Source organism: Streptomyces sp. NPDC021115, assembly GCF_044333065.1.
In the GTDB taxonomy this organism is placed as follows: Bacteria; Actinomycetota; Actinomycetes; order Streptomycetales; family Streptomycetaceae; genus Streptomyces.
On sequence record NZ_JBIRQF010000014.1, the window covers coordinates 1 to 57,671 of the forward strand.

The 57,671-nt window shown below is 71.8% G+C and carries 46 protein-coding genes, 1 tRNA gene and 1 rRNA gene (1 of these 48 running past the window's edge); 31 read left to right on the forward strand and 17 right to left on the reverse strand.

The genetic code is table 11. The annotated features are described in order from the left end of the window. Positions 1–147: 147 nt before the first annotated feature. From rrf to ACH4TL_RS32485, 3 genes are all read left to right on the forward strand, one after another. A 5S ribosomal RNA gene (gene rrf / locus ACH4TL_RS32475) occupies positions 148–264 on the forward strand. Positions 265–369: 105 nt separating this feature from the next. After that, positions 370–1,068: a DegT/DnrJ/EryC1/StrS family aminotransferase gene (locus tag ACH4TL_RS32480; RefSeq protein ID WP_398323693.1), complete on the forward strand. Its 699-nt coding sequence runs from the start codon at positions 370–372 to the stop codon at positions 1,066–1,068. A gap of 66 nt (positions 1,069–1,134) precedes the next feature. Beyond that, positions 1,135–1,207: transfer RNA gene (locus ACH4TL_RS32485), tRNA-Thr, on the forward strand. Positions 1,208–1,328: 121 nt separating this feature from the next. On the opposite strand, the gene ACH4TL_RS32490 is transcribed toward ACH4TL_RS32485, so the two are convergent. After that, positions 1,329–3,962, reverse strand: coding sequence for a SpoIIE family protein phosphatase (locus tag ACH4TL_RS32490; RefSeq protein ID WP_398323710.1), 2,634 nt, complete (start codon positions 3,960–3,962; stop codon positions 1,329–1,331). Positions 3,963–4,212: 250 nt separating this feature from the next. On the opposite strand from ACH4TL_RS32490, the gene ACH4TL_RS32495 reads away from it, so the two are divergent. From ACH4TL_RS32495 to ACH4TL_RS32540, 10 genes are all read left to right on the forward strand, one after another. After that, on the forward strand, positions 4,213–9,792 hold the full coding sequence (locus ACH4TL_RS32495) for a HAMP domain-containing protein (protein WP_398323691.1): 5,580 nt from the start codon (positions 4,213–4,215) through the stop codon (positions 9,790–9,792). Positions 9,793–10,089: 297 nt separating this feature from the next. Continuing rightward, the gene (locus ACH4TL_RS32500; RefSeq protein WP_009714629.1) at positions 10,090–10,764 is read left to right on the forward strand and encodes a two-component system response regulator; all 675 of its coding nucleotides are present in this window, start codon (positions 10,090–10,092) and stop codon (positions 10,762–10,764) included. A 168-nt stretch (positions 10,765–10,932) separates the two neighbouring features. Then, positions 10,933–13,758 (forward strand): DNA translocase FtsK, encoded by a 2,826-nt coding sequence (locus tag ACH4TL_RS32505; protein ID WP_398323688.1) that lies wholly within the window; start codon positions 10,933–10,935, stop codon positions 13,756–13,758. Positions 13,759–13,948: 190 nt separating this feature from the next. Beyond that, positions 13,949–14,785, forward strand: coding sequence for a helix-turn-helix domain-containing protein (locus ACH4TL_RS32510; protein ID WP_398323686.1), 837 nt, complete (start codon positions 13,949–13,951; stop codon positions 14,783–14,785). Positions 14,786–14,853: 68 nt separating this feature from the next. After that, positions 14,854–16,350, forward strand: coding sequence for a 30S ribosomal protein S12 methylthiotransferase RimO (gene rimO, locus ACH4TL_RS32515; protein ID WP_398323684.1), 1,497 nt, complete (start codon positions 14,854–14,856; stop codon positions 16,348–16,350). Then, the gene (gene pgsA, locus ACH4TL_RS32520; RefSeq protein WP_398323682.1) at positions 16,347–17,009 is read left to right on the forward strand and encodes a CDP-diacylglycerol--glycerol-3-phosphate 3-phosphatidyltransferase; all 663 of its coding nucleotides are present in this window, start codon (positions 16,347–16,349) and stop codon (positions 17,007–17,009) included. Before rimO ends, pgsA begins: the two co-directional genes overlap by 4 nt. Further along, positions 17,006–17,557, forward strand: a complete 552-nt coding sequence (locus ACH4TL_RS32525) for a CinA family protein (protein ID WP_398323680.1) — start codon at positions 17,006–17,008, stop codon at positions 17,555–17,557. The genes pgsA and ACH4TL_RS32525 overlap by 4 nt, the downstream gene beginning before the upstream one ends. Positions 17,558–17,666: 109 nt before the next feature. Continuing rightward, positions 17,667–18,050 (forward strand): helix-turn-helix domain-containing protein, encoded by a 384-nt coding sequence (locus ACH4TL_RS32530; protein WP_398323678.1) that lies wholly within the window; start codon positions 17,667–17,669, stop codon positions 18,048–18,050. A gap of 164 nt (positions 18,051–18,214) precedes the next feature. Continuing rightward, complete coding sequence (locus ACH4TL_RS32535; RefSeq protein ID WP_398323676.1) at positions 18,215–18,694, forward strand: Dps family protein; 480 nt, start codon at positions 18,215–18,217, stop codon at positions 18,692–18,694. A gap of 273 nt (positions 18,695–18,967) precedes the next feature. After that, entirely contained in the window at positions 18,968–19,243 is a 276-nt protein-coding gene (locus ACH4TL_RS32540) for a hypothetical protein (protein WP_398323674.1), read from the forward strand. Here ACH4TL_RS32540 and ACH4TL_RS32545 read toward each other — a convergent pair. Genes ACH4TL_RS32545 through ACH4TL_RS32560 form a run of 4 tightly spaced genes read right to left on the reverse strand, consistent with a single transcriptional unit; the run spans position 19,191 to position 26,571 of the window. Continuing rightward, positions 19,191–19,979 carry an SDR family NAD(P)-dependent oxidoreductase gene (locus ACH4TL_RS32545; RefSeq protein ID WP_398323672.1) on the reverse strand — a complete coding sequence of 263 codons (789 nt, stop codon included), beginning with the start codon at positions 19,977–19,979 and terminating at the stop codon, positions 19,191–19,193. The genes ACH4TL_RS32540 and ACH4TL_RS32545 overlap by 53 nt on opposite strands. A gap of 36 nt (positions 19,980–20,015) precedes the next feature. Next, the gene (locus ACH4TL_RS32550; protein WP_398323670.1) at positions 20,016–20,825 is read right to left on the reverse strand and encodes an Fpg/Nei family DNA glycosylase; all 810 of its coding nucleotides are present in this window, start codon (positions 20,823–20,825) and stop codon (positions 20,016–20,018) included. A 10-nt stretch (positions 20,826–20,835) separates the two neighbouring features. After that, positions 20,836–25,557: an ATP-dependent helicase gene (locus tag ACH4TL_RS32555; protein ID WP_398323668.1), complete on the reverse strand. Its 4,722-nt coding sequence runs from the start codon at positions 25,555–25,557 to the stop codon at positions 20,836–20,838. Between the two features lie 57 nt (positions 25,558–25,614). Beyond that, positions 25,615–26,571, reverse strand: a complete 957-nt coding sequence (locus ACH4TL_RS32560; RefSeq protein ID WP_398323666.1) for a hypothetical protein — start codon at positions 26,569–26,571, stop codon at positions 25,615–25,617. A gap of 79 nt (positions 26,572–26,650) precedes the next feature. Here ACH4TL_RS32560 and ACH4TL_RS32565 point away from each other — a divergent pair, with 79 nt between their 5' ends. The 4 genes from ACH4TL_RS32565 (at position 26,651) to recX (ending at position 30,019) form a co-directional block, all read left to right on the forward strand. After that, complete coding sequence (locus ACH4TL_RS32565) at positions 26,651–26,845, forward strand: DUF3046 domain-containing protein (RefSeq protein WP_398323664.1); 195 nt, start codon at positions 26,651–26,653, stop codon at positions 26,843–26,845. 82 nt (positions 26,846–26,927) lie between these two features. Then, the gene (locus tag ACH4TL_RS32570) at positions 26,928–28,133 is read left to right on the forward strand and encodes an AI-2E family transporter (protein ID WP_398323663.1); all 1,206 of its coding nucleotides are present in this window, start codon (positions 26,928–26,930) and stop codon (positions 28,131–28,133) included. A 137-nt stretch (positions 28,134–28,270) separates the two neighbouring features. After that, the gene (recA, locus tag ACH4TL_RS32575; protein WP_398323660.1) at positions 28,271–29,404 is read left to right on the forward strand and encodes a recombinase RecA; all 1,134 of its coding nucleotides are present in this window, start codon (positions 28,271–28,273) and stop codon (positions 29,402–29,404) included. 3 nt (positions 29,405–29,407) lie between these two features. Then, a complete protein-coding gene (gene recX / locus ACH4TL_RS32580; protein WP_398323658.1) occupies positions 29,408–30,019 on the forward strand; it encodes a recombination regulator RecX in 612 nt (203 codons plus the stop codon). A gap of 67 nt (positions 30,020–30,086) precedes the next feature. Here recX and ACH4TL_RS32585 read toward each other — a convergent pair whose 3' ends face one another. From ACH4TL_RS32585 to ACH4TL_RS32620, 8 genes are all read right to left on the reverse strand, one after another. After that, positions 30,087–30,467, reverse strand: a complete 381-nt coding sequence (locus ACH4TL_RS32585) for a rhodanese-like domain-containing protein (protein WP_398323656.1) — start codon at positions 30,465–30,467, stop codon at positions 30,087–30,089. Positions 30,468–30,471: 4 nt separating this feature from the next. Further along, complete coding sequence (locus ACH4TL_RS32590; protein WP_398323654.1) at positions 30,472–31,017, reverse strand: cysteine dioxygenase; 546 nt, start codon at positions 31,015–31,017, stop codon at positions 30,472–30,474. A 61-nt stretch (positions 31,018–31,078) separates the two neighbouring features. Further along, a complete protein-coding gene (locus ACH4TL_RS32595) occupies positions 31,079–31,168 on the reverse strand; it encodes a putative leader peptide (protein ID WP_398323652.1) in 90 nt (29 codons plus the stop codon). 125 nt (positions 31,169–31,293) lie between these two features. Further along, the gene (locus ACH4TL_RS32600; protein ID WP_398323650.1) at positions 31,294–33,033 is read right to left on the reverse strand and encodes an FAD-dependent monooxygenase; all 1,740 of its coding nucleotides are present in this window, start codon (positions 33,031–33,033) and stop codon (positions 31,294–31,296) included. Positions 33,034–33,194: 161 nt separating this feature from the next. Continuing rightward, positions 33,195–34,130, reverse strand: a complete 936-nt coding sequence (locus ACH4TL_RS32605; protein ID WP_398323648.1) for an amino acid ABC transporter permease — start codon at positions 34,128–34,130, stop codon at positions 33,195–33,197. Beyond that, positions 34,127–34,774, reverse strand: a complete 648-nt coding sequence (locus ACH4TL_RS32610) for an amino acid ABC transporter permease (protein ID WP_398323646.1) — start codon at positions 34,772–34,774, stop codon at positions 34,127–34,129. Before ACH4TL_RS32610 ends, ACH4TL_RS32605 begins: the two co-directional genes overlap by 4 nt. Before the next feature lie 85 nt (positions 34,775–34,859). After that, a complete protein-coding gene (locus tag ACH4TL_RS32615; protein WP_398323644.1) occupies positions 34,860–35,768 on the reverse strand; it encodes a glutamate ABC transporter substrate-binding protein in 909 nt (302 codons plus the stop codon). Between the two features lie 82 nt (positions 35,769–35,850). After that, entirely contained in the window at positions 35,851–36,627 is a 777-nt protein-coding gene (locus tag ACH4TL_RS32620; RefSeq protein WP_398323641.1) for an amino acid ABC transporter ATP-binding protein, read from the reverse strand. A gap of 297 nt (positions 36,628–36,924) precedes the next feature. On the opposite strand from ACH4TL_RS32620, the gene ACH4TL_RS32625 reads away from it, so the two are divergent. Continuing rightward, positions 36,925–37,641, forward strand: coding sequence for a response regulator transcription factor (locus tag ACH4TL_RS32625; RefSeq protein WP_398323639.1), 717 nt, complete (start codon positions 36,925–36,927; stop codon positions 37,639–37,641). Positions 37,642–37,659: 18 nt separating this feature from the next. Further along, on the forward strand, positions 37,660–39,075 hold the full coding sequence (locus ACH4TL_RS32630) for an ATP-binding protein (RefSeq protein ID WP_398323637.1): 1,416 nt from the start codon (positions 37,660–37,662) through the stop codon (positions 39,073–39,075). Between the two features lie 42 nt (positions 39,076–39,117). On the opposite strand, the gene ACH4TL_RS32635 is transcribed toward ACH4TL_RS32630, so the two are convergent. Then, positions 39,118–40,107: a TAXI family TRAP transporter solute-binding subunit gene (locus tag ACH4TL_RS32635; protein ID WP_398323636.1), complete on the reverse strand. Its 990-nt coding sequence runs from the start codon at positions 40,105–40,107 to the stop codon at positions 39,118–39,120. 78 nt (positions 40,108–40,185) lie between these two features. Between ACH4TL_RS32635 and miaB the strand changes: the two genes are divergently transcribed. Genes miaB through ACH4TL_RS32650 form a run of 3 tightly spaced genes read left to right on the forward strand, consistent with a single transcriptional unit; the run spans position 40,186 to position 42,757 of the window. Then, positions 40,186–41,676: a tRNA (N6-isopentenyl adenosine(37)-C2)-methylthiotransferase MiaB gene (gene miaB / locus ACH4TL_RS32640; protein WP_398323635.1), complete on the forward strand. Its 1,491-nt coding sequence runs from the start codon at positions 40,186–40,188 to the stop codon at positions 41,674–41,676. Positions 41,677–41,721: 45 nt separating this feature from the next. Continuing rightward, positions 41,722–42,027 carry a hypothetical protein gene (locus ACH4TL_RS32645; protein ID WP_398323633.1) on the forward strand — a complete coding sequence of 102 codons (306 nt, stop codon included), beginning with the start codon at positions 41,722–41,724 and terminating at the stop codon, positions 42,025–42,027. Between the two features lie 10 nt (positions 42,028–42,037). Then, on the forward strand, positions 42,038–42,757 hold the full coding sequence (locus ACH4TL_RS32650; protein WP_398323631.1) for a class III extradiol dioxygenase subunit B-like domain-containing protein: 720 nt from the start codon (positions 42,038–42,040) through the stop codon (positions 42,755–42,757). 102 nt (positions 42,758–42,859) lie between these two features. Here ACH4TL_RS32650 and ACH4TL_RS32655 read toward each other — a convergent pair whose 3' ends face one another. Both ACH4TL_RS32655 and ACH4TL_RS32660 read right to left on the reverse strand, forming a co-directional pair. After that, complete coding sequence (locus tag ACH4TL_RS32655; protein ID WP_398323629.1) at positions 42,860–43,120, reverse strand: antitoxin; 261 nt, start codon at positions 43,118–43,120, stop codon at positions 42,860–42,862. 25 nt (positions 43,121–43,145) lie between these two features. Beyond that, positions 43,146–43,307: a gliding motility protein gene (locus ACH4TL_RS32660; protein ID WP_398323627.1), complete on the reverse strand. Its 162-nt coding sequence runs from the start codon at positions 43,305–43,307 to the stop codon at positions 43,146–43,148. Positions 43,308–43,589: 282 nt separating this feature from the next. Here ACH4TL_RS32660 and miaA point away from each other — a divergent pair, with 282 nt between their 5' ends. From miaA to hflX, 6 genes are all read left to right on the forward strand, one after another. Further along, entirely contained in the window at positions 43,590–44,528 is a 939-nt protein-coding gene (gene miaA, locus ACH4TL_RS32665) for a tRNA (adenosine(37)-N6)-dimethylallyltransferase MiaA (protein WP_398323625.1), read from the forward strand. A 108-nt stretch (positions 44,529–44,636) separates the two neighbouring features. Next, on the forward strand, positions 44,637–45,146 hold the full coding sequence (locus ACH4TL_RS32670) for a hypothetical protein (protein WP_398323623.1): 510 nt from the start codon (positions 44,637–44,639) through the stop codon (positions 45,144–45,146). A gap of 73 nt (positions 45,147–45,219) precedes the next feature. Further along, entirely contained in the window at positions 45,220–46,149 is a 930-nt protein-coding gene (gene dapF / locus ACH4TL_RS32675; RefSeq protein WP_398323620.1) for a diaminopimelate epimerase, read from the forward strand. Between the two features lie 145 nt (positions 46,150–46,294). Continuing rightward, a complete protein-coding gene (locus tag ACH4TL_RS32680) occupies positions 46,295–48,484 on the forward strand; it encodes a RelA/SpoT family protein (RefSeq protein ID WP_398323618.1) in 2,190 nt (729 codons plus the stop codon). 108 nt (positions 48,485–48,592) lie between these two features. Beyond that, positions 48,593–50,221, forward strand: a complete 1,629-nt coding sequence (locus ACH4TL_RS32685; RefSeq protein ID WP_398323616.1) for a M1 family metallopeptidase — start codon at positions 48,593–48,595, stop codon at positions 50,219–50,221. A gap of 118 nt (positions 50,222–50,339) precedes the next feature. Next, positions 50,340–51,842 carry a GTPase HflX gene (gene hflX, locus ACH4TL_RS32690; protein WP_398323614.1) on the forward strand — a complete coding sequence of 501 codons (1,503 nt, stop codon included), beginning with the start codon at positions 50,340–50,342 and terminating at the stop codon, positions 51,840–51,842. Between the two features lie 67 nt (positions 51,843–51,909). Here hflX and ACH4TL_RS32695 read toward each other — a convergent pair whose 3' ends face one another. Next, positions 51,910–53,085 carry a trypsin-like serine peptidase gene (locus tag ACH4TL_RS32695; protein ID WP_398323612.1) on the reverse strand — a complete coding sequence of 392 codons (1,176 nt, stop codon included), beginning with the start codon at positions 53,083–53,085 and terminating at the stop codon, positions 51,910–51,912. Positions 53,086–53,345: 260 nt separating this feature from the next. Between ACH4TL_RS32695 and ACH4TL_RS32700 the strand changes: the two genes are divergently transcribed. The 3 genes from ACH4TL_RS32700 to ACH4TL_RS32710 all read left to right on the forward strand — a co-directional run. After that, on the forward strand, positions 53,346–54,878 hold the full coding sequence (locus ACH4TL_RS32700) for a diaminobutyrate--2-oxoglutarate transaminase family protein (protein ID WP_398323708.1): 1,533 nt from the start codon (positions 53,346–53,348) through the stop codon (positions 54,876–54,878). 481 nt (positions 54,879–55,359) lie between these two features. Further along, positions 55,360–57,378, forward strand: a complete 2,019-nt coding sequence (locus ACH4TL_RS32705; protein WP_398323610.1) for an IucA/IucC family protein — start codon at positions 55,360–55,362, stop codon at positions 57,376–57,378. Between the two features lie 67 nt (positions 57,379–57,445). Then, positions 57,446–57,671, forward strand: the start of a protein-coding gene (locus ACH4TL_RS32710) for a GNAT family N-acetyltransferase (RefSeq protein ID WP_398323608.1). It continues 461 nt past the right edge of the window; only the first 226 of its 687 coding nucleotides appear in the window; it begins with the start codon at positions 57,446–57,448; its stop codon lies beyond the right edge, outside the window.

Genomic DNA, 57,671 nt, shown 5'->3' on the forward strand with positions numbered 1-57,671 from the left:
GGTTGATAGGCCAGATATGGAAGCCGGGTGACCGGTGGAGTTGACTGGTACTAATAGGCCGAGGGCTTGTCCTCAGTTGCTCGCGTCCACTGTGTTGGTTCTGAAATAACGAACTGTGTCCATTCCGGTTTGTTTGTTTCATAGTGTTTCGGTGGTCATTGCGTTAGGGAAACGCCCGGTTACATTCCGAACCCGGAAGCTAAGCCTTTCAGCGCCGATGGTACTGCAGGGGGGACCCTGTGGGAGAGTAGGACGCCGCCGAACAAATTTTAGAGAGAGGCCTGTCGGAACTTCGGTTCCCGACAGGCCTCTCTTTTTGTTGTGTTGCGGGCCACTCGGTGTTCATGTTGCGTGGGCAACATGCCGTTCATGGGGACTCCAACGGATGAGTTGTGGCGTGAGTTGACCCGGGCGGGCGTACGGCCGGGCGACGAGGTGATCGTGCCGTCCTACGGCACACCCGAAGCGGCGGAGGCGGTCCTCCTCGCCGGCGCGCGGCCGGTGTTCGTGGACATCGACGCCCAGACCTTCTGCATACACCCGGACGCCGTGGCCGAGGCGCTGACGCCCCGCACCGCGGCCATCGTGGCCGTACACACCTTCGGACACCCGGCCGACATGGTGGGTCTCACCGCGCTGGGGCAGCTGCACGGCGTGCGGGTGATCGCACACGGCGCCGTCTACGAGCCGGCCGACGAGATCCTGCGCCGCCAGGCCAACGCGGCGTATCTGAACGGAAAGTTGCGCGGGGTCGTCACCCCCGAGTCCAGGCCCGGCATGGAACACACCTATCAGCAGTACGTCGTGAGGGTGCCGGGCAACGGGCGCCCGGACCGCGACGCGTTCGCCCGTACGCTGCGCTCTCGCGGCGTCGTATGCCACGTGCCCATTCAGACCCCGGCGCACCGTACGGCGCGCTTCCGGCGCGATCTGTGGCTCGCGGAGACGGAGCGGGCGGCCGACGAATGCCTCGCCCTTCCCGTCGACCCGGCCATGTCCCGGCGGGAGTTGCAGCGCGTGGTCTCGGCCTGCAACGCACTGGGAGGACTGTTGCAGTCAGCGGCCTGAGCGGCTGACGGGGCGGGTGGTCGAGAGCGCACTCGAGTTCGGGTATGATCTATCCCGTTGCCGCGCGCCCCAATAGCTCAGTCGGCAGAGCGTCTCCATGGTAAGGAGAAGGTCTACGGTTCGATTCCGTATTGGGGCTCTCCTGCGAAAGGCCCCCGCCAATTGGCGGGGGCCTTCGTCGTGTTGAGAGAAGTTGAAAGAAGACGTGCGGAAAGCCGATCGGGGGAGCCGGGGCACCATGGGCGCCCCGGCCGTGCCGCTCAGGCGTCCTGCGTCTCCGGGACGCGCATCGCCAGGATCGCCATGTCGTCGGACGGCGGTTCGGCCGCGAACCGCTCGACCGCGCGCAGCACCCGGGCGGCCACCGCTCCCGCGTTGAGCCCGGTGCAGGTGGTGAGGACGTCGATCAGCCCGTCGTCGCCGAGCATCCTGGTGCCCTCGCGCCGCTCCGTCACCCCGTCGGTGACGCACAGCAGGACGTCGCCGGGGTCGAGCGTCACCGTCTGCTCGTACAGCTCCAGGTCCTCCAGCACGCCGAGCAGCGGCTGCGGTTCGGCCGCCGCCTCGACGGAGCCGTCCTGGCGCAGCCGGAGCGGCAGCGGATGGCCCGCACAGACGACCTTGAGTACGGCGCTGCCGTCCTGCTGCGGCCACAGTTCGCCGTAGAGGAGGGTGAGGAAGCGGCTGCGGGCGCCCTCGTCGAGGATCGCCGCGTTGAGCCGCTCCAGGACCGCCGGACCGCCGAAGCCCTCCCGGGCGAGCAGCCGCAGCGCGTGCCGGGCGAGACCGGTGACCGCGGCGGCCTCCGGGCCGGTGCCGCAGACGTCGCCGATGGCGAAGCCGTACGCGCTGTCGTTGATCGGGAAGAGGTCGTAGAAGTCGCCGCCGACCTCGTTGCCCTCGCCCGCCGCGCGGTAGATGACCTCGACCTCGACACCGCCGGTGATCTCCGGAAGCGGCTCCGGCGGCAGCAGGCTGCGCTGGAGGGACTGGCTGATGGCGGTGCGCTCCGAGTAGAGCCGCGCGTTGTCGAGCGCGAGCGCCGCCCGGCGGGAGAGGTCCTCGGCCAGCTCCAGGTTCTCCTGGCGGAAGTGCTCGTCGGTGGGCTTGCCGAGGGTGAGCATGCCGATGACGCGGTTGCGGGCCACCAGCGGCAGGACGACCGTCTCGCCGCCGACGGCGGACGCGGTCGCGAGCGAGGCGCCCGGGCCCGAGGAGGGCCGGGCGGAGTCGCCGAGGCTCAGGCTGCGCAGCGAGGTGCGCAGCGCGGCCGCGTGGGCCGCCTCGTAGGGGCCGGTCCAGCCGCGGGCGCCGCCGGTGGGCACCTGCTCCGGTGGGTCGATCTTGGTGAGCAGGGCCTTGAGCCCGTCGATCCGGTCCTCGTCCTCATGCAGGACGTACGACAGCTCCGGGTCGGACGCCTGGTCGGCGACCGTATAGACGGCGCACCAGCTGGCCAGGGTGGGCACCGTCATCTGTGCCATGAGAGCCAGTGTCTGATCGCGGTCGAGCGTGCCCGCGAGGAGATCGGATGCCTCGACGAGGAACGACAGCGAGCCGCGGCGCAGCCGCTCCAGCTCGGTGAGGCGGGCGCGTTCGACGGCGAGCGCGATGCGGTCGGCCGCGAACTGGAGCCGCAGCGCCTCCTCGTTGCTGTAGCGGCCGGGGGCCTCGGCGGCGACGCCGAGCGAGCCGGTGAGCCGCCCCTCGACCTTGAGTGGGACCGTGACGACCGAGCGCATACCGGTGTTGACCAGCAGCGGCACCGCGCCGGGAACGGCGGACAGGTCCTCGTGGACGGCGGGCATCCGGGCCGACCCGTAGCGCCCGGTGCCCGCTTCGACGGGGACGCGGGCGAAGCGCTGCCGGGCGGACGGCAGGCCGGTGGAGGCGCGCACCTCCAGCTCGGTCTCGTCGTCGGTGGCGAGCAGCAGATAGGCGGCGTCCCCGTCGAGCATGTCGCGGGCGCGTTCGACGGTGCGCTGGAGGAGCCCGTCGAGGTCGTCGGGGGCGGGCGAGCCGATGAAGACCTCGAAGGCGTCGCTGGCCGGGCCGCGCTCGGAGGCATCGGAGGTGTCGGCCGCGGCGCCGCGCATCGGGCTCTGGAGCACGGCGCGCTCGCGGTCGCGGACGAGCAGACAGACGGTGGAGGGGGCGCCGTCGGCATCGCGGATGCGCAGGTGGGAGGCGTAGACGGGGGAGACCCGGCCGTCGGCGCCACGGATGCCGTACGAGCCCTCCCAGCGGGAGAGCTGGAGCGCCTCGGCGACGCCGGTGCTGGTGCCGGGGGTGTGCGGCCAGGCGGCGAGGTCGGTGAGGGGCTTGCCGACGATCTGTTCCGGGCTGTAGCCGAACAGTTCCTGAGCGTCGTCGTTCCAGGCGCTGATCAGGCCGTCGCTGTCGACCTGGACCACCGCGACCCGGACCCGGGAGTCGGCGATCGGCAGGGCGCTGGAGGGCAGCGCGGGCCCGGCGGCCCTCGTACCGGCCGGACGCTCGGGGAAGTCGAGCTGGAACCAGACCTGCTTGTGGGTCGCCGTATATTCGACACCCCAGCGGGCGGCGAGTGCGGCGCACAGTAGCAGACCGCGTCCGCCCTCGCGATCAGGGCTGCCGAAGTGATGGCCGCCGTTGCTCTGGAGCGGAACTTCCCGTTCGGGGTAGCGGTCGGCGACCTCGACGCGGACCCCGGTGTCCGCGCGGATGCAGACGACATCGGCGGTGGTGCCGGCGTGCACCACCGCGTTGGTGACAAGTTCGCTGGTCAGGACGACCGCGTCGTCCACGATGTCGGTCAGGCCCCAGCCCTGGAGGGTGTCCCGGACAAAGGTGCGGGCGGCGGCGACCGAGCGTCCCACCGGCTCGAAGGTGGCGGCTGCCCGCGCGGTGATCACAGGTCTCCTCATATGTGTCTCGGCGATCTGCTCACCCATGTCGCAGCGCCCCTCCGATGCCTGGCCGGATGCCAGGTTACTTACCTCAACCGCCCCCGCGAATGCCGGTCCGCCGTGATTCCACCCGGAGGGGGCTGGCGCCGGTATGCGATGCTGCCGAACTGTTATGGCCTGGTTGGGCCATGGTGAAACACTGGGCAAGCTGGAAGAAGAACCCGACGAGGATGGTCAACCCTGCGGGAGGGACACGGTGGAGTCTGGCGCAGCGGCGCGGGGCACGAATACGCGCGCGAAAGGCGGACGGTCCCGGAGCAATGGGACGACCGAAGTGGATACGGCGGCCCTGAACCGGCTGCTGACCGCGATGACGGCGATGCGGGACGGTAACTTCCGCAAGCGGCTGACGGTCTCGGGCGAGGGCGTCATGTCCGAGATCGCCGCGGTCTTCAACGAGGTCGCGGACCGGAATTTGCAGCTCACGGGCGAGCTGACCCGGGTGCGGCGGGTGGTCGGCCGTGAGGGAAAGCTCACCGAGCGGCTGGAGACCGGCGCCTGTGAGGGTCAGTGGGCGGCGGCTATTGACGCGTCCAACGCCTTGGTGGACGATCTTGTGCGGCCGGTGTCCGAGGTGGGCCGTGTGCTGTCCGCGGTCGCCGAGGGCGACCTGGAGCAGCGCATGGACCTGCGGGCCCAGGGTGCTGACGGGTCGGCGCATCCGCTGCGCGGTGAGTTCCTGAAGGTGGGGCGCACCGTCAACGGGCTCGTGGATCAGCTTTCGGCGTTCACCGACGAGGTGACGAGAGTCGCGAGCGAGGTCGGCACCGAGGGCAAGCTGGGCGGTCAGGCCCGGGTGCGCGGCATGTCGGGTTCGTGGAAGGACCTCACCGAGTCCGTCAACACGATGGCCTCCCGGCTCACCGCCCAGGTGCGGGACATCGCCCTGGTGACCACGGCGGTGGCCAAGGGTGACCTCTCCCGGAAGGTCACCGTCCATGTGTCCGGCGAAATGCTGGAGCTGAAGGAGACCGTCAACACGATGGTGGACCAGCTCTCCTCGTTCGCCGCCGAGGTGACGCGGGTCGCCCGCGAGGTGGGCACCGAGGGTGAACTGGGCGGTCAGGCGAAGGTGCCGGGCGTCGCGGGCGTCTGGAAGGACCTGACGGACTCCGTCAACCTGATGGCCGGGAACCTCACCGCCCAGGTGCGCGGGATCGCCCAGGTCACGACAGCGGTCGCCAACGGTGATCTGTCGCAGAAGGTGACGGTGAGCGCACGCGGCGAGGTCGCCCAGCTCGCCGACACGATCAACACGATGACGGAGACGCTGCGCACCTTCGCGGACGAGGTCACGCGGGTGGCAAGCGAGGTCGGCGCCGAGGGGCTGCTCGGCGGTCAGGCGCAGGTGCCGGGTGCGGCGGGTACGTGGAAGGACCTGACCGATTCGGTGAACACCGCGTTCCGTAACCTGACGGCGCAGGTGCGGGACATCGCGCAGGTGACGACCGCGGTAGCGAACGGCGACCTGTCGCAGAAGGTCACCGTGGACGTGGCCGGGGAGATGCTGGAGCTGAAGAACACCGTCAACACGATGGTGGATCAGCTCCAGTCCTTCGGCGCCGAGGTGACCCGGGTGGCCCGGGAGATCGGTGTCGAGGGTGAACTGGGCGGTCAGGCGCAGGTGCCGGGTGCGGCGGGTACGTGGAAGGACCTGACCGATTCGGTGAACACCGCGTTCCGCAACCTCACCGGGCAGGTGCGCAACATCGCGCAGGTGACGACCGCGGTGGCGAACGGCGACCTGTCGCAGAAGGTCACCGTCGACGTCTCCGGCGAGATGCTCAAACTGAAGAACACCGTCAACACGATGGTGGATCAGCTCTCCTCGTTCGCCGACCAGGTCACCCGCATGGCGCGGGACGTGGGCACCGAGGGCCGGCTGGGCGGTCAGGCCCGGGTGGACGGAGTCAGCGGCACCTGGAAGGACCTGACCGACTCCGTCAACTCGATGGCGGGGAACCTGACCTCGCAGGTGCGGGGTATCGCCCAGGTGACCACGGCGGTCGCCCGCGGCGATCTGTCGCAGAAGATCGAGGTGGACGCGCGCGGCGAGATCCTGGAGCTGAAGAACACCATCAACACGATGGTCGACCAGCTGTCCGACTTCGCCGAGCAGGTGACCCGGGTCGCCCGCGAGGTGGGTACGGACGGCCGGCTGGGCGGTCAGGCGCAGGTGCCCGGTGTCGCGGGCGTCTGGCGCGATCTGACCGACTCGGTGAACGGCATGGCGGGCAACCTGACCGCCCAGGTCCGTAACATCGCGCAGGTCGCCACGGCGGTCGCGCGCGGTGACCTCTCGCAGAAGATCGACGTCGATGCCCGGGGCGAGATCCTGGAGCTGAAGAACACCCTCAACACGATGGTCGACCAGCTGTCGTCCTTCGCGGAGGAGGTCACCAGGGTCGCCCGCGAGGTCGGCACCGAGGGTCAGTTGGGCGGTCAGGCCGAGGTGCAGGGGGTCTCCGGCACCTGGAAGGACCTGACCCAGTCCGTCAACGGCATGGCCAACAACCTGACGTCCCAGGTGCGTTCGATCGCCGAGGTGACGACGGCGGTAGCCAAGGGCGACCTGTCGAAGAAGATCACGGTGGACGCCAAGGGCGAGATCCTGGAGCTGGTCACCACGGTGAACACCATGGTGGACCAGCTGTCGTCGTTCGCCGAGCAGGTCACCCGGGTGGCCCGTGAGGTGGGCACGGAAGGCCAGTTGGGCGGTCAGGCCCGGGTGCCGGGCGTGACCGGCATCTGGAAGGACCTCAGCAACAACGTGAACCTGATGGCCAATAACCTGACCATCCAGGTGCGCAACATCTCGCAGGTCTCGGCCGCGGTCGCCAACGGCGATCTGACGAAGAAGGTCACGGTCGAGGCGCGCGGCGAGGTCGCGGCTCTGGCCGACACCGTCAACACGATGGTGACGACGCTGTCCTCGTTCGCGGACGAGGTCACCCGCGTGGCGCGCGAGGTGGGCACGGACGGCATCCTGGGCGGCCAGGCACGGGTGCCGGGCGTGTCGGGTACGTGGAAGGACCTCACCGAGTCCGTGAACTCGATGGCGTCCAACCTGACCGGACAGGTGCGGAACATCGCGATGGTCACCACGGCCATCGCCCAGGGTGACCTGACCAAGAAGATCGACATCGAGGCGCGGGGCGAGATCCTCGAACTCAAGACCACGATCAACACGATGGTGGACCAGCTGTCGTCCTTCGCCGACCAGGTCACCCGGGTGGCCCGTGAGGTGGGCACCGAGGGGCAGTTGGGCGGTCAGGCCCGGGTGCGGGACGTGGCGGGCACCTGGAAGGACCTCACCGAGTCGGTGAACGAGATGGCCGGGAACCTGACCCGTCAGGTGCGCGCCATCGCCGAGGTCGCGACCGCGGTGACCCGCGGCGATCTCAACCTCAAGATCGACGTCGATGCCTCCGGTGAGATCCAGGTCCTCCAGGACCACATCAACACCATGATCGCCAACCTGCGCGAGACCACCCTCGCCAACAAGGAGCAGGACTGGCTCAAGGGCAACCTCGCCCGCATCTCCGGTCTGATGCAGGGGCGGCGCGACCTGGAGGACGTCGCCCGGCTGATCATGAGTGAGCTGACGCCGGTGGTCTCCGCCCAGCACGGCGCGTTCTTCCTGGCGGTCCCGATCGGCGACGGCACCGAGGTGGTCGCGGACAGCACCGCAGAGGAGGGCTGGGAGCTGCGGCTGATCGGCAGTTACGGCTACTCCATCGGCTCGATGCCCACGTCCTTCCGGCCGGGCGAGACGCTCATCGGCACGGTCGCCGAGGAGAAGCGCCCGATCCTGGTGGAGAACGTGCCGCCGGGCTACCTCAAGATTGCCTCGGGGCTCGGAGAGGCGGCTCCGGCCCATGTGATCGTGCTGCCGGTGCTCTTTGAGGGGCAGCTGCTCGGGGTGATCGAGCTGGCCTCGTTCCAGCCGTTCGCACAGATCCAGAAGGACTTCCTCAACCAGATCGCCGAGATGATCGGCACCAGCGTCAACACCATCAGCGTCAACACCAAGACCGAGGTGCTGCTCAAGCAGTCCCAGGAGCTCACCGAGCAGCTGCGGGAACGGTCGGCTGAACTGGAGAACCGGCAGAAGGCGCTCCAGGCGTCCAACGCGGAGCTGGAGGAGAAGTCCGAGCGGCTGGCCCGGCAGAACCGCGACATCGAGGTCAAGAACACCGAGATCGAGGAGGCCCGGCAGGTCCTGGAGGAGCGCGCCGAGCAGCTCGCGGTGTCGATGCGCTACAAGAGCGAGTTCCTGGCGAACATGTCGCACGAGCTGCGCACGCCGCTCAACTCGCTGCTGATCCTCGCCAAGCTGCTCGCCGACAACGCCGAGGGCAATCTGTCGCCGAAGCAGGTGGAGTTCGCCGAGACGATCCACGGGGCTGGTTCCGACCTGCTCCAGCTGATCAACGACATCCTCGACCTGTCGAAGGTCGAGGCGGGCAAGATGGACGTCAGCCCGACGCGGATCGCGCTGGTCCAGCTCGTCGACTACGTGGAGGCCACGTTCCGTCCGCTGACCGCGGAGAAGGGCCTGGACTTCTCCGTCCGGGTCTCGCCGGAGCTTCCGGCGACGCTGCACACCGATGAGCAGCGGCTGCTCCAGGTGCTCCGCAACCTGCTGTCCAACGCGGTGAAGTTCACCGACGGCGGCGCCGTGGAGCTGGTCATCCGCCCGGCCGGGGTGGACGTGCCCAACGCCATCCGGGAACAGCTGCTGGAGCACGGCGCGTTGCGCGACCCGGAGGGCGAGATGATCGCCTTCTCGGTCACCGACACCGGTATCGGCATCGCCGCGAGCAAGATGCGGGTGATCTTCGAGGCGTTCAAGCAGGCCGACGGGACCACCAGCAGGAAGTACGGCGGCACCGGCCTCGGCCTGTCCATCAGCCGGGAGATCGCCCGGCTGCTCGGCGGTGAGATCCACGCGGCCAGTGAGCCGGGCCGCGGCTCGACCTTCACGCTGTACCTGCCGCTGTACCCCAGCGAGCTGCCGCCGCAGGGCTACCCGCAGCTCACGCCGGGCAGCGCTGGCCCGCCCGCGCTGGAGGCGTACGACCCGGCCGAGGACGCGGACGACGACGAGTCGGGGGCCGCGGCCGAGCGGGAGCCCGAGCACGACGTCACCGCAGACGCCACGGCGCAGCGGACCCGCGGCGCCGCCGGGCTCTTCCGGCGGCGTCAGCGGACCGAGCAGGAGCCGTCACAGGCGTCCGAGCCGCGGACGGCCGCGCCGGAGGTCCGCCGGAGCGGAGGCAACGGTGGAGTCGGTGGAGTCGGCAACGGGAGCCGGACCGGCGCCCGTCAGGCGCAGACCTCCGAGCCGTGGATGCTGGGCGGTCAGGATCTGGTGGCCCCGGAGCCGACGGGCGGCTTCCACGGTGAGAAGGTGCTCATCGTCGACGACGACATCCGTAACGTCTTCGCGCTCACCAGCGTGCTCGAACAGCACGGCCTTCAGGTGCTCTACGCCGAGAACGGCCGGGAGGGCATCGAAGTCCTGGAGCAGCACGACGATGTGGTGCTCGTCCTGATGGACATCATGATGCCGGAGATGGACGGTTACGCCACGACGGCGGCGATCCGCAGGATGCCGCAGTTCGCCGGGCTGCCCATCATCGCGCTCACCGCGAAGGCGATGAAGGGCGACCGGGAGAAGAGCATCGACGCGGGCGCGTCGGACTATGTCACCAAGCCCGTCGACACCGATCATCTCCTGACGGTGATGGAGCAGTGGATGTCGGATGAGTGACCAGGTGAAAGGCAGGGGGGTGTCCGATGGGACACCGGGCGCCCCCGTGGTGTTGACTGACTGTCGCCGAACACGTGTGGGAACGCGGGAACCGGGGAACCTTCTGGTCTCCCACCGCGTTTCTGCTACGTGCACAGTGACATCGCGGTGACAGGGTGTGGCGAACAGCGGGGTGCGGCTACCATGACCGGCACAAGGACGGGCGACGCAAGGGAGTCGTCCCCTGGGGCGGCGCCCGGTGCTTCCCCCAGCACATCGAGCTGGGGAGACCCCAAGCCGGGACGAGGAGGACGGGGCATGGTGCAGAAGGCCAAGATCCTCCTGGTCGATGACCGGCCGGAGAATCTGCTGGCGCTGGAGGCCATTCTCTCCGCGCTCGATCAGACCCTGGTGCGGGCATCGTCAGGGGAGGAAGCGCTCAAGGCGCTGCTGACGGACGACTTCGCGGTGATCCTGCTGGACGTCCAGATGCCGGGCATGGACGGTTTCGAGACCGCGGCGCACATCAAGCGGCGGGAGCGGACCCGGGACATCCCGATCATCTTCCTCACCGCGATCAACCACGGCCCGCACCACACCTTCCGCGGATACGCGGCGGGCGCGGTCGACTACATCTCCAAGCCCTTCGACCCGTGGGTGCTCAGAGCGAAGGTCTCGGTCTTCGTCGATCTGTACATGAAGAACTGCCAGCTGCGGGAGCAGGCCTCCCTGCTGCGGCTCCAGTTGGAGGGCGGCCAGCCGGCCGCCGGTGACAAGGAGTCGGCGGGGCTGCTGGCCGAGCTGTCCGCCCGGCTCGCCGCGGTGGAGGAGCAGGCCGAGGCGCTGTCCAAGCAGCTGGACGAGTCGGCCGACGCGGCGGCCGTGGCCACCGCGGCCCATCTGGAGCGCAAGCTCACCGGTCTGCGCCGGGCGCTGGACGCGCTGGAGCCCGGCGCGGGCAGCGGAGCCGGTCAGGTCCCCTCGCAGAACTAGCGGACGTCTCCTCGTCACCGCACGGCCACCCGGCCGTTGACGTCCTGTCACTCGCCCTTCACCGTCCGGTCGGTGCCGCGCCCGGATGCGACACGGGTGTGACGCCGGTGGCGCCGGATACCCCTGCCATACGTGCTCCGTACGGCGGACGCGGGTAATCTCGCACCCATGGCCTCTCGTACGTCCGGCAAGGGTTCCCAGAGCACGGCGGGCACCTCGAAGAAGCGCGCCGGGCAGTCCGGAGGCGCGGTGAAGAAGGCGCCCGCCAAGAAGGCGGTGGCCAAGAAGGCGCCCGCCAAGAAGCCGGCCGCGCCCGCGAAGAAGGCGGCCCCGAAGAAGAAGGCGGCCGCCAAGGCCGCCCCATCGCCCGCGCCCTACGCCACCAGCGGCGTGTACCGCGCCGCGCGCGCCCTCTGGATGGGCCTCGCGCGCGCCGTCGCGGCGATGTTCCGTTCCATAGGGCGCGGTGCGAAGGGGCTCGACCCGGCCCACCGCAAGGACGGCAGCGCGCTGCTGCTGCTCGCCCTGGCCCTCATCGTCGCGGCCGGGACCTGGTCCAGCCTTCAGGGGCCGGTCGGCGACCTGGTCGAGATGCTCGTCACCGGCGCCTTCGGCCGCCTGGATCTGGTGGTGCCGATACTCCTGGGCGCCATCGCCGGGCGGCTGTTCCTCCACCCCGAACGCCCCGAGGCCAACGGGCGGATCGTCATCGGCCTGTCCGCGCTGGTGATCGGCATCCTCGGCCAGGTCCACATCGCCTGCGGCGCGCCCGGGCGCGGCCAGGGCGACGCGGCGATCCAGGACGCGGGCGGGCTGATCGGCTGGGCCGTCTCCAAGCCGCTGATCTACGCGATGGGCGAGGTGCTGGCCGTACCGCTGCTGGTGCTGCTCACCGTCTTCGGGCTGCTGGTCGTCACCGCGACACCGGTCGCCGCGATTCCGCAGCGGCTGCGGGCGCTCGGCGTCCGGCTCGGCCTGGTGCACGACGAGGAGCAGGCGTACGGCCACGACAGCGACGCCGCCGACGGGTACGCCGACGAATGGCGCGAGAAGCCCGCCAGGCGGCCTCGCAGGACCTCGCTGGACAAAGATCCCGCGGACGGCGCGAGCGACCCCGAGCAGGCCGAGGAGGAGGCGCTGCGCAAGCGTCGGCGCTCGCGCCGGCAGTCGTCCGTCCAGCCGCCGCTGGACCGCCCCAAGGACGCCGTGGACGTGGCGGCCGCCGCGGCCGCCTCGCTGGACGGCGCGGTGCTGCACGGCGTCCAGCCCTCACCGCTCGTCGCCGGGCTCAGCAGCGGCATCTCGGGCGAGCACGACGACCACGACGACACCTCCGGCACAGGATCGCGGGACTCCGGCAAGGCCGTGCCGGACAAGCCCGCGGCGGGCAAGGGCGCGAAGGGCCGCGGGGACGGTTCCGCCGCCTCCGGGCGCGCCGAGGTCCCCGACCTCACCCGGCCCAGCGACGAGCCGGGCGAGCCGCTGCCGCCGCGCGCCGAACAGCTCCAGCTCTCCGGCGACATCACCTACTCCCTGCCCTCGCTCGACCTGCTGGAGCGCGGCGGCCCCGGCAAGACCCGCAGCGCCGCCAACGACGCGGTGGTGGAGTCGCTGTCGAAGGTGTTCTCGGAGTTCAAGGTGGACGCCGCGGTCACCGGCTTCACCCGCGGTCCGACGGTCACCCGCTACGAGGTCGAGCTGGGCCCGGCGGTCAAGGTCGAGCGGATCACCGCGCTGACCAAGAACATCGCGTACGCCGTCGCCAGCCCCGATGTGCGGATCATCAGCCCGATCCCCGGCAAGTCGGCGGTCGGCATCGAAATCCCCAACAGCGACCGCGAGATGGTCAACGTCGGGGACGTGCTGCGCTCGGCCGACTCGTGGGGCGAGACGCATCCGATGGTCGTCGCGCTCGGCAAGGACGTCGAAGGCGGCTATGTGGCGCACAACCTGGCGACCATGCCGCATGTGCTGGTGGCCGGGGCGACCGGTTCCGGAAAGTCGTCGTGCATCAACTGCCTGATCACATCGATCATGGTGCGGGCGACCCCGGACGACGTACGCATGGTGCTGGTCGACCCCAAGCGCGTGGAGCTGACCGCGTACGAGGGCATTCCGCATCTGATCACACCGATCATCACCAATCCCAAGCGCGCGGCCGAGGCCCTGCAATGGGTCGTCCGCGAAATGGATCTCCGGTACGACGATCTCGCCGCGTTCGGCTTCCGTCACATCGACGACTTCAACGCCGCGGTGCGCGCCGGAAAGGTGAAGCAGCCCGAGGGCAGCGAGCGGGAACTCAAGCCGTATCCGTATCTGCTGGTGATCGTCGACGAGCTCGCGGACCTGATGATGGTCGCCCCGCGGGACGTCGAGGACTCGATCGTGCGGATCACCCAGCTGGCCCGGGCGGCGGGCATCCACCTGGTGCTGGCCACCCAGCGGCCGTCCGTGGACGTCGTCACCGGCCTGATCAAGGCGAACGTGCCCTCGCGGCTCGCCTTCGCCACCTCCTCGCTGGCAGACAGCCGGGTCATCCTGGACCAGCCGGGCGCCGAGAAGCTGATCGGCAAGGGCGACGGGCTGTTCCTGCCGATGGGCGCGAGCAAGCCGGTCCGGATGCAGGGCGCGTTCGTGACCGAGGAGGAGATCCAGGCGGTCGTCACGCACTGCAAGGAGCAGATGGCGCCGGTCTTCCGGGACGACGTCACGGTCGGGACGGCGAAGAAGAAGGAGATCGACGAGGAGATCGGCGACGATCTCGATCTGCTGTGCCAGGCCGCTGAGCTGGTGGTTTCCACCCAATTCGGGTCCACGTCGATGCTCCAGCGCAAGCTGCGGGTGGGGTTCGCCAAGGCGGGCCGGCTGATGGATCTCATGGAGTCGCGCGGGGTGGTCGGCCCGAGCGAGGGCTCCAAGGCGCGCGATGTGCTCGTCAAGCCGGATGAATTGGATGGCGTGCTCGACGTGATCCGCGGTAAGGCTCACTCGTAAGGGTATGGCGGGCAACCGTTTCCCCTGCCGAGACGTCAAGTTGAGGGAGGTGGCGGAGTGACGTCCCAAGATCTTGGTTACAGGTCAATCCCGATGGCGGACAAACTCCGTCCTCCCGCTTGCCCGACCCTTTCGCCCCACCCCTAGACTGAACCTCCAGCAGGTGGCTACACGCTCGAAAGGCGCCCCCGTGTCCATCGGCAACGCTCTCGAAGACGGCAACTCCCCCGAAGAAGACCGGCCTTCCGTCGGTCGCGCACTCCAGCAGGCCCGCATCGCCGCGGGGCTGACCGTCGACGAGGTCAGTTCCGTCACTCGGGTGCGCGTCCCCATAGTGCAGGGGATCGAGCAGGACGACTTCTCCCGCTGCGGCGGGGATGTGTACGCCCGGGGGCACATTCGTGTGCTCGCGCGCGCCGTCCGGCTCGACCCGGCGGCCTTGATCAACCAGTTCGACGCCGAGCACGGCGGCCGGCCCGAGCCGACCCCGGCGGCGCCGCTGTTCGACGCCGAACGCATCCGCCCCGAACCCCGCCGCCCGAACTGGACGGCCGCGATGGTCGCCGCGATCGTCGCCGTCGTCGGATTCGTCGGCTTCACGCTTTTCAGTGGTGGCGACAAGAACGACGGCTCCTCGGTCGCCGACGAGACCGGCTCCGCCAAGCCGACCGCGTCCACCTCCAGGAGCCCCAGCGCCGCGCCCAGCAAGTCGCCCGGCGAGCGGAAGCCCGAGCCCTCCGAGAGCGCCATCGCGGGCGTCCCGGCGGACAAGGTCACCGTGAAGCTGACCGCGGAAGACGGCCAGAGCTGGATCTCCGCGCAGGACCACAACGGGCGGCTGATGGAAGAGGGCGTGCTGCGGAAGGGCCAGTCCAAGACCTTCAGCGACAGCAAGCGCATCGACCTGGTGCTGGGCAACGCCGGGGCGATCAAGCTCTTCGTGAACGGCAAGGAAGTCAAGAACCTCAGGGACAGCGGCACTGTCCAGCGCCTGAGCTACACCAAGGGCGATCCCGAAGCGGGCTGACCAGCCCGGCGACGGGGGTGGCAGACCTGGCAGCGGAGGGCGGGGCTGCGACAAAGTAGTCTGAGCCCATGCCCGAACGCCGCACTGTCGCCCTTGTCACTCTTGGCTGCGCCCGTAACGAGGTGGACTCGGAGGAGCTCGCAGGCCGCTTGGCGGCGGACGGTTGGGAGCTCGTCGAGCAAGCCACCGACGCCGACGTCGCCGTCGTCAACACCTGCGGCTTCGTCGAGGCCGCCAAGAAGGACTCGGTCGACGCCCTGCTGGAGGCGAACGATCTGAAGGACCACGGCCGCACCCAGGCGGTCGTGGCCGTCGGCTGCATGGCCGAGCGGTACGGCAAGGAGCTGGCCGAGGCGCTGCCCGAGGCCGACGGGGTGCTCGGCTTCGACGACTACGCCGACATCTCCGGCCGGTTGCAGACCATCCTCTCCGGCGGCATCCACGCCTCCCACACCCCCCGCGACCGGCGGAAGCTGCTGCCGATCAGCCCCGCCGAGCGGCAGGACAGCTCCGCCGTGGCCCTGCCCGGCCACGCCCAGGACACCCCGCCCGAGGACCTGCCCGCCGGTGTCGCCCCGGCCTCCGGCCCGCGCGCCCCGCTGCGCCGCAGACTCGGCAACAGCCCCGTCGCCTCCGTGAAGCTCGCCTCCGGATGCGACCGGCGGTGCTCCTTCTGCGCCATCCCGTCCTTCCGGGGCTCGTTCATCTCCCGCCGTCCCTCCGATGTGCTGGGTGAGACCCGCTGGCTGGCCGAGCAGGGGGTGAAGGAGATCATGCTGGTCTCCGAGAACAACACCTCCTACGGCAAGGACCTGGGCGACATCCGGCTGCTGGAGACGCTGCTGCCCGAGCTGGCCGCGGTGGACGGGATCGAGCGGATCCGGGTCAGCTACCTCCAACCCGCCGAGATGCGGCCCGGGCTGATCGACGTGCTGACCTCCACCGAGAAGGTCGCCCCGTACTTCGACCTGTCCTTCCAGCACTCCGCGCCCGCCGTGCTGCGCCGGATGCGCCGCTTCGGTGACACCGACCGCTTCCTGGAGCTGCTGGAGGCGATCAGAAGCAAGGCGCCGCAGGCAGGCGCCCGGTCCAACTTCATCGTCGGATTCCCCGGCGAGACCGAGGACGACCTGGCCGAGCTGGAGCGTTTCATCAGTGAGGCGCGGCTCGACGCGATCGGCGTGTTCGGGTACTCGGACGAGGACGGCACCGAGGCCGCGGGCTACGAGGAAAAGGTCGACCCGGACGAGGTCGCCGACCGGCTGGAGCACATCTCGCGGCTCGCCGAGGAGCTGACCGCCCAGCGGGCGGACGAGCGGCTCGGCGAGACCGTCACGGTGCTGGTGGACGAGATCGACGACTCCGGCGCCGTACTGGGCCGGGCCGCCCACCAGGCGCCCGAGACCGACGGGCAGACCCTGCTCCGCACGTCGGCACGGCCCGCCGCGGGACGTATGGTCGAAGCGAAGGTGATCGCGGCGGAGGGAGTGGACCTCGTCGCGGAGCCGCTGGAACCGCTGGAGCAGCGGGCCGGCGGCGTGCATACGGAGGAGGCGGCCAGATGACAGGCGTCCCGGCCTCCGCCGCGGGGAGCCACCACCGGGCCGCCGCGGCCGCCCGGCCTGCCGGATTGTGGAACATCGCCAACATCCTCACCATGGCGCGCCTGGTCTTGGTGCCCGGCTTCGTCCTGTTGATGCTCCACAACGGCGGATACGACCCGGCCTGGCGCGCCTATGCCTGGGCCGCCTTCGCCATCGCCATGATCACCGACCTGTTCGACGGGCATCTGGCCCGCCGGTACAACCTGGTCACCGACTTCGGAAAGATCGCGGACCCCATCGCGGACAAGGCGATCATGGGGGCGGCGCTGATCTGTCTGTCGGCCCTGGGCGATCTGCCATGGTGGGTGACCGGTGTGATCATCTTCCGTGAGCTGGGGATCACCCTGATGCGGTTCTGGGTGATCCGGATCGGGGTCATCCCGGCCAGCCGCGGCGGGAAGATGAAGACCCTCGCCCAGGGCGTGGCCGTGGGGATGTACATCCTCGTGCTCACCGGGCCGCTGGCCACGCTGCGGTTCTGGGTGATGGCCGTGGCCGTCGCCCTGACCGTCCTCACCGGCCTCGACTACGTACGGCAGGCCCTGGTGCTGCGCCGGGCGGGCCGCGCGGCGGAGAGCGGCGGTGCGGGGGAGGAGCCCGAGCAGGAACCGGCCCGATGAGCGGCGACGAGACGGCGTCGGCCGGGGCCGATGCGGCTCGGGCCGGTGCGGCCGACGTCCTGGCGCTGCTGACGCGGCGCGGCCAGACCGTGGCCGTCGCCGAGTCCCTGACCGGCGGCCTGGTGGCCGCCGAGCTGACCGCCGTGGACGGGGCCTCCCGCGCCTTCCGCGGCTCGGTGACCGCGTACGCCACCGACCTCAAGCGCGAGCTGCTGGGCGTGGACGGCGCGCTGCTGGCCGAGCGCGGGGCGGTGGACGCGGAGGTCGCCCGGCAGATGGCCCGGGGCGTACGGCGCGCACTGGGCGCCGACTGGGGCGTGGCGACCACCGGTGTGGCGGGTCCCACACCGCAGGACGGACAGCCGGTGGGCACCGTCCATGTGGCGGTCGCCGGGCCCTCGAACAGACCGGCGGCAGCGGCGCTGCGGCTGGAGGGGGACCGGGCCGGAATCCGCGCACAGAGCGTCAGCGCGGCGGTCAAGCTGCTGTTCAGCGAATTGATCGCGACAGCGGGGGCACAGGATACGGAACAACACGGCGAATTTTGATGTTTGCAGCCCTGAGTGAACACGACATCGCTCCCCGCACGGGCACAGCCAGAGGCGGTACGGTGGGGCGAGAAGGATCCGGATCCGAGGTCCGAGGAGGGAGCCAGCGATGATTCTGCTCCGTCGCCTGCTGGGTGACGTGCTGCGCCGGCAGCGCCAGCGCCAGGGCCGTACTCTGCGCGAGGTTTCCTCCTCCGCCCGGGTGTCGCTCGGCTATCTGTCAGAGGTCGAGCGCGGGCAGAAGGAAGCCTCGTCCGAGCTGCTGTCGGCGATCTGCGACGCCCTGGACGTACGGATGTCACAGGTCATGCGCGAGGTCAGCGACGAACTGTCGCTCGCGGAGCTGGCGGAGTCGGCCACGGCGAGCGAGAAGGTGCCAGCACCGATGCGGCCCATGCTCAACTCGGTGTCCGTCACCTCGGTGACGGGCGTCCCCGACGAGCGGGTGACCATCAAGCAGCCCAAGGAGGCCGTGGACGTCGTGGCGGCCTGACGGCCCCATGGGCCCCGAGCCCTGACGTCAGCGCGGAAGCTCTTCGAGCCCCCGGCCGGTAGCGATACCGGTCGGGGGCTCGATGTTTGACCGGCGGCTTTCAGGTCACCTGACTGGTGGAGAGGTAATCAAGGGGGGCTAAACGGTCGAACAGGAGGAAGTGGATGTCTGTGGTCAAGAGCCCGCTCGCCGAGGAGAACCTCAAGGTCGTCAGCGACGCTCTGCAAGGCGCCCTCGTCGACCTCGTCGACCTCGCACTGGTGGGCAAGCAGATCCACTGGACGGTCATCGGACCGCGTTTCCGCACGGTTCACTTCCAGCTCGATGATGTGGTGTCGACGGCCAGGACGCACGCCGACACCGTCGCGGAGCGTGCCTCGGCGCTCGGGATAGCGCCGGACGGACGGGCCGAGACGGTGGCCAAGCAGAGCGTCATCCGCAACGTCAAGGAGGGCTGGACCCAGGACACGGACGCCGTGAGGGCGCTCGTGGACGCGCTGGGGGCCGTGATCGCGCGCATGCGTGAGCGCATCGCCGCGACGGACGAGCCGGATCCGGTGACGCAGGACATTCTCATCGGGCTCACCCGGGACCTGGAGAAGCATCACTGGATGTTCCAGGCGGAGAACGTCAACGGACACTGAGCGACGAGACAGGACAGGGGCGGTACTTCCGCTCGCACCCTGTGTGGTCATCGCCGGGGCAAGGCCCCCCGCCGCCCGGCGATGGCCGCACAGTCTGCGAGCTGACGGACGTCGGCTCATGGGCCCGCCGCGGGCGTGCCCCGCTCTGGGTGCGCCCCGCGGTGCGGCTGGGCACACTGGGGGAGCGCGGGGGTCCGACACGCGCTGACGGGCCTCCTGTGCGCCCTCCCGCCGCGTGCGAACAGGCGTCTAGCGTCGCCCGAAGGAGGCAGCATGGCAGCCGTGGGAGGGGCCGGCACCCTGCGCCGAAGGCCGGTTCGATGGGTGATCGCGCTCGTTCTCGGCGGCCTGTGGTGGTGGTCCGTGCTCCGGCTGGCGGTGCAGCCGGGCGGTGCCGGACCGGTCGAGGGGGCGTTCGTCATCGGCGGCTGGGGGCTGAGCCTGCTGCCCGTGCACTGCGGCCCCTCGCCCCGGCGCGGAAAGATGCGCGACCGGATCACCAGGGCATCGCGACTCCGCCATTCGGGCGCAGAATCTGGCCCGTCATGAAGGCGGAGGCGTCCGACGCGAGGTGCAGTACCGCATGGGCGACGTCCTCGGGCTCGCCCACCCGCCCCAGCGGGGCGTGGCGGATCATGGGGGCCTCGGCGCGCCGCTGCTGCTCGGCGGTGCCGCGCCGCGTCATGGGCGTACGGACCCAGCCGGGGGCGACCGCGTTGACGCGGATGCCGTGCGGTCCCACCTCGGTGGCGAGGGTACGGGTCAGTTGGACGACGGCGGCCTTGGCGACGCCGTAGCACAGCAGTCCGGGGGCGCCGGTGTCGATCGCACCGGACGCCATGGTGACGATGGATCCCCCGGCGCCGTGGTCGATCATGGAGCGGGCCGCCTCCTGACAGCCGTACAGCACGCCCTTGAAGTTGACCGCCAGCACCCGGTCCAGGTCGGCGTCCGCGGTCTCCAGCACCGGGCTGCTGTGCATGATCCCGGCGATGGCCGCCATCACGGCGAGATGGCCCCCGGCGCGGACGGCCGCCGTGGCGGCGGCCGAGACGACGGCCGCCACCTGCGCGTGGTCGGTGACGTCCAGGGGGTGGGCGTGGGCGCTGCCGCCGCCGGAGGTGATGTGCTCCGCGGTCCGCCGGGCGCCCATCTCGTCCAGATCGGCGCAGTGCACGACCGCCCCGGCCGCCGCCAGCAGGACGGCGGTGGCCCGGCCGATGCCGCTCGCGGCGCCGGTGACCAGTGCGGTGCGGCCGGTGAGGTCGTACGCCGTGACGCTCATGGGCCGACGGTACGACCGGATCTGACGAACCGTCAATTACTTTGGCCGGTCCTGGGAGGGCGGCTCCGGCTGGCACACCGGACACCAGAAGGTCGTACGCTCCTGCCCGGCGCGGCCCTGGTCCGTGGCGCGCACCGGCGTACCGCAGCGCAGACAGGGGCGCCCGGCGCGGCCGTACACCCACAGCCGCCGGTCGGGGCGCGCATGCGCCGTGGTGACCCGGGCCCGGCGCGTCCGGTTGGCCTCCAGAAGCCGCTTGGCGAGGGCCACCAGACGCTCGGGGGAGGGGACGCGGCTGATCGGCAGCCAGGGCGGGATCCGCAGCACGAAGCACAGCTCGCACTTGTACACATTGCCGATCCCGGCCAGGTTGCGCTGGTCGAGCAGCGCCTCGCCCACCGGGCGGGACGGATCGGCGAGCAGCCGCCGCAGCGCCTCGTCCGGATCCCAGTCCGGGCCGAGGAGATCGGGCCCCAGGTGGCCCACCGCACGGCCCTCGTCCGCGGTGCGCATCAGCTCCAGGACCGGGAGGCGGTAGCCGACGGCGGTGCGCTCGGCGGTGGCCAGGACGGCGCGGATCTGGTGGTGCGGGCCGCCGCGCCAGCGCTCGCCGTGGCCGTACACCAGCCAGGCGCCGTCCATCCGCAGATGGGAGTGGAGGGTCAGCCCGCCCTCCACCCGGGTGAGCAGATGCTTGCCGCGCGCGACCACCTCGAGGACCCGGCGGCCGGTGAGGTCGACGGTCGCCAGCCGGGGCACCCGCAGATCGCAGCCGGTGAGCGGCGGGCCCGCCAGCGCTTCGTCCAGCCGCCGGGCGGTCTGCCAGACGGTGTCTCCCTCGGGCATCTCCGCCCCCTCAGGGGCGCAGCCGCAGGCCGCGCGGGGTCGCGTGGAAGCCCGCGGCCTCCAGGACGCGGCCCATCGGCGAGGACAGCGCCGCGGAGCCGTTGACCCGCTCGACGGTCACCGAGCCGAGGGCGCCCGCGCGGGCGGAGTGGGCCAGGGCCTCCACCGCGGTACGCAGCCGGGCGTCGTCCTCCGGGGACGCCGCCTCGGCCTCGCCCGCGGGCCAGGCGAGCAGGGTCTTGCCGCCGCGCTCCATGTAGAGCGTCAGCTCGCCGTCGACCAGCACCACCAGCGACCCCGCCTTGCGGCCCGGCCGGTGGTTCGCGCCCGCGGGCGGATCGGGCCAGGGGAGGGCCGCCCCGTACGCGTTGGCGGGGTCGGCGGCGGCGAGGACGACGGTGCGCGGGGACGCCTGCCCCGGCGGACCGCCCTGGCCGGGCTGACCAGCCAGACCGGGCTGACCGGCCAGACCGGCCCCGCCGCCGAAGGCCGCGCCCGCCGCCCGGTCGCGCGCCGTGCTGACCGCGCGCAGCCGGTCGACCGCGCCGTCCATCGCGAACTGCGCGGCGCCCAGCCCCTCCACCACGTAGCCGCGGCGCGCCTGGCCGGTCTCCTCGAAGGCGGACAGCACTCGGTACGCGGCGGAGAAGCCGCCCTCGACCCCCTCGGCGGCGACCGCCCCGCGGGTGACCACGCCGTGCCGGTCCAGCAGGGTGCGCGCCAGGGCGTGCGCCCGGTGAGTGGGCTCGGTCTCGCGCTCCGGCAGCAGCGACCAGCGTCCGGCGACGGTCGGGGGTCCGCTGCGCGAGGCGGTGGGGCGGCCGGTGCGCCCGGTCAGCGTGCCGTACCGGCCGCGGGGGACCGTGCGCTTGGCGCGGTGGGCGGTGGCGCCCGCGGTGCGGCCCGAGCCCAGCAGGGAGCGCAGCGGGGCCAGGGTGTCGCCGGTGAGACGGCCGGACCAGGCCAGATCCCAGATGGCCTCGGCGAGCTGGGCGTCCTGGAACTCGTGCCCCGCGGCCCTGACCTGCTCGGCGATCTGCCGGAAGAACAGTCCGAAGCCCCCGGCCAGCGCGTCCAGCACGGCCTGGTGGAGCGGCCCCGCCTCGAAGGGGTGCGGGGTGGGCAGGAGCAGCGGCGCGGTCTCGGCGAGATGGAGGCTCACCCAGCCGTCCTTGCCGGGCAGCGCCCCCGCCCCGGCCCAGACGACTTCACCGGCGGCGGTCAGCTCGTCCAGCATCGTCGGGCTGTAGTCGCCGACCCGGGAGGGCAGGACGAGCTTCTCCAGGGCGGAGGCCGGGACCGGTGCGCCCTGGAGCTGCTCGATGGCGCGCACCAGCCCGTCGATGCCGCGCAGGCTGTGGGTGCCCAGATGCTGCCACTGGGGGAGGAAGGCGGCGAGTGCCGAGGGCGGTACGGGCTCCAGCTCCTGGCGCAGCGCCGCCAGCGAGCGGCGGCGCAGCCGGCGCAGCACGGCGGCGTCGCACCACTCGTGCGCCGTGCCCGCCGGATGGAATTCGCCCTGGACGACGCGGCCGCTCGCGGCCAGGCGCTGGAGCGCGCCGTCGGTGACGGCCGTGCCCAGGCCCAGCCGGGTGGCCGCCTCGGCGGAGGTGAACGGGCCGTGGGTGCGGGCGTAGCGGGCCAGGAGATCGCCGAGCGGGTCGCCCACGGGCTCGGTGAACGCCTCGGGGACGCCGACCGGGAGCGCCGTGCCCAGCGCGTCGCGCAGCCGCCCCGCGTCCTCGACGGCCGCCCAGCGCTCCTCGCCCGCGATGCGGACCCGGATGGCGCGCCGGGCGCGCTCCAGCTCCTCCGCCCACGCCGGGTCGGCGCCGCGCTCGGCCAGCTCGGTGCCGGTGAGCGGGCCGAGCAGCCGCAGCAGATCGGCGACGCCCTCGGCGTCCTTGACGCGGCGGTCCTCGGTGAGCCACTGGAGCTCGCGCACCAGCTCGTCCAGGACATCGGCGTCCAGCAGTTCGCGCAGCTCGGCCTGGCCCAGCAGCTCGGCCAGCAGCCGCGAGTCGAGGGAGAGGGCCGCCGCGCGCCGCTCGGCCAGCGGTGAGTCGCCCTCGTACAGGAACTGCGCCACATAGCCGAAGAGCAGCGAGCGGGCGAAGGGGGACGGTTCCGGGGTGGTCACCTCCACCAGCCGCACCCGCCGGGCCTCGATGTCGCCCATCAGCTCGGTGAGGCCGGGCACGTCGAAGACGTCCTGAAGGCATTCGCGGACGGCCTCCAGGACGATCGGGAACGAACCGAACTCGCTCGCCACCTGGAGGAGCTGGGCGGCGCGCTGACGCTGCTGCCACAGCGGGGTGCGCTTGCCGGGATCGCGGCGGGGCAACAGCAGGGCGCGGGCGGCGCATTCGCGGAACCGGGAGGCGAACAGGGCCGAGGCGCCGACCTGGTCGGTGACGATCTGGGACACCTCACCCCGGTCGAAGGCGACATCGGCCGCGCCGACGGGGGACTGCTCGCCGTCGTACTCGGTGCCCTGCCGCATCGGGTCCGCGTCGAGCAGGTCGAGGCCCATGAGGTCCGCGTCGGGCAGCCGCAGCACGATGCCGTCGTCCGCGTGCATCACCTGGGCGTCCATGCCGTACCGCTCGGACAGCCGCGCGCCGAGCGCGAGCGCCCAGGGGGCGTGGACCTGCGCCCCGAAGGGGGAGTGGACCACCACGCGCCAGTCGCCCAGCTCGTCGCGGAAGCGCTCCACCACGATCGTGCGGTCGTCCGGCACATGGCCGCAGGCCTGGCGCTGTTCGCCGAGGTACGCGATCACATTGTCGGCGGCCCAGGCGTCGAGCCCGGCCGCCAGCAGCCGCTCCCGGGCCTTCTCGGGGGCGAGGGCGCCGACCTCCCGCAGGAACGCGCCCAGCGCCCGGCCGAGTTCGAGCGGGCGGCCGAGCTGATCGCCCTTCCAGAAGGGGAGCCGGCCGGGGACGCCGGGAGCGGGGGAGACCAGGACGCGGTCGCGGGTGATGTCCTCGATCCGCCAGGACGTGGTGCCGAGGGTGAACACATCGCCCACCCGCGACTCGTAGACCATCTCCTCGTCCAGCTCACCGACCCTGCCGCCGCCCTTCTTGGGGTCCGCGCCCGCCAGGAAGACGCCGAACAGCCCGCGGTCGGGGATGGTGCCGCCGGAGGTCACCGCGAGCCGCTGCGCCCCCGGCCGCCCGGTGACCGTCTGCGCGACCCGGTCCCACACCAGGCGCGGCCGCAGCTCGGCGAAGGCGTCGGAGGGATAGCGGCCCGCGAGCATGTCGAGGACCGAGGTGTACGCCGACTCCGGAAGCGAGGCGAACGGGGCGGCACGGCGGACCAGGGCCAGCAGCTCCTCCACGTCCCAGCTGTCCATGGCGGTCATGGCGATGAGCTGCTGGGCGAGCACGTCCAGCGGGTTGGCGGGCACCCGCAGCGACTCGATGGCCCCCTCCCGCATCCGCTCGGTGACCACCGCCGCCTGCACCAGATCGCCGCGGTACTTGGGGAACACCACACCGGTGGAGACCGCGCCCACCTGGTGGCCGGCCCGGCCCACCCGCTGGAGCCCGGAGGCCACCGAGGGCGGCGACTCGACCTGGACGACCAGATCCACCGCGCCCATGTCGATGCCCAGCTCCAGGCTGGAGGTGGCGACCACGGCGGGCAGCCGGCCCGCCTTCAGATCCTCCTCGACCAGGGCCCGCTGCTCCTTGGACACCGAGCCGTGGTGCGCGCGGGCCAGCAGCGCGGGTGCGCCACGGGCCGCACCGGCCTCGGCCATCAGCTCGGCGGGGGAGTGGTCCTCGGGCAGCGCCTCCCCGGTGGCGCGCTCGTAGGCGATCTCGTTGAGCCGGTTGCACAGCCGCTCGGCCAGCCGACGGGAGTTGGCGAAGACGATCGTGGACCGGTGCGCCTGCACGAGGTCGGCGATCCGCTCCTCCACATGCGGCCAGATCGACGGCTTCTCGCCCGGCTGCCCGTCCTGGGCCGGAGAGCCGCCCAGCTCTCCCAGGTCCTCGACGGGGACGACCACCGACAGGTCGAACTCCTTGCCCGAGGGCGGCTGGACGATCTCCACCGTGCGCCGCGGCGAGAGGAAGCGCGCCACCTCGTCCACCGGGCGCACCGTCGCCGAAAGGCCGATCCGCCGGGCGGGCCGCTCCAGCAGCTCGTCCAGCCGCTCCAGGGACAGCGCGAGATGCGCGCCGCGCTTCGTGCCCGCGACGGCGTGCACCTCGTCAAGGATCACCGTCTCCACCCCGCGCAGCGCCTCCCGGGTGCCGGAGGTGAGCATCAGGAACAGCGACTCGGGCGTGGTGATGAGGATGTCCGGCGGGCGGGTGGCCAGGGCGCGGCGCTCGGCGGCCGGGGTGTCACCGGAGCGGGTGCCCACCCGGATCTCCGGCTCGGCGAGACCGAGGCGCACCGACTCCTGCCGGATGCCGGTGAGCGGGCTGCGCAGATTGCGCTCCACGTCCACCGCCAGGGCCTTCAGCGGCGACACGTACAGCACCCGGCAGCGCTTGCGGGGCTCGGCGGGCGGCGGCTCGGCGGCCAGCCGGTCCAGCGCCGCCAGGAACGCGGCCAGCGTCTTGCCGGAGCCGGTCGGGGCGACCACCAGCACGTCCGACCCCTCGCCGATCGCCCGCCACGCCCCTTCCTGCGCGGCCGTGGGCGCGGTGAAGGCGCCCGTGAACCACCCTCGGGTCGCCGGGGAGAATGTGTGCAGCGCCGACCGTGCCATGCCCCCCATCGTGCACCGCCCCACTGACAGCGGGCCGTCTTCGCAGGTCGGGGGCGCTCAGACCGCCCGTCGGTAGGCGCGCAGCGTGCGCAGCGCCTCCACGGTCACCACGGACCGCCACTCCAGCGCCGCCCCCGGGGTCCAGGTCCGCCGCCGGGCCGGCCAGCCGCCGTCCTCCCGCTGTGCGTCCGCCAGGAAGTCCAGCGAGCGCTCCACCTCGGCGTCGGTGAACCAGCGGCGGGCCAGCGAACCGGGCGTACGGGCGACGTCGTACACGAAGGTGTGGTCACCGGGGCCGTGTCCTGGCGGAAGGGGCCCGTCCGCGGCGCGTTCGGTGTCCAGCACCACCAGCCCCCGCTCCCGCACCCGGCGGCCCAGTCGCTCGGCCACTTCCTCGGCGCGCGCCCGGTCCGGTACGCCGTCCAGGAAGGCGACGGCCGCCGCCACCTCGTACGGACGGGCCACCGCGCCCTCCTCCAGTGCCGTCACCGCCGCCCAGCAGAAGTCGGTGGCCCGGAACAGCCAGGCGTGCCACACCTCGTTGCGGTGCAGCAGCCCCACCACAGGTCCGGTGGTCAGCAGATCGCCGCGCGGATGGTCCGACGGGCGGATCCAGGGGGCGGCCGGGTACTCGCGCAGGGACGGGTGGCACGCGGGCAGCGCGCCGTCCGGGGTGGAGATCGCGGTCAGGTAGCGGCACAGGCGTTCCACCCGCTGCCCGCCGCAGCGGCCGATCCCGTCGAGCACCCGCAGGGCGTGGGCGGCGTGCTGCGGCTGGCTCACCGGGCCGCGCAGATCCGGCTCCAGGGCGTGGCCGTAGCCCCCGTCGGCGCCCAGGTACGCGGCGAGCGCGGTCTCGACCGGCTCGGCGTCGGCGTCCTGGAAGTGATACGCGAACCGGCGCTGCTCGAGCACGCGTGCGGTCAGCCACACGAACCGCGCGGCGCGCGCGAGCGGCGAGGCGGGCGCGGGCGGTGTGGGCTGGGCGGAGGGGACTGCTGCGGATCGATCCATGGGACAGACCGTAGGGCGGGAATCGCCCGCGGAAGGGGGCTCACGCTCCGGTGCACCCCGGGAGCGCGATACTGGTCACATGCGGTTGACGGTCTTCTGGCAGCGGATGGCGGATCACTTCGGTGAGGCGTACGCCGACTCCTTCGCGCGCGATCATGTGATGTCCCAGCTCGGCGGCCGGACCGTCCATCAGGCGCTCGACGCGGGATGGGACGCCAAGGACATCTGGCGCGGGGTGTGCGCCGCGATGGAGATCCCCGCCGAGAAGCGATGACCCGCGCCGGGCGGGGCCCGAGGGGGATGTGTACTCCCGGGGTGGCCGGATTTTCTGGACGGGTGTACGCCACACTTGCCGGGTGGCCCCGACCGAAGAGACCCTCTCCCCCGACGCCGACGGCGTCCCGACCCCTGCACAGGCCCCCAAGGACGCCCCGGCGCAGTCCGCGCGCATGCCGCGCTGGCTGCCCCGCGCCATGGTGCTCGCCCTCGCCCTGGTGGCCTGTTACCGGCTGGCCACCTGGGCCTTCGATCAGCTGACCGGACTGCTGCTGAACGTCCTGATCGCGTTCTTCCTGGCGCTCGCGATCGAGCCGGCCGTGGACCGCATGGCCGCGCGCGGCGTCCGCCGGGGCCTGGCCACCGGACTGGTCTTCATCGGCATCCTCATAGGGGCCGCGGGCTTCTTCACCCTGCTCGGCTCGATGCTGGCCGACCAGATCATGACCATGGTCCAGGACTTCCCGAAGTACCTCGATCAGGTGGTCAGCTGGATCAACGACACGTTCCACACCCGGCTGTCGCGGCTGGAGATCCAGGACAGCCTGCTCCACTCCGACTGGCTCCAGAGCTATGTGAAGAACAGCGCCGACAATGTGCTGGACGTCTCCGCGCAGGTGCTCGGCGGGCTGTTCAGGCTCCTCACGGTCACGCTGTTCGCCTTCTACTTCGCCGCCGACGGCCCCCGGCTGCGCCGCGCGCTGTGCTCCGTCCTGCCGCCGAACCGGCAGACCGAGGTGCTGCGGGCCTGGGAGATCGCGGTCGCCAAGACCGGCGGCTACATCTACTCGCGCGGGCTGATGGCGCTGATCTCCGGTGTCGCGCACTACATCCTGCTGGAGAGCCTGGGCGTGCCCTACGCCCCGGCACTGGCCGTCTGGGTGGGGCTGATCTCGCAGTTCATCCCGACCATCGGCACCTATCTGGCGGGCGCCCTGCCGATGCTGATCGCCTTCACCGTCAACCCCTGGTACGCGATCTGGGTCCTGGTCTTCGTCGTGGTCTACCAGCAGTTCGAGAACTATCTGCTCCAGCCGAGGATCACGGCGCGGACCGTGGACATCCACCCCGCCGTCTCCTTCGGGTCGGTGATCGCGGGCACCGCGCTGCTCGGCGCGGTGGGGGCGCTGATCGCGATTCCGGCGACCGCGACGCTCCAGGCGTTCCTCGGCGCGTACATCAAGCGCTACGACGTGACGGACGATCCGCGGATGCACGGGCGCACACGACGGCGCGGTGCCTCCGCGCTGGCGCGCATGCGACATGCGCTGTCCCGGCGCAGTTGACACAAAAATCGAACATCCATTCTCATGGAGGCCCGGCCCGGTTATCCACAGGCCGAGCATGTCCGGGCCGCTTGTCAGTGGCAGGCGCTAGCGTCATGGACGTGAAGCGATCGACTCAAGCAAACCGGGTGGAACCCATGGCAGGAAACGACCGCGAGAAGGCGCTCGACGCCGCGCTCGCACAGATTGAACGGCAGTTCGGCAAAGGCGCCGTGATGCGTATGGGCGACCGGCCGAACGACCCGATCGAGGTGATTTCCACCGGGTCGACCGCTCTTGACGTCGCCCTCGGCGTGGGCGGTATTCCGCGTGGCCGCGTGGTGGAGGTCTACGGTCCCGAGTCCTCCGGTAAGACGACCCTGACCCTGCACGCGGTGGCCAACGCCCAGCGGGCGGGCGGCGCCGTCGCCTTCGTGGACGCGGAGCACGCGCTCGACCCGGACTACGCGCAGAAGCTGGGCGTGGACACGGACTCGCTGATCCTGTCCCAGCCGGACAACGGCGAGCAGGCGCTCGAGATCACCGACATGCTGGTCCGCTCCGGTGCTCTCGACCTCATCGTCATCGACTCCGTCGCCGCACTGGTGCCGCGGGCGGAGATCGAGGGCGAGATGGGCGACTCCCATGTCGGCCTCCAGGCCCGGCTGATGAGCCAGGCGCTCCGCAAGATCACCAGTGCGCTGAACCAGTCCAAGACCACCGCGATCTTCATCAACCAGCTGCGCGAGAAGATCGGTGTCATGTTCGGCTCCCCGGAGACGACAACCGGTGGCCGGGCACTGAAGTTCTACGCCTCGGTCCGCATCGACATCCGTCGCATCGAGACCCTCAAGGACGGCACCGAGGCGGTCGGCAACCGCACCCGTTGCAAGGTCGTCAAGAACAAGGTCGCGCCGCCCTTCAAGCAGGCCGAGTTCGACATCCTCTACGGCCAGGGCATCAGCCGTGAGGGCGGTCTGATCGACATGGGCGTCGAGCACGGCTTCGTACGCAAGTCCGGCGCCTGGTACACCTACGAGGGCGACCAGCTCGGCCAGGGCAAGGAGAACGCCCGCAACTTCCTGAAGGACAACCCCGATCTCGCCAATGAGATCGAGAAGAAGATCAAGGAGAAGCTCGGCATCGGAGTGAAGCCCGCCGACCCGGCCGCCGAGCCCGGCCCGGACGCGGCGGGTGCCGCGCCCGACGCCGCCGCACCGGCGAAGACCGCGGCAGCCCCGGCGGCCAAGTCCGGGGCGAAGGCGGCCAAGACCGCCACGGCGAAGAGCTGATCCATGACACGGCGGACCGACTGGCCGGACGGCCCGGGCCGTCCGGAGCCCCCGGACCGTCCGGATCGCGGCGCCCCCTCCTCGTCGAGGGCCGAGCAGGGGACGCCGCTCGGCCCGGAGGAGCAGGCGCGGGCGATCTGCCTGCGCCTGCTCACCGGGACCCCGCGCACCCGTAAGCAGCTCGCGGACGCCCTGCGCACCCGCGGCATCCCCGACGAGGCGGCGCAGGAGGTGCTGTCCCGGTTCGAGGACGTCGGGCTGATCGACGACGCGGCGTTCGCGGACGCCTGGGTGGAGTCCCGGCGCCACAGCCGGGGCCTGGCCCGCCGCGCGCTCGCCCGTGAGCTGCGCACCAAGGGTGTCGACTCCACGGTGATCGCCGATGCCGTGGGGCAGCTCGACGCCGATCAGGAGGAGCAGACCGCCCGCGAGCTGGTCGAGCGCAAGCTGCGCACCACCCGCGGCCTCGACCGGGAGAAGCGGCTGCGCCGCCTCGCCGGAATGCTCGCCCGCAAGGGGTATCCCGAGGGCCTGGCGCTCCGGGTGGTGCGGCGCGCACTGGAGGAGGAGGGCGAGGACCCGGAGCTGCTGGAGCACCATCTGCCCGACGTCTGACCCCCGGCCCACGCCATGGGCCGGGAGGTCGGCGTACTAGGCGTACTACTGGTCAGGGCACTAATGCTCAGCGCACGGGGAGACCGGCGGCCCGCCAGGCCTGGAAGCCACCGTCCAGATCGGTCGCCCGCGTCAGGCCGAGCCGGCGCAGCGAGACCGCGGCAAAGCTCGACGCGTAGCCCTCGTTGCACACCACCACCACGGGCAGGTCGTGGTGCGTGGCCTCGGGCAGCCGGTGGTCGCACCGCGGGTCGAGCCGCCACTCCAGCTCGTTCCGCTCGACGATCAGCGCCCCCGGGATGGTGCCGTCGCGCTCCCGCAGCGCCGCGTACCGGATGTCCACCAGCAGCCCGCCAGCGGACTGCACGGCGGCGGCCTCCTCGGGGCCGAGCCGGTCCAGCTCTTGGCGCGCCTCGGCAAGCAGCTCGTCCACGCTCCGCTTCGTCACCGGACTACTCCCATTCCTGCGGCCGCTCGACCTGCTCCAGCCGCAGCACCTGGCCGGTGCGGCTGTAGCGCCGCATCAGCGGCAGCGGCGGGTAGTAGGCGTGCACCGACACCGCGTGCTGCTCGGCCGACGGGTTGATGACCTCATGGACATGGTGGGCGCCGAAGGCCCGGCCCCGCCCGGGGGACAGCCGCCGTTCGCGATCCACGCCCTCGGCCAGTTCCAGGGTCTTCCAGCCCTCGGTGGGCAGCCGGACGGCCAGCGACTGTTCGTTCAGCTCACCGGCCGCCGTCACGAACGCCCCGTGCGAACCGCCGTGGTCGTGCCAGCCGGTGCCGGTGCCGGGAGGCCAGGCGATCAGCCACGCCTCGCTGCCGCCCGGGCCGTCCAGCCGCAGCCAGGTGCGACCCTCCGGGTCGAGCGGGAGCGAGGCGACGAGTTCGGCGTCGGCGGCCGTCCGGCGGACGAAGTCGAGGAGATCGGCGGCGCTGGGCGGCGCGTCGGGACCGGCCGAGGGGCGCGCGGGGGAGAGAAGAGACGTGTCGGGCACGGGAACCGTCCTGGGTGATCGCGAAAGGAGCGCGGCCGGGCCGCGCGGAAGGAAAGGCGGATCAACAGGACGGACGACACACGCAGCCCGCATAGCGGAGGAGGTCCAAGTGGACCCTCCGCCAGAAGCGAGGCAGCTCGGTGTCAGTCACGCTCCGCAGTGAAGCATGAGCCGGACGGGAAGGTCAATCACACCGGGTGCGCTCCAAGAGGGCTTACGCACCGGCGTACGACGTCAGCGCCATGAGGTGCGCGGGGGCGCGTGACGCATACCTCACTACCGGCGCGCCGTGGCCTCTGTGTCCTGCTGGTCCCGCTGCTCCGCGTCCGCGCCCCGGGCGGTGTCCCCGCCCCGCGCCGCGTCCGCGCACGCGTACAGCTCGGCCGGCCGTACCCCGGACAGCGCCGCGGCGAGATGGCCGTCCGGCCGCACCAGCAGCACGGTGTGGGCCGGGGCCCCCGGGTACTCCTCGGCGACCAGCAGTTCCGTACGCATCGGCAGGGCCGAGACGGCCGCCGCCAGCCGGGGCATCAGCCCGGCGCGCATCCAGTGGCGGCGGTCCCACACCCCGGTGCCCGGCGCGACCAGCACCACCAGCAGCTCCCGGCCCAGCCGCTCCCGCAGCCGCACCACCGCACCGTCCGGCGCGGTCACCCGGACGTCGGCCACCGGCCCCCCGGTCGGCGTGCCCACCGTGACGGAGCCCTCCGGGGGAGCGACGGGGGTCAGCGGGGAGCGGTTGTGGACGGGGGGCGCGCCCAGCGGACCATGGCCGAGGTGACCGTCGGTGAGCAGCGCGTCATGGCCGCGCGTGCCCCCCGGCAGCACCGTGCGCCGTACCGCGCGCCACCCTCCGGCCGCCCGGACCAGCGGCAGTGCCTGGTCGGCGGTGCGCAGCCGCGCGGCGACTGCCGTCCGCCGCTCCGCCTGATAGCTGTCGAGCAGGGCCTCGGAGGCGCCGTGGTGCCAGGCGAGGGAGAGCTTCCAGGCCAGGTTGCCGACGTCGCGCAGCCCCTCTTCGAGCCCCTGGGTGCCCAGGGCGCCGTGCAGATGGGCGGCGTCCCCGGCCAGGAAGGCGCGGCCCACGCGCCAGCGCCGTGCGAGCCGGTGGTGCACGGTGTGCACGCCGGTGTCCAGAAGCTCGTAGGGGATCGAGGTCTCCTCGCACCACCCCGCGAGCGTGTCGCGTACCCGGACCATCAGGGCGTCCGCGGTGACGAGGTCGCGGCCCGGGGGAAGCAGCCAGTCGATCCGCCAGACGCCGTGCGGCAGCGGACGGGCGGTCACCTCCGCGTCGATGCTGCGCCACGGCGGCGAGCGGTGCAGGACGGCCTCGCCGGGCCAGGGGAGGTCGGCGCGCAGGGCGGCGACGGCGTGCCGCTCCACCGCCGTACGGCCGGGGAAGCGCACCCCCAGCTGCTTGCGGACGGTGGACCGGGGGCCGTCGCAGCCGACCAGATGGCTGCCGCGCCACCAGGTGGCCTGGGCGCCCCGGGTGCGTACGCTCACCCCGCGCGCGTCCTGCTCCACGGTCTCGACGCGGGTGCCGGGGACGATCCGTACGAGGTCCTCGTCACCGATGGCGGCCAGCGTCGCGCGCAGCGCACGGGTCAGCTCGTGCTGCGGCAGATGCAGCGGCGAGGACACCGGCGCCTCGGGCTCGCCGTCCCGCCCGGTCCCGTCCCGTCCGTTGCCGTCCGGCCGGTCGCCGCTCTCGGGGGCCGCCGGGGGAGGGGCGCCGAAGAGCGGTCCTGGCTCCAGGGGTACGTGCCGTACGAGCTGCCGCCGGCGCAGCGTGCGCCACCCCGTCCACGGCCGCGCCCCGGCCGCGGCCCGGCAGCCGAGCCGCTCCAGCAGGTCGGCGGTGTCCGGGCGCAGCACCACGGTGCGCGCCAGACGTGGTTCGTCGCCCCCGGAGGTCTCGTCGAACAGCACGACGGGGACGTCCAGACGGGCGAGTGCGAGGGCCAGGGTGAGCCCGACCGGGCCCGCCCCGGCGACGATCACCGGGTCCACGGCGCGGTTCCCATGGCCCTGTGGGGCGTACGCGATGTACGGAAACTGGCAGTTGAAACCCGGTGAGCGATCACAGAAAGCATGCAACCGACTGCGAGTGCCCGCGTCAAGCGGCGACGGGCGGTGGCGCGCGCGCCACCGCCCGTCAGGACCCGCTTGCCTCAGCCGGTCTTGCCCGCGGGCTGCTCGGGCCCGGGCTGGTCGACGGCGTCGAGCGCGTCGACGGCCGCCAGCGGCTGGGCGGCGTCCGCGACCGGGATGCCGGTCTTGGCACGGCGGCCGCGCCGTTCGATCCAGGTGGCCAGGGAGGACAGGGCCAGGCACATCGCGATGTAGATGGTGCCCCCGACGATGATCACCGGGACGTACGGGTTGTCGTCGTTGACGACGATGTTCCCGGCGAGCTGCTGGAGCTGGAACAACAGCTCCTGGTAGGTGATGACGTAGCCGAGCGAGGTGTCCTTCAGGGTCACCACGAGCTGGCTGATGATGGTCGGCAGCATCGCCCGGACGGCCTGCGGGATCAGGACCGTCGTCATGACCTGGGTCTTGCTCATGCCGAGGGCGTAGGCCGCCTCACTCTGCCCCCGGGGCACCGCGTTGATGCCCGCCCGCAGCACCTCGGCCTGCACCGAGCCGTTGTAGACGGTCAGCCCGACGACCAGGGCCCAGAAGCCGGTGCTGTCGCCGGTGAGGCCCAGGTCGGAGCGGTAGGTGAGGAGCAGCACCCACAGCACGTAGATGGTGATCAGCAGCGGGATGGCCCGGAACAGCTCGATGAATCCGGTCGCGACCCAGCGCACGGGCTTGTGGTCCGAGAGCCGGGCGACCGCGAGCACGACGCCCAGGACCAGCGAGAGCACCGACGCCACGGCGAACACCTGGAGGGTGGTGACCACGCCGTCGCGGATGCTGGTCCGCACGCCCGCGTAGTTGAAGATGTCCCACATCTCCGGCGCGAACTGGCCCTTGGCGTTCAGCCGCGCAACGGCGAAGACGATCAGGCCGAGGACGGCGAGGGTGCCGACGACCGAGTAGACGCGGTTGCGGATGCGGGCCTTGGGGCCGGGCGCGTCGTACAGGACGCTCGCGCTCATCGGGCCACCTCCAGACGGCTCTCCAGCAGCCGGAAGGCACCGCTGATGGCGAAGGTGATGACGAGGTAGCACAGGGCGACCCACAGGAAGATCCACCCGATCGGGAAGCCCTTGTCACTCAGCAGCTTCGAGACGTTGAACAGTTCGGTGTTGCTGAAGGCGCCCGCGATGGCCGAGTTCTTCGTCAGAGCGATGAAGATGCTGCTCATGGGGGGAATCACGGTGCGGGTGGCCTGCGGCAGGACTATCAGCCGCAGTGTCTGGGCGAAGGTCATGCCCAGGCTGCGGGCGGCCTCCGCCTGGCCGAGCGGCACGGTGTTGATACCGGACCGCACGGCCTCGCAGACGAAGGACGACGTGTAGCAGCCCAGCGCGATCATCGCGAGAACGAACGGACTCGTTCCCGGGAAGAAGATCTGCGGGACCACGAAGAAGGCGATCAGGAACAGCAGGGTGAGCGGGGTGTTGCGCAACAGGGTGACCCACGCCGTGCCGAAGGCGCGCAGCGGCGGAATGGGTGACACCCGGAAGCCGGCCATGATGATGCCCAGGACGAGGGCGAGCGCCGCACTGGCCGCCGTGAGAGCCAGGGTTCCCAGGAACCCCTCACGGAACTGGGGCAAATGATCGAGGAGTACGTTCATCGATTCTCCGCGGTAGCGGTCGGGTCAGCGGCGTGCGGAGCGCACCGGCTTCACGGGTGATCGGGGGACCGGGGGCCGGACCCGCTCAGTAGCGGGGCAGCGGGGTCTTCGGCGCGACGTAGGAGGAGCCGGACTTGCCGAGCGTGCCTTCGTACGCCTTCTTGTAGTCACCGTTCTTGATGTGCTTCTCGAGCGAGTCGGTGATCGCGTCGCGCAGCGCCTTGTCGTTCTTGTTCATCCCGATGCCGTACGGCTCCTCGGTGAACGGCTTGCCGACCAGCCTGAGCTTGCTGGGCCGCTGGGCCGCGTAGCCCTTGAGGATCGCGTCGTCCGTGGTGACCGCGTCGACCTGGCCGTCGAGGAGCTGCTTGACGCAGAGCGAGTACTTGCTCAGCTCGGTGGTCTTGGCCCCGTACTTCGGCTTCTTGATCTCCTGGAGCGGAGTGGAGCCGACGATCGAGCAGATCTTCTTGCCCTTGACGCTGTCCGGGCCGGTGATGCCCTTCTCGTCCTTGCGGACCAGCAGGTCGGCGCCGGCCTTGTAGTACGGGCCCGCGAAGCCGACCTGCTTCTTGCGCTCGTCGTTGATCGTGTAGGTGCCGACGTAGTAGTCGACCTGACCCTTGGAGATGGAGGTCTCGCGGACGTTGGAGTCGACCGTCTTCCAGGTGATCTTGTCCGCGGAGAAGCCGAGGTCGGCGGCGACCATCTTGGCGATCTCGATGTCGAAGCCGGAGCGCTTGCCCTCGGTGTCCACGAAGCCCAGGAAGGGCTGGTCCGCCTTGGCGCCGATGACGATCTTGCCGCGCTTCTGCGCCGCCTTCAGGGTCGGCGAGTCCACCTTCACGTCCTTGGCGACCGTGTACGAGCCCTCGTAGACCTCGCCGCCCTTCGGCTTGTCGCCCGCGGTGCCCTTCTCGCCGCCACAGGCGGTCGCGGTCGCCGCCAGCGCGAGTGCCACCGCTGCGGCCGCTGCCGTGTTACGCATCCTCATGGTGCTGCCCCATCCTTGGTTCCGTACGTCTTCGCGGACTTGACGTCATCGCTGTCTTGATGCGCGCTGCGTGGTCGCGGGCTCAGTGGTGGAGGATCTTCGAGAGGAAGTCCTTGGCCCGGTCGCTGCGCGGGTTGTTGAAGAACTGGTCCGGCTCGGCCTCTTCGACGATCCGGCCGTCCGCCATGAAGACCACGCGGTTCGCGGCGGAGCGCGCGAAGCCCATCTCGTGGGTGACGACGACCATCGTCATGCCGTCCCGGGCGAGCTGCTGCATGACCTCCAGCACCTCGTTGATCATCTCCGGGTCGAGCGCGGAGGTCGGCTCGTCGAAGAGCATCACCTTCGGGTCCATGGCCAGCGCGCGGGCGATGGCCACGCGCTGCTGCTGGCCGCCGGAGAGCTGGGCGGGGTACTTGTCCGCCTGGGCGCCGACGCCCACCCGGTCCAGCAGCTTGCGGGCCTTGTCCTCGGCGGCCTTCTTGTCCGCCTTACGGACCTTGATCTGGCCCAGTACCACGTTTTCGAGCACCGTCTTGTGCGCGAAGAGGTTGAAGGACTGGAAGACCATGCCGACGTCCGCCCGCAGCCGGGCCAGCTCCTTGCCCTCCTGGGGCAGCGGCTTGCCGTCGATGGTGATGGACCCGGCGTCGATGGTCTCCAGCCGGTTGATGGTGCGGCACAGCGTGGACTTCCCGGAGCCCGACGGCCCGATGACGACGACCACCTCGCCGCGGGATATGGTCAGGTCGATGTCCTGGAGGACATGCAGCGCGCCGAAGTGCTTGTTGACTCCGGACAGCGCGACCAACGCGTTCGCCACCGGCGCGGCGTCCTTGGTCACCGATACTTCGCTCATTCGGCTTTCCGCTCCCGTCCTCCTTGGTTGGGAGGACATTAATGAGCAGCCACAATCAGCGTCATTACATCTGAGCGGAAATTGAGGATAACGATCTGGCTTCGGCGCGGCACTCTGTGTAAGGGGCCTTGAAATCGTCGTACCGGCTGCATAACGGAAACCTTCCTGTGACTGTATGCGTCTTGACGCGCGCGTGTGTATCGGAGTGGATTCCTTGGGACCGTGTCTTCGGTCACGTTCGGGGGCCACGCGTGCACAGGGCGCGCACCCATGAGAGGGAAGGTGGAGGAGGGGCCGGTGAGGCTGCTGCTCGTCGAGGATGACAACCATGTGGCCGCGGCCTTGTCCGCGGTGCTGTCCCGGCACGGCTTCGACATCACCCACGCCCGCGGCGGCGAGGAGGCGCTCCAGGCGCTGCTGCCCGGTGCGGGCGCGCCCTTCGGCGTCGTCCTCCTCGATCTCGGACTGCCGGACCAGGACGGCTTCGAGGTCTGCGGCCGGATCCGCAAGCTCACCTCGACCCCCGTGATCATGGTGACCGCGCGCTCCGACGTGCGGTCCCGCATACACGGGCTCAACCTCGGCGCCGACGACTACGTGGTCAAGCCGTACGACACCATGGAGCTGCTCGCCCGCATCCACGCCGTCAGCAGGCGCACCCACCCCTCCGACACCGGTGCCGCGGCCGGTACGGAGGACGGCGGAGACGGCCCGCAGCCGCCGCTGCGGCTCGGCCCGGTCACCATCGAACTGCCCACCCGCCAGGTCTCGGTCGACGGCGCGACGATCTCGCTCACCCGCAAGGAGTTCGACCTGCTGGCGCTGCTCGCCCAGCGCCCCGGCGTGGTCTTCCGGCGGGAGCAGATCATCAGCGAGGTGTGGCGCACCAGCTGGGAGGGGACCGGGCGCACCCTGGAGGTGCACATCGCCTCCCTCCGCTCCAAGCTGCACATGCCCGCGCTGATCGAGACGGTCCGCGGCGTGGGCTACCGTCTCGTCGCCCCGGTCGGCTGAGCGGCCAGGGCTCCCCGCGTGCGCACTCGCCTCCTCCCGCTGCTGATCGTCCTCATGGCGGGCGTCCTGCTCGCGCTCGGCTTCCCGCTCGCCGGGAGCCTGGCCGCCCGGGAGCAGCAGCGCGTGGTCGTCGACCGGATCGACGACACCGCCCGCTTCGCGGCCCTCGCCCAGTTCGTCACCGCCGGGCCGATGGCCGTGACGGGAGCGAAAGGCGAAGAGGGAAACGAACGGCTCAACACGCTGAGTTCGGAACTCGTGCGCTACCACGATCTGTACGGCATACGGGCCGGGGTGTTCTTCCGGGACGGCCTGAAGATGGCCAAGGCGCCCGCCGACTGGCGGCTGCCCCGGAAGGGGAACGGCGCCGAGGCATTCGATGAGGCCCTGGCCGGGCGCCGCAGCCACGATCCGCCGCAGGTGTGGCCCTGGCAGGAGGGCAGGCTCACGGTCGCCTCCCCGGTCGTACGGGACGGGGACGTGGTGGCCGTCGTCGTGACCGACTCGCCCACCGGCCGGATGCGCTCGCGCATCCTGCACGGCTGGCTGGTCATCGCCGGTGGGGAGTGCGCCGCGATGCTGCTCGCGGTGGGCGCCGCGTTCCGGCTCACCGGCTGGGTGCTGCGGCCCGTACGCATCCTGGACACCGCCACGCACGACATCGCGACCGGGCGCATGCAGTCGCGGGTCGCGGCCGCCTCGGGGCCGCCGGAGCTGCGGCGGCTGGCGCGCTCGTTCAACGAGATGGCCGACAACGTCGAAGAAGTCCTGGAACAGCAGCGGGCCTTCGTCGCCGACGCCTCCCACCAGCTGCGCAACCCGCTCTCCGCGCTGCTGCTGCGCATCGAGCTGCTGGGCCTCGAACTGCCCGACGGCCATGAGGAGATCGACTCGGTACGCACCGAGGGCAAGCGCCTGGCCCGCGTCCTGGACGATCTCCTCGACCTCGCCCTGGCCGAGCACACCGCCGCCGACCTGCGGCTCACCGATATCGCCGCCCTGGCCGCCGACCGGGTGGACGCCTGGCTTCCGGTCGCCGGACGCGAGGAGGTCGGCCTCGCCTATACGGGCCCCTCGGCCATCACCGGCTGGGCCGATCCGGTGGCCCTGTCCAGCGCGCTGGACGCGGTCGTCGACAACGCGCTGAAGTTCACGCCCCAGGGGGCGCACGTCGAGGTCTCGGCGCGGGCCGACGGCGAGACCATCGCGCTGACCGTCGCCGACGGCGGCCCCGGCCTCACCGAGGACGAGCTGGCCCGGATCGGTGACCGCTTCTGGCGCAGCAACCGGCACCAGAACGTCTCGGGTTCCGGTCTTGGCCTGTCCATCTCCCGTGCGCTGCTCCTGGCTGGCGGCGCCACCATCGCCTACGCGCCGAACGAGCCCCGCGGGCTGTGCGTCACGATCACCGTGCCGCGCAGCAAGCCGCAGTGAGGCGACCCGTGGTGAGAGACGTCAGCGGGCCCCGGAGGGGCCTCATGGCTTCTCCGAGCGGTAATAGCGCGCGGCGCCCTGGTGCAGCGGCAGCGGATCGGTGAAGACGGCCGTCCGCAGGTCCACCTTCTGCGCGGCGTGCACCTTCGCCCCGATGCGGTCCCGGTTCTCTATCACCGTGCGGGTGACGCCCTTCGCCAGCTCGGGGTCCACCCGGTCCGTCGTGACCAGGAGATTCGGTACCGCGATCGTCTTGACGTCATCCGGCTGACGTATCTCCAGGTACGCGTCGGCGGGCACGGTCGCCGCCCGGTAGTAGCGCGTCACCCCGCCCTGCCGGTGCAGCGGGCCGATGAGGTCGCCGAGCTGGACGAGCCGTATCGGATACGTCCGGGCCAGGGTGCGCACCGCGGTGGTCGGCAGCCCGCCCGACCAGAAGAAGGCGTCCAGCTTCCCCTTGCGCAGCAGGTCCGGCATCACGTCGATCCCGGAGCGCACGGCCGTGATGTCCTTGTCGAAGTCGAGCCCGGCGGCCTTGATCAGCCCTCGCGTGATCAGCTGTACGCCCGAGCCGTCGTCCCCGACGCCGACCCGCAGCCCCCGCAGGTCCCGCGCCGAGCGCACCTTGGAGCCGCGCGGCACGATCAGCTGCATGTAGTCGTCGTACAGCCGCGCGCAGGCCCGCAGCCGCCTGGCGTCCTTGCCGTGGTAGGCGGCGACGGCGTCGGTGGCGGCGATGGCGAAGGTGGCCCGGCCGCGGGCCAGCCGCTCCACGTTGTCGGGCGACCCCCGGGTCTCCACGAGCCGGACGTCCACATCGGGCAGATCCCGGGACAGGTCCCGTTTCACCATCTCGCCGTAGGTCTGGTAGACGCCGGTGGACACCCCCGTCGCGAAGGTCACCTTCCCGTGGGGCGTCTCCCCGCCGCCGACCGGCAGGAGCCACCACAGCAGCAGCGCGAGGACGACCAGCCCCGCCCCGGCGGACTGGAGGGCGCGGCGCCGGTCCGGGCGCGGAAGACTGACGGCCATGGACAGGATCCTGCCAGGCCCGGTCCCGGGAAGGGAGGGGCGGGGGAGCGGGACGAACACGTACCCTGGTCGACTGAGATGAGTGCGAAGACTTACGAGGTGCGCACCTACGGGTGCCAGATGAACGTCCACGACTCCGAGCGCCTGTCCGGCCTGCTGGAAGGCGCCGGTTATGTCCGTGCGCCCGAAGGCACCGGTGAGGGCGAAGCCGACATCGTCGTCTTCAACACCTGCGCGGTGCGGGAGAACGCCGACAACCGGCTGTACGGCAATCTCGGCAGGCTGGCGCCGATCAAGGCGCGACGGCCTGGCATGCAGATCGCCGTGGGCGGATGCCTGGCCCAGAAGGACCGCGACACCATCGTCAAGAAGGCCCCCTGGGTCGACGTCGTCTTCGGCACCCACAACATCGGCAGCCTGCCGGTGCTGCTGGAGCGCGCCCGGGTCCAGGAGGAGGCCCAGGTCGAGATCGCCGAGTCGCTGGAAGCGTTCCCCTCCACCCTGCCGACCCGGCGCGAGTCCGCGTACGCCGCGTGGGTCTCCATCTCCGTCGGCTGCAACAACACCTGCACGTTCTGCATCGTCCCGGCGCTGCGCGGCAAGGAGAAGGACCGCCGCCCGGGCGACATCCTGGCCGAGGTGGAGGCGCTGGTCGCCGAGGGCGTCACCGAGATCACCCTGCTCGGCCAGAACGTGAACGCGTACGGCTCCGACATCGGTGACCGCGAGGCGTTCAGCAAGCTGCTGCGCGCCTGCGGAAACGTGGAGGGGCTGGAGCGGGTCCGGTTCACCTCGCCGCATCCGCGCGACTTCACGGACGACGTCATCGCCGCCATGGCCGAGACGGAGAACGTGATGCCGCAGCTGCACATGCCGCTCCAGTCCGGCTCGGACACCGTGCTGAAGGCGATGCGCCGCTCGTACCGGCAGGAGCGCTACCTCGGCATCATCGAGAAGGTGCGCGCCGCGATGCCGGACGCCGCCATCTCGACCGACATCATCGTCGGATTCCCCGGTGAGACGGACGAGGACTTCGAGCAGACGCTGCACGTGGTGCGCGAGGCGCGGTTCGCCCAGGCGTTCACCTTCCAGTACTCCAAGCGGCCCGGGACGCCCGCCGCCGAGATGGACGGGCAGCTGCCGAAGGCGGTCGTCCAGGAGCGGTACGAGCGCCTGGTCGCCCTCCAGGAAGAGATCTCCTGGGAGGAGAACAAGAAGCAGGTCGGCCGGACCCTGGAGGTGCTCGTCGCCGAGGGTGAGGGCCGTAAGGACGACGCCACCCGGCGGCTGTCCGGCCGCGCCCCCGACAACCGCCTGGTGCACTTCGCCCGGCCCGAGGAGCCGGTGCGCCCCGGTGACGTCGTCACCGTGGACGTCACCTATGCCGCACCGCACCACCTGCTGGCCGAGGGCCCGGCCCGCGGCGTCCGGCGCACGCGCGCGGGCGATGCCTGGGAGCGGCGGAACGCGGCCGGGGAGAAGAAGCCCGCGGGCGTGATGCTCGGGCTGCCCACCATCGGCGCCCCTGCCCCCGCCCCGGCGCCCGCGACGGGCTGCGGCTGCGACTGAGGAGCGGGGCAGGGAGCCGACGGGGGACGGAATACGGGGGACGGAATGGCGACGTGGTGGGGCCTGCTGGTCGAGGACTACCTCCAGATCATGGGCCCGGGGGCCCGCAATCACTCGATCACGGCGCTGGGGCACGTGCGGGGGACCCGTGAGGAGGCGCTGGAGGCCCTGCGGGAGCGCGCGCTGCGGTACGAGCCCCGGCACCCGGTGAACCCCTACCGGAAGCTGGTGTACCGGGACGGGGACGTCTTCCTGATGGTCCTGGAAGCCGCGACCGGCAATTACTACTACCGGTTCAGGGTGGCCGAGCTGCTGTGGGACTCGGCACCCCGCCCCGAGCCCGCCGGATAGGCTGGCGATCATGCTGATCGCCGCCGCCGTCTGTCCGTGTCCGCCGCTGCTGGTGCCCGAGGTGGCCGCCGGAGCGGCCCCCGAGCTGGACTCGCTGCGCGCCGCGTGCCTGGACGCGGTGGCGGCGCTCGCGGCGGCCCGGCCCGGGCGGCTGATCGTGGCCGGTCCGGCGGAGCACTCCGGGCGCGGGGCGCATCCGCAGGGCGCGACGGGATCGTTCCGCGGCTTCGGCGTGGACGTGGAGGTGCGGCTCGGGGGCGGCGAGGCCGGGGAAGGTGCGGTGGAGCGGCCGCTTCCGTCGTCGCTGGCGGTCGGCGCCTGGCTGCTGGAGCGCGCGGGGTGGGACGTCGCGCCCGTCGAGGGCCTGGGGGTCGGGGAACCTCTCGCGGCCGAGCGGTGTATCCACATCGGAAGGGAGCTCGCCGCGTCGGCGGAGCGGGTCGCGCTGCTGGTGATGGGCGACGGCAGCGCGTGCCGGACGCTGAAGGCGCCGGGCTATCTCGACGAGCGTGCCGCCGCGTTCGACGCCGAGGTGGCGCGGGCGCTGGCGTCGGCCGACACCGCGGCCCTCGCTGGGCTCGACGAGGAGCTGGCCCACGAGCTGAAGGCGGCGGGCCGCGCCCCGCTCCAGGTGCTCGCTGGGGCGGGCGAAGGGGCGGGGCTGAAGGGGGAGTTGCGGTATGACGATGCGCCATACGGCGTGGGGTATTTCGTGGCCCGCTGGGCGTAGGGGGCCCGCTGGGCATCGGGCGGGGACGGCCGACCGCGGGGCAGAGGCACGGGACCCCCGCGGCCGCGAGGCATCCGCTTCGCGGCCGCGTAGCGGCGGGGGTCAGGCGCTCTCGCCGCCCTGTTCCTTGCGCTCGCTCCCGCTGCTTTCCTCGTTCCGGTGGGAGAGGCGGCTGAGGGCGTCCTTCGCCTTGCCCGTGCCAGTCTCGATCTTTGCGCTGTACTTGCCCTTGGTCGTGGTGTCGACCTTCTTGGCGGCCTTGTCGAGACCCCGCCCGATCCTGGCCTCGTGCTGCTGCGCGAAGCTGCCGGCCCGGTCCTTCATGACACCGGCCTTGGCCTTGAGATTGTCCATCAGGCCCATGGGCCACCTTCCCTCATCGGATCCCTTATGCGCGGGCACCCTCACCGGCTTCGCTGTCGGCCGTCTCGGCCGCGGACTGCTGCTTCGGGATCACTGCCGCTCCCTCGCCCGCCGCGACTTCCTCCTCGCTCCGCTCCGGCTCCGCCTCCGCCTCGGCGGAGGCCCCGGGGGCCGGTGCCGCCGTCACGGCGTCGGCCGCGGACTGTACGGACTGCTCAGAGGGCGCCTCTTCGGACGAACGGCTCGCCTCCCTCGACGCGCGACGAAACCTGGAAAACACGCCCATATCTACTCCATAGCCTACTCGTGTGGGCGAAATCCCGTGCCGCTCGGAGCGTCCCATTGCGCCGCTCGCGGGCGCCGGTTTCCCGAACCGGCCCTCGGAACCTCGCAACAGGCAACGACCACGGCCGCCCCCCGTCACGTCGCTCGTTCGAGGAGGCACCCCGGGGTTTGCGAGACTGGGCGGGTGAATACAGCAGGCCATCCGCCGCGAGTCATCGCCGTTGTCGGGCCCACCGCGGCCGGAAAGTCCGATCTGGGCGTCGCCCTCGCCCGTCACCTCGACGGCGAGGTCGTCAACGCCGACTCCATGCAGCTCTACCGGGGCATGGACATCGGCACCGCCAAACTGACGGAGGAGGAGCGGCAGGGCGTGCCGCACCGCCTGCTCGGCATCTGGGACGTCACCCAGGCGGCCAGCGTCGCCGAATACCAGCGACTGGCCCGTGCCGAGATGGACCGGCTGCTCGCCGAGGGGCGTACACCGGTGCTGGTCGGCGGCTCGGGCCTGTACATCCGCGGCGCCATCGACGCGCTCGACTTCCCGGGCACCGACCCCGCCGTGCGGGCCAGGCTCGAGGCCGAGCTGGAGGAGCTGGGCCCGGGCGCCCTGCACGCCCGGCTGGCGGCCGCCGACCCCGAGGCGGGCCGGGCGATCCTGCCCAGCAACGGCCGGCGGGTGGTGCGGGCGCTGGAGGTCATCGAGATCACCGGCCGTCCCTTCACCGCCAACCTCCCCGGTCACGAGGCCGTCTACGACACCCTCCAGATCGGCGTGGACGTCGAGCGGCCCGAGCTGGACGAGCGGATCACCGTGCGCGTGGACCGGATGTGGGAGGCCGGGCTGGTGGACGAGGTCACCCGGCTGGAAGCGGCCGGGCTGCGGGAAGGGCGTACCGCCTCCCGGGCCCTCGGCTACCAGCAGGTGCTCGCCGCCCTCGCCGGGGAGTGCACGGAGGACGAGGCACGGGCCGAGACCGTGCGCGCCACCAAGCGGTTCGCGCGCCGCCAGGACTCCTGGTTCCGCCGCGATCCGAGGGTCCACTGGCTCAGCGGAGCGGCCGCGGACCGGGAAGAACTCCTGGGACGCGCGCTCTCGTTGGTTGAACGGGCGGTCACAGCCTGATCACGTGATGGCATCGGGACGCTCCGCTCGTCATCGAGGCCCCCGCGAGCATGCCATCATCAAGCTCCGATCGTGCCGTGGTGTCTGGAGTTGGGAGGGCGTGTGGCGATGGAGGCCGGCCCTCGCAACGCAGCGCAGCAAGCAGCGCGGGACTCGCCGCAGGGCGACCCCGGGCCGCTGACCCCGGACGGCCCCGACGAGGTCCCCGTGCTCCCCGAGCTGGGGGGCCCGGTCCTCGACGAGGCGGGCGAGCTGGCCGAGCCCGGTGAGCCGGGTTCCGGGGAGTCCTTCCGCGAGCTGCGCCCGCCGCGCCGCCTGCGGATCTGGCAGATCGCGCCGATCGTCGGCCTCGCCATTCTCGGCTCGCTGATGTTCGCCTTCCCGCTCGCCTTCGAGTTCGGCGACGGGGGCGCGGTCGTGGCCATGCTGGGCCTGCTGCTCAGCTGCTGCGCGGCGGGCTGGGGCCTGATGGCCGCCCGCCGGGTGGGCTACACCTGGCCCGGCCTGCCGCCCCGGGGCTCGGGCCGCCGCCCGGACTGGCGCTTCGTGGTGCTCTATGTGGTGATCGTGGTGCTGCTCGCGGTCCTCACCTTCTGGCGCGTGGCCCGCCTCCGCTGAGCCCCGCCGGGGTCTTCCCGGGCCCGCCCGGCGCGGAAGCGACGGCCCGCGCGGAGCCCCGTAGGATCGAGGAATGAGCACTGCGCCCCGGCTGCGGTTCCTGAAGGGCCACGGCACCGAGAACGACTTCGTCATCGTCCCCGACCTGGACGGTCACCTGGAGCTGTCCGCGTCCGCCGTCGCCCGGATCTGCGACCGCCGCGCCGGTGTCGGTGGCGACGGGCTGATCCGCGTCGTACGGGCGTCGGCGCACCCCGAGGCGCGGGCCATGGCCGCCGAGGCCGAGTGGTTCATGGACTACCGCAACAGCGACGGCAGCATCGCCGAGATGTGCGGAAACGGCGTCCGGGTGTTCGCCCGGTATCTCCAGCGGGCGGGGCTCACCGAGGAGGGCGATCTGACGATCGCGACCCGGGCCGGGCTGCGGCACATCCACATCGCCAAGGCCACGGGCGAGCCCGGGGGCGCTCCGGAGGACGGTGCGGACGGTGGCGCGATCACCGTCGGCATGGGCAAGGCCGTGCTGCCCGAGCCCGGCCCCGACGGCGGCATCACCGTCGCAGTCGGCGACCTGACCTGGTCCGCCCGCAATGTGAACATGGGCAACCCGCACGCGGTCGCCTTCGTCGACGACCTCGACCAGGCCGGGGACCTGTTCACGGCTCCCGCCGTGCACCCCGCCTCCGCGTACCCGGACGGCACCAACGTCGAGTTCGTCGTTGACCGCGGCCCGCGGCACGTCGCGATGCGCGTGCACGAGCGCGGCTCCGGCGAGACCCGTTCCTGCGGCACCGGGGCCTGCGCCGTCATGGTGGCCGCCGCCCGCCGTGACGGGGCCGACCCGGGGCTCACCGGGCGGCCCGTCACATACACGGTGGACGTACCCGGTGGGCGACTTGTGATCAGTGAGCGGCCTGACGGTACGGTGGAGATGACGGGCCCCGCCGTGATCGTCGCCGAGGGGGAGCTGGATCCCGTATGGCTGGACACGGCCCTCGTCTGACTCGTCTGACTCGTCCCTCTGATGGGTGATCCGTTTCACTCTGGGCGAGAGCCGGTCGGCCGTGCGTGGTGGGCTCGATAGCATCAAGCACCGGCCCCGGGGGAGTGCCCACGCCGGTTGACGCTCGACGCCGCCGGAGGTGCCCATGAGCGCAGAGGCCCCAGATCAAGCCGCTCTCGGCCGCAGGCGCGGCCTCCCCCGCATCGATCTGCGCAATATCCGCAGATTCGGCCGGGCCGCGCTGCTGGGACCGGCGTCCCGGGACCGGCTGCCGGACGCGATCGAACACGTCGCGAAGGTGCATCGCGCGTATCACCCCGGCGCCGATCTGGATGTGCTGCGCCAGGCGTACGTCCTCGCCGAGTCCTCCCACCGCGGCCAGATGCGCAAGAGCGGTGAGCCGTACATCACCCATCCGCTGGCCGTCACGCTCATCCTCGCCGAACTGGGTGCCGAGACCACGACGTTGACGGCGTCCCTGCTCCACGACACGGTCGAGGACACCGAGGTGACGCTCGACCAGGTGGGGGAGCAGTTCGGCGAGGAGGTGCGCTATCTCGTCGACGGCGTCACCAAGTTGGAGAAGGTCGACTACGGGGCGGCGGCCGAGCCCGAGACGTTCCGCAAGATGCTCGTCGCCACCGGCAACGACGTCCGGGTGATGTCGATCAAGCTCGCCGACCGGCTGCACAACATGCGTACCCTCGGCGTGATGCGGCCCGAGAAACAGGCCCGCATCGCCAACGTCACCCGCGATGTCCTGATCCCGCTGGCCGAGCGGCTCGGCGTGCAGGCGCTCAAGACCGAGCTGGAGGATCTCGTCTTCGCGATCCTCCACCCCGAGGAGTACGCCCGCACCCGGGAGCTGATCCAGTCTCATGCGGACGGCCCCGATCCGCTCGCCCGCGCAGCCGGGGACGTACGGGCCGTGCTCCAGGAGGCGGGCCTCACCGCCGAAGTCCTGGTCCGCCCGCGGCACTTCGTCTCCGTCCACCGCGCCGGGATCAAACGCGGCGAGCTGACCGGATCCGACCTCGGGCGGCTGCTGGTCCTCGTCGCCGAGGACGCGGACTGTTACGCGGTCCTCGGCGAGCTGCACACCTGTTTCACCCCGGTCATCTCGGAGTTCAAGGACTTCATCGCCGTCCCCAAGTTCAACCTCTACCAGTCGCTGCACACGGCCGTGGCCGGGCGCAGCGGCGAGGTCGCCGAAGTCCTCATCCGCACCCACCAGATGCACCGGGTCGCCGAAGCCGGGGTGATCGCCCTCGGCAATCCGTACGCCCCGACCGAGACGGCCGCCGCGCCCGAGGGCGAGCGGGCGGACCCGACCCGGCCCGGCTGGCTGTCCAGGCTGCTCGATTGGCAGAGCGCCACCCCCGACCCCGACATCTTCTGGACCGCGCTGCGCGACGACCTCGCCCAGGACCGGGAGATCACCGTCTTCCGGTCCGACGGCGGCACCCTGGGCCTGCCCGCGGGCGCGAGCTGTGTGGACGCCGCGTACGCCCAGTACGGCGAGGACGCCCACTCCTGCATCGGGGCCAGGGTCAACGGGCGGATCGCGACGCTCAGCACCGTGCTGTGCGACGGCGACACGCTCCAGCTGCTGATGGCGGGTGACGCGGCCTCGTCCGGGCCGTCGCCGGAATGGCTCGACCACGCCCGTACCCCGGCCGCGCGCATCGCCATCAACCGCTGGCTGGCCGCCCATCCGGCCGACCCGGCGCACGAGCCGCCGCAGGGCGAGGCGCCCGGCGCCGAGCATCTGCACGCCCCCGTGGAGCCGGAGGACGCCGAACCGGAAGAAGCCGGTGACACGGGTGCCACCGTGCTGCCCGTGGCCCCCGCGGGCCGCCCGGAGGCGGGCATCGTGGTCGACCTGCCCGGTGTGATCGTACGGCTGGCCCGGTGCTGCACCCCCGTACCGCCGGACGCGATCACCGGCTTCGCGGTGCGCGGCGGCGTCGTCACCGTCCACCGCGAGCGGTGCCCCGCCGTGGCGCGGATGACCGCCGCCGGACGGGCCCGGGTGGGGGTCCGCTGGTCGGAGGAGGACGAGGCGGACGGGGGCGACTACCGGGTCACCCTCTTCGCGGAGGCGTTCAGCAGGCCCCATCTGCTCGCGGACCTCACCGAGGCGATCGCAGCGGAGGGCGCCGAGGTGGTCGCCGCCGCCGTCGAACCGCCGCGTGAGCAGCGGGTTCGTCATACGTACACGCTCCAGCTGTCCGACGCGGGGCGGCTGCCGACCCTGATGCGGGCCATGCGCGACGTCCCCGGTGTCTACGACGTGACCCGGGAGGGGCGCCGGGTGGCGACCGCCCGTTCCTGAACTCCTTCGGGTGGATCGGGCCCGGGTGGGACTGCGTCCCCGCCCGGGTGCTGATAGCCGTATGACATGACGCACTCTCAGGGCCCCGGCTCCGGGCCCCCTCCGCGGATGGCCGCTCCCCTCGCGCGGATGGCCGGGCCTCTTCCGCGGACGGGGCGCCGCAGGACCGCCCTCGTGGCCGTCGCCCTGGCCGCCGTGCTCGCCTCGGTCGGCCCGTCGTCCGCCGCCGGGCCGGGGAGTGCCGCGGGCCCGCGGCCGCTGGGCATCGGCGACCCGCTCTACCCGCAGCTCGGCAACCCCGGGTACGACGTCACGGCGTACGACATCGCCCTGGACTACCGCCGCGCCGACCGGCCGCTGGACGCCGTCACCACCATCGACGCCCGGGCCACCGCCGGACTGCGCACCCTCAACCTGGACTTCACCCAGGGCACCGTGCGCTCCGTACGGGTCGACGGCGCGCCCGCCGCGTTCGTCACCGCGGGCGAGGACCTGGTCATCACCCCGCGCACCAGGATCGAGCGGGGCGCCGACTTCCGGGTCACCGTCCGGCACACCAGCGACCCGGGGGACGGCGCGAGCGGCGGCTGGGTCCGCACCCGGGACGGGCTGGCCATGGCCAACCAGGCCGACGCCGCCCACCGGGTCTTCCCGTGCAACGACCATCCGTCCGACAAGGCGCGCTTCACCTTCCGGATCACCGCGCCGGAAAACCTCACGGTCGTCGCCGGTGGTCTTCCGGCCGGGCGCGTCCGCGAGGGGGCGCGCACCACCTGGACGTACCAGCTCGCCCACCCCATGGCCACCGAGCTGGCGCAGGTCTCCATCGGCCGGTCCGCCGTGCTCCACCGCACCGGTCCGCACGGGCTGCCGGTGCGGGACGTGGTGCCCGCCGCGGACCGCAAGAAGCTCGAGAAGTGGCTCGCGCGCACTCCCGGGCAGTTGGCCTGGATGGAGAAGAAGGCCGGGCCGTACCCCTTCGAGGACTACGGCGTGCTGATCTCCCACGCCACCACGGGCTTCGAGCTGGAGACCCAGACGCTCTCGCTCTTCGAGCGCGGTCTGTTCACCGACGACGGGTTCCCGCGGTGGTACGTGGAATCGATCATGCTGCACGAACTGGCGCACCAGTGGTTCGGCGACAGCGTCAGCCCGCGCCGCTGGTCCGACCTGTGGCTCAACGAGGGCCATGCCACCTGGTACGAGGCGCTGTACGCGGAGCAGTACGGCAAGGCGAGCCTGGAGCGGCGGATGCGGCTGGCCTACGAGCAGTCCGACGCCTGGCGCGCCGCCGGAGGGCCGCCCGCCGCGCCCAGGCCCGCCGAGCCCGGCAAGCAGATCGGGCTCTTCCGCCCGATCGTCTACGACGGCAGCGCGCTGATCCTGTACGCGCTGCGGGAGCGGATCGGCCGGGCGGACTTCGAGCGGCTGGAGCGGGAGTGGGTGGTCCGCAACCGTGACGGCGTGGCCTCGACCGCCGACTTCGTCCGGCTGGCCTCGGAGGTGGCGGGCCGGGACCTGAACGACTTCCTGCGGCCCTGGCTGTACGGGGAGAAGACACCGAAGATGCCCGGGCACCCCGACTGGAAGCCCGCCCCGGAGCCGGACGCCAGGCCGGGCGCGAAGGCGAGCGCCGAGCCGGGGGCGAAGGAGCCGGGCGCGAAGCCGGGTGTCAGGCCCGCCGACCGCTCCGCCCCGCACGGCCCCGCGACGCGCCATACCGTGAAACCCGAGTGACTGCCCCGCCGCCGCGTGCGACCATCGAGGGGTCGGCGCCGCGGCCGGAGCGTGGGGAATCCCACGGGCCCGTCGTACGTTGTCGACAGTGACGATGTCCCTCGACGTAAGGATTCCTTTGACCCACTCCTCTTCCCTTCCGCAGGACCGGCAGCGCCTCGCCGAGAGCCTTCGGGCCGACGCCCTGATGGAAGAGGACGTCGCCTGGAGTCACGAGATCGACGGGGAGCGTGACGGCGACCAGTACGACCGCTCGGACCGCGCCGCGCTGCGGCGTGTCGCGGGGCTCTCCACCGAGCTCGAGGACGTCACCGAGGTCGAGTACCGGCAGCTGCGGCTGGAGCGCGTGGTGCTGGTCGGCGTCTGGACGACCGGCACGGCGCAGGACGCGGACAACTCCCTCGCCGAGCTGGCCGCGCTCGCGGAGACCGCGGGCGCCGTGGTGCTCGACGGCGTCATCCAGCGTCGCAACAAGCCCGACCCCGCGACATACATCGGCTCCGGCAAGGCCGAGGAACTGCGCGACATCGTGATCGAGTCCGGTGCCGACACCGTCGTCTGCGACGGTGAGCTGAGTCCCGGCCAGCTGATCCATCTCGAGGACGTCGTCAAGGTCAAGGTGGTCGACCGCACCGCCCTGATCCTCGACATCTTCGCCCAGCACGCCAAGTCCCGCGAGGGTAAGGCGCAGGTCTCGCTCGCCCAGATGCAGTACATGCTGCCGCGGCTGCGAGGCTGGGGTCAGTCGCTGTCCCGCCAGATGGGTGGCGGTGGCTCCGGATCGTCGGGCGGCGGTATGGCCACCCGTGGTCCCGGTGAGACCAAGATCGAGACGGACCGGCGCCGCATCCGCGAGAAGATGGCGAAGATGCGCCGCGAGATCGCCGAGATGAAGACCGGCCGCGACATCAAGCGGCAGGAGCGCAGGCGCCACAAAGTCCCTTCGGTCGCCATCGCCGGATACACCAACGCGGGGAAGTCCTCGCTGCTCAACCGGCTCACCGGCGCGGGCGTGCTGGTGGAGAACGCGCTGTTCGCCACCCTGGACCCGACCGTGCGCCGGGCCGAGACGCCCAGCGGGCGGCTGTACACGCTGGCGGACACCGTCGGCTTCGTCCGCCATCTGCCGCACCACCTGGTCGAGGCGTTCCGTTCCACGATGGAAGAGGTCGGCGACGCCGATCTGATCCTCCATGTGGTGGACGGTTCGCATCCGGCGCCGGAGGAGCAGCTGGCGGCGGTGCGCGAGGTGATCCGCGACGTGAGTGCGGTCGACGTGCCCGAGATCGTGGTCATCAACAAGGCGGACAAGGCCGATCCGCTCGTGCTCCAGCGCCTGCTGCGCATGGAGCGGAGCGCGATGGCAGTCTCCGCCCGCTCCGGTCAGGGCATCGACGACCTGCTCGCGGTGATCGACAACGAGCTGCCCCGGCCGCAGGTCGAGATCGAGGCCCTGGTGCCGTACACCGAGGGCAAGCTGGTCTCGCGTACGCATGCCGACGGTGAGGTGCTCTCCGAGGAGCACACCCCGGAGGGCACGCTGCTCAAGGCGCGGGTGCACGAGGAGCTGGCGGCGGAGCTGCGCCGGTTCGTCCCGGCCGCGGCAGGCGCACGCCAGTAGGAAGGCTCACAGCGAAGGCCCGCCCCCATTCCGGGAGCGGGCCTTCGCCGTTGCTGACCGCGGGTGACTACTGCCCCGCGAACTTCTTGCTGACCGCGTTGTAGACGCCCTTGGCCTCGGGGCCCAGATGGGGGCCCGCCAGCCAGGTGGCGTTGGACGGGCCGATCGAGGTGTTGGAGACCAGCGCGGGCTTGCCGTCCGCACCGTTCGCGACCCAGCCGCCGCCGGACGAACCGGCCGTCATCGTGCAGCCGATGCGGTACATGGTCGGCTGCTTGGCTTCCAGCGACAGCCTGCCCGGCTTGTCGGCGCACTGGTTCATCTTCTGGCCGTCGAACGGCGGGGCCGCCGGGTAGCCGGTGGCCGTGATCTGGTCTATGGACTTCACGGCCGGGGCGTTGAAGTCGACCGGCAGCGCGCCGCCGACCGTCTCCTCCAGCGACTTGCCGCCGCTGACCTCCGGCTTCACGTGCATGACCGCGAAGTCGTACGGTGCGCCCTTGCCGCCCGTGGCCGCGCCGCTGTCGATCCACTGGGACGAGGTCTGCGCCCAGTCGGCCCACCAGACGCCCTTGGGGGCGAGCTCTTCCCGGGTGGCGTTCTCCAGCGCGGCCGCCGACTTGCCGGAGTCGTTGTACGAGGGCACGAACATCAGGTTCTTGTACCAGCCGCCGCCCTTGCCCGCGTGGACGCAGTGGCCCGCCGTCCAGACCATGTTGGACTTCCCGGGGTGGGCGGGGTCCTCGACCACGGTCGCGGAGCAGACCATCGACCCCTCGGGGCCGTCGAAGAAGACCTTGCCCGCGTAGGGCACGCGGGAGCTGTACGGGCTGCCGACCTCCTTGGCCTTCACCGGCTGCGGATCGGGGTCGGTCACGCCCTGGTCGTCAGCGATGTCGCTGTCGTCGACCTGCTCATCCGGCTCCTGGGCATCCCGCATCCGGTCCGGCTTCCACAGCCCCTTGATGATCGGGTTGATGAAGTCGCCCGCCTCGCGGAGCCAGTCGTCCCGGTCCCACTTGTTCCAGGCGCCGTTCTTCCACTGGTCCAGATCGACGCCGAGGTTCTTCAGCTTGTCGTTGAGGTTGTCGGGCAGCTTGATGTCGTCCGCGCCCTGCTGGGCCGACGACGCGGACGGCTTGGCATCGGCCGAGTCGTCCGACGATCCGCACGCGGTGGCGGTGAGCGCCAGCACCGCGGCGACGGCCGCCGTGGCGAGCGCGGGTCGGCGTTTGAAAGGCATGGGCGGAACTCCCCCTGATGTTCTGAACTGCTTCACGGCCCGTCCGGAATTGTCATGCTCCCCCCGACAGCGGGGTGAACCCCCAACTATGCCGGTGCCGCCTACGACGGCTACGGGCGGGTCCTTGGTTCCCGGCGCCAAGGATCTTCGGTCGGGCCCGTGATCCCGGGCCCGACCCGTCGTTGGTACGTACGGGGGACAGCCGGAGGCGTTCAGCAGCGAGAGGACCGTGAGCCGTGGCCATGACCCAGCTCCCGTCGATGACGCCGGATCCCTCACCGCCCGTCGTGCCGGACGGCGACGGGTCCGGCGGGGACGCTCCGGGCATCCTGCGGCGCCAGTCGCTGCGGGAGTCGGCCGCCCGCACCTACGCCCGGTCGCTGCCCATCGTCCCGGTGCGCGCCCGGGGGATGACGATCGAGGGCGCCGACGGCCGCCGCTACCTCGACTGCCTCTCCGGAGCCGGGTCGCTGGCGCTCGGGCACAACCATCCGGTGGTGCTGGAAGCGATCCGTACCGTCCTGGACTCCGGGGCCCCGCTCCAGGTCCTGGACCTGGCCACGCCGGTCAAGGACGCCTTCACGGACGAGCTGTTCGCCACGCTGCCGCCCGAACTCGCGGCGCGCGCACGCGTGCAGTTCTGCGGGCCCGCGGGCACGGACGCCGTCGAAGCCGCACTCAAGCTGGTGCGGACCGCCACCGGGCGAGACGGCCTGCTGGCCTTCTCCGGGGCCTACCACGGGATGACGGCAGTCGCGCTGGCCGCCTCCGGCAGCGTCGGCGGCGCTGGAGCCCCCGCGGTGAGCGTGACCCGGCTGCCCTTCCCCTACGACTACCGCTGCCCGTTCGGGGTGGGCGGCGAGCGCGGCGCGGACCTCGCGGCGCGCTGGACCGAACTGGTGCTGGACGACCCGAAGGGCGGGGCGGGCGCACCGGCGGGAATGATCCTCGAACCGGTACAGGGCGAGGGCGGGGTGATCCCCGCCCCCGACGGCTGGCTGCGCCGGATGCGGGAGATCACCGCGGCCCGCGGCATCCCGCTCATCGCGGACGAGGTGCAGACCGGCGTGGGGCGCACCGGTTCCTTCTGGGCGGTCGGGCACAGCGGTGTGGTGCCCGATGTGATGGTGCTGTCGAAGGCCATCGGCGGCAGCCTGCCGCTGGCCGTGGTGGTCTACCGGGAGGAGCTGGACGCCTGGCGGCCCGGCGCCCACGCGGGCACCTTTCGGGGCAACCAGCTGGCGATGGCGGCGGGCGCGGCCACCCTGGCGTACGTCCGCGAGAACGGCCTCGCGCGGCGGGCCGCGGTCGTCGGTGAGCGGATGCTGACGCGGCTGCGCGCCCTCGCCGCGCAGTGGCCCCACATCGGAGACGTCCGAGGCCGCGGCCTCATGATCGGCCTCGAGCTGGTCGACCCGGCGGAGCCGGACCCCGGCCCTGGGCACCCCGAGCCCCCGGCCGACACCGCCGCTGTGACGACCGGTGCCTTCGCCGGTGCGGACGGCCGTACCGCTGGGCACACGGACACGGGTGCCGCCGCCCGTCCCGTCGCCCCGATGCTGGCGGCCGCCGTACAACGGGAGTGCCTGCACCGCGGCCTGATCGTCGAACTCGGCGGTCGCCACTCCGCCGTGATCCGCCTCCTTCCTCCGCTGACCATCACCGACGAGCAGGCCGAAGCCGTGCTGGACCGGCTCGCCGACGCCCTGGACGCCGCGATCCGGACTCTCGGCGCCCGCGCCGCCCATGAACTCCCGCCATCCGCCCCGCCCTTCACCGGAGTCCGCCGGTGACGCGCCCCGCGGCCGTAGGACCGCACCACCACCGCACCATCGAAGGAGGCAGGCGCCAGGCTCACGGTGCGAAGGCCGTGACACGAGCGCCACATCCACCATGCCGCACTCCCCTGGGCGAGCCCCCCTGTATCCCCAGCCGGACCCGGAGGACGGCGCCATGAGCGACCGGACGGCCCGCACCCCGGCCACTGGGCACCCACAAGCCCGAGGTGAGGTACCGCCCGGCGCGCCCACCGGGCCCTCCGCGCCGACGGCCACCGCCGAGACGACGGCGGGACGCGCACCTGCGGCCCCGCCGGTGGAGCCGCAGCGCCGGGCGTCACACCCGACGGCGGCATCGCCCGGGCCCGCGGTTCCACCGCCCGAGTCGGCAGCACCCCCAGCCGGGCCGCTCGTGCCCCCGCCGCCCATGGCCATGGCCCCAGGGGAGACCCCCGGACTCCAGCCCACACCAGCCCCGCCCGCGCCGCCTAAGGCCGTGCCAGCCCCGCCCGCGCGGCCGCAGCCCGCGCCGCCCCAGAGCGCACCAACCCAGGGCACACCGCAGGGCGTACCGGCCCGGCCCGCGCCGCCCCAGCCCACGGCCCTCGCAGCGTCGGCGGCAGCCTCCGCCGAGCCGCCGCCCCTGGCCGTGGCGGCCCCGGTACCGCGGCAGGACCACAGCGGTCACGACGTGCCCGACATGCCCGAGGTCCCCATTCCCACCGCCGGGTGGGATCCGCTCGACCATCCCGATCCGCAGCTCGCGGCCGACGCCGCCACGGTCGAGAACCTGCTGCGCTGCTGGGTGCGGGAGACCGCGGCAGGGCCCCCGGACGGCGACACCCTGCGCATCCCTCTCGCCGCGACCGGCACCTCCCTCCAGGTGCCCGTGCGCTACTGGTCGGCCACTGGCTGGCACCGCTTCGGCGCACCGGTGCTGGAACACGGCCCCTGGGACGCCCCCGCCGTCGGCGCGGTGGCCCTCGCGGCGCTGCTCACCCGGGAGGCGGCGTACGCAGCCCGGCAGGACGAGACCGATGCGGAGGCCTCCGAACTCATCGGCCGGGTCGCGGACTCCGTACGACGCACCGCCCAATTCCTCGCCCACCGCAGGGCCATGCCCGCCGACCCCGGCGTCGGTACCCCCTTTCTCAGCGCCGAACAGTCTCTCCTTCTCGGTCACCCCCTTCATCCCACTCCGAAGAGCCGCGAAGGTCTCTCCGATGCCGCGTCACCTGTGTGCTCACCGGAATCGCGTGGCTCCTTCCCCCTGCACTGGTTCGCCGTCGACCCGTCCGTGCTCGCCTGCGAGTCGGCCTGGACCGAACGCGGCAGAACCGTCCCGGCCGAGAGGCTGGCCCTCTCTCTCGCGGGCAGTGGTCTTCAACTGCCCTCCGGCTCCGTACCCTTGCCCCTGCACCCCTGGCAGGCCCACGAGATCCGGCACCGCCCGGCCGTCACCGCGCTGTTCGACGCGGGCATGCTGCACGACCTGGGCCCGGCGGGCGGACCCTGGCACCCCACCTCCTCGGTTCGCACCGTCTACCGACCCGGCGCGCCCGCGATGCTCAAGCTCTCCCTCGGGTTGCGGATCACCAACTCCCGCCGCGAGAACCTCCGCAAGGAGCTTCGCCGCGGTGTCGAGGTGCACCGGCTGCTCCGCAGCGGGCTGGCCGAGCAGTGGCGGGCCGCCTTCCCCGGATTCCCCGGCTTCGACATCGTCCGTGACCCGGCCTGGCTCGCGGTGAACGGGCCGGACGGCGAGCCGCTGACCGGGCTCGACGTCGTCATCCGGCACAACCCGTTCGGCCCGGGCGACGACGCCGTCTGCGTCGCCGGGCTCCTCTCGCTCCGGCCCTGGCCGGGACAGCCCGTGATGCGCTCACGCCTGGCCCATCTCGTCGCCCGGCTCGCCGCCCGCACCGGCCGCTCCATCGCGGCCGTCAGCGCCGAGTGGTTCCTGCGCTATCTGCACACGGTCGTACGCCCCGTGCTCTGGCTGGACGGAGAGGCGGGCATCGCTCTGGAGGCACATCAGCAGAACACCCTGGTGCTGCTGGACCCGGACGGCTGGCCGGTCGGGGGCCGCTACCGGGACAACCAGGGCTACTACTTCCGTGAGTCCCGGTACGACGATCTCCAGCGGCGGCTGCCCGGCATCGGCGGGCACAGCGACACCTTCGTGTCCGACGAGGTCACCGATGAGCGCTTCGCCTACTACCTCGGCGTCAACAACGTCCTCGGCCTGATCGGGGCGTTCGGGGCGCAGCGGCTCGCCGACGAGCGTGTGCTGCTGGCCGCGTTCCGCCGCTTCCTCGCCGACGCCGCGTCCGGCTCCGGCGAGCTCCGCTCGCGGTTGCCCGCCCGCCTCCTCGAGACGCCCACGCTGCGTTGCAAGGCCAATCTGCTGACCCGCCTGCGCGGCCTGGACGAACTCGTCGGGCCGGTCGACACCCAGTCCGTCTACGTCACCATCGCCAACCCCCTTGTCACATGCGCCGCTTCCACCGCATGACATCCGTTCACCCCGCCGATCACGCCCTTCACGGCGCGTCTGAGACCCATGAGAGGAGAGCGTCGCCGTGTCGCACTCCGACTCCAGCACCGACGACACCATCGACATGCGGATGCGTCGGGAAGAAGACGCCGCGCGCATTCCCGAGAACCAGCTGACCGGTCCGGAGCTCGACAGCCGCCCCGACCTGCTTGACCGCATCGCCGAATGGGGGCCCACCAGCACCCCGGTCGGGGCCTTCCAGCTGGTCCCGGTCCGCATCGGGCGCGACCTGCGGCTCATCGCCCGATGGA

Excerpts from the sequence above, each read along its gene's own strand:
- ACH4TL_RS32480 (WP_398323693.1), top strand. The coding sequence starts at position 370 with ATGGGGACTCCAACGGATGAGTTGTGGCGTGAGTTGACCCGGGCGGGC.
- ACH4TL_RS32500 (WP_009714629.1), top strand. The coding sequence starts at position 10,090 with ATGGTGCAGAAGGCCAAGATCCTCCTGGTCGATGACCGGCCGGAGAAT.
- ACH4TL_RS32505 (WP_398323688.1), top strand. The coding sequence starts at position 10,933 with ATGGCCTCTCGTACGTCCGGCAAGGGTTCCCAGAGCACGGCGGGCACC.
- rimO (WP_398323684.1), top strand. The coding sequence starts at position 14,854 with ATGCCCGAACGCCGCACTGTCGCCCTTGTCACTCTTGGCTGCGCCCGT.
- pgsA (WP_398323682.1), top strand. The coding sequence starts at position 16,347 with ATGACAGGCGTCCCGGCCTCCGCCGCGGGGAGCCACCACCGGGCCGCC.
- ACH4TL_RS32525 (WP_398323680.1), top strand. The coding sequence starts at position 17,006 with ATGAGCGGCGACGAGACGGCGTCGGCCGGGGCCGATGCGGCTCGGGCC.
- ACH4TL_RS32530 (WP_398323678.1), top strand. The coding sequence starts at position 17,667 with ATGATTCTGCTCCGTCGCCTGCTGGGTGACGTGCTGCGCCGGCAGCGC.
- ACH4TL_RS32535 (WP_398323676.1), top strand. The coding sequence starts at position 18,215 with ATGTCTGTGGTCAAGAGCCCGCTCGCCGAGGAGAACCTCAAGGTCGTC.
- ACH4TL_RS32540 (WP_398323674.1), top strand. The coding sequence starts at position 18,968 with ATGGCAGCCGTGGGAGGGGCCGGCACCCTGCGCCGAAGGCCGGTTCGA.
- ACH4TL_RS32545 (WP_398323672.1), bottom strand. The coding sequence starts at position 19,979 with ATGAGCGTCACGGCGTACGACCTCACCGGCCGCACCGCACTGGTCACC.
- ACH4TL_RS32550 (WP_398323670.1), bottom strand. The coding sequence starts at position 20,825 with ATGCCCGAGGGAGACACCGTCTGGCAGACCGCCCGGCGGCTGGACGAA.
- ACH4TL_RS32555 (WP_398323668.1), bottom strand. The coding sequence starts at position 25,557 with ATGGCACGGTCGGCGCTGCACACATTCTCCCCGGCGACCCGAGGGTGG.
- ACH4TL_RS32560 (WP_398323666.1), bottom strand. The coding sequence starts at position 26,571 with ATGGATCGATCCGCAGCAGTCCCCTCCGCCCAGCCCACACCGCCCGCG.
- ACH4TL_RS32565 (WP_398323664.1), top strand. The coding sequence starts at position 26,651 with ATGCGGTTGACGGTCTTCTGGCAGCGGATGGCGGATCACTTCGGTGAG.
- recA (WP_398323660.1), top strand. The coding sequence starts at position 28,271 with ATGGCAGGAAACGACCGCGAGAAGGCGCTCGACGCCGCGCTCGCACAG.
- recX (WP_398323658.1), top strand. The coding sequence starts at position 29,408 with ATGACACGGCGGACCGACTGGCCGGACGGCCCGGGCCGTCCGGAGCCC.
- ACH4TL_RS32605 (WP_398323648.1), bottom strand. The coding sequence starts at position 34,130 with ATGAGCGCGAGCGTCCTGTACGACGCGCCCGGCCCCAAGGCCCGCATC.
- ACH4TL_RS32610 (WP_398323646.1), bottom strand. The coding sequence starts at position 34,774 with ATGAACGTACTCCTCGATCATTTGCCCCAGTTCCGTGAGGGGTTCCTG.
- ACH4TL_RS32615 (WP_398323644.1), bottom strand. The coding sequence starts at position 35,768 with ATGAGGATGCGTAACACGGCAGCGGCCGCAGCGGTGGCACTCGCGCTG.
- ACH4TL_RS32620 (WP_398323641.1), bottom strand. The coding sequence starts at position 36,627 with ATGAGCGAAGTATCGGTGACCAAGGACGCCGCGCCGGTGGCGAACGCG.
- ACH4TL_RS32635 (WP_398323636.1), bottom strand. The coding sequence starts at position 40,107 with ATGGCCGTCAGTCTTCCGCGCCCGGACCGGCGCCGCGCCCTCCAGTCC.
- miaB (WP_398323635.1), top strand. The coding sequence starts at position 40,186 with ATGAGTGCGAAGACTTACGAGGTGCGCACCTACGGGTGCCAGATGAAC.
- ACH4TL_RS32645 (WP_398323633.1), top strand. The coding sequence starts at position 41,722 with ATGGCGACGTGGTGGGGCCTGCTGGTCGAGGACTACCTCCAGATCATG.
- ACH4TL_RS32650 (WP_398323631.1), top strand. The coding sequence starts at position 42,038 with ATGCTGATCGCCGCCGCCGTCTGTCCGTGTCCGCCGCTGCTGGTGCCC.
- ACH4TL_RS32655 (WP_398323629.1), bottom strand. The coding sequence starts at position 43,120 with ATGGGCCTGATGGACAATCTCAAGGCCAAGGCCGGTGTCATGAAGGAC.
- ACH4TL_RS32670 (WP_398323623.1), top strand. The coding sequence starts at position 44,637 with ATGGAGGCCGGCCCTCGCAACGCAGCGCAGCAAGCAGCGCGGGACTCG.
- dapF (WP_398323620.1), top strand. The coding sequence starts at position 45,220 with ATGAGCACTGCGCCCCGGCTGCGGTTCCTGAAGGGCCACGGCACCGAG.
- ACH4TL_RS32680 (WP_398323618.1), top strand. The coding sequence starts at position 46,295 with ATGAGCGCAGAGGCCCCAGATCAAGCCGCTCTCGGCCGCAGGCGCGGC.
- ACH4TL_RS32685 (WP_398323616.1), top strand. The coding sequence starts at position 48,593 with ATGGCCGCTCCCCTCGCGCGGATGGCCGGGCCTCTTCCGCGGACGGGG.
- ACH4TL_RS32695 (WP_398323612.1), bottom strand. The coding sequence starts at position 53,085 with ATGCCTTTCAAACGCCGACCCGCGCTCGCCACGGCGGCCGTCGCCGCG.
- ACH4TL_RS32700 (WP_398323708.1), top strand. The coding sequence starts at position 53,346 with ATGACGCCGGATCCCTCACCGCCCGTCGTGCCGGACGGCGACGGGTCC.